Genomic DNA, 55,965 nt, shown 5'->3' with positions numbered 1-55,965 from the left:
GCGAGCAGCGCGTCTCCTCCGGCGACGATCCGCACCGCGTGGACGAGATCCTCGGGCAGCGCGTCCTTCAGAAGGAACCCGCTGGCGCCCGCCTCGAGTGCGTCGTACACATAGTCGTCGATGTCGAACGTGGTGAGCATCAGGATGCGGGGGACCTGGGCTGCGGGGAAATCCGGGCCGAGGATGCGGCGGGTCGCGGCGATCCCGTCGAGTTCGGGCATGCGCACATCCATCAGGACGACGTCCGGCGTGAGTCGCGCCGACAGCGTCACCGCCTCCGTTCCGTTCGCGGCCTGACCGACGACGCGCACATCGTCCTGTGCGTCGAGGAGCGCGGCGAAGCCGGCGCGCACCATCGCCTGGTCGTCGGCGATCAGGACGGTGATGGTCATACGTGCTCCTCCAAGGGCAGCTCGGCGCGGACGGTCCAGCCGCCGTCGGGGTCGGCTCCGGCGCGCAGGATGCCGCCGGCGAGCGCGGCGCGCTCGCGCATGCCGCGGATGCCGTGACCACCGCCCGGGGCGGCTGGAGGGGCGCCTCCCGCCGGCGCGGCGGAATGGACGCGGATCCGCACGGCGTCACCGTCGACGTCGACGGTGACGTCCACTCGTGCGCCGGCTGCGTGCCGGCGCGCGTTGCTCAGGGCCTCCTGCACGATGCGGTAGGCGGCGATGTCGACGGCGGGTGGCACGGACTCGGAGACGGCGGGGGGAGTGAAGTCGACGACCGCTCCGGTGCGGCGCGCGCTCTCCACGAGAGATGGGATGTCGCGCACGCCCTGCTGCGGCGCGAGATCAGCCTCCTGGCCCTCGGTGCGCAAGACGCCGAGGAGACGCCGCATCTCGGTCAGGGAGGCGCGCGCCGTGCGCGCGATCTCGTCGAACTCGCTGACAGCATCCGTGGGGAGCTCAGGGAGCCGATAGCGGGCCGTCGAGGCTTGGACCTGGATGAGGGACATCCCGTGTGCGACGACGTCGTGGAGCTCCCGCGCGATCCGTGCCCGCTCCTCGACCGCGACGCGCAGGTCGTGCTCCTGCGCACCGAGGGCGCGCTCGCGCGTCAGCTCCGCGCCCACTCGCATGCGGCTCGCGACGAGCACGGCGACCAGCAGTGCGGCGCCGGAGATCGATGTCACGATCACGAGATTGACGATCCCGGCCGCCACGGGCACCGCGCCCGACCCCGCGATCGCGACGACGAGGGTGCCGCCGATGCTGAGCAGCCACGCGAGCAGCGCCGAGCGCCAGCCGTGGACGACGGTGAGCGTGCCGACGAACAGCACGAGAGCGAGGAGCGCTGGGACCGACCACGGCCAGGGCCATGGCGTTCCCCCGTCCACGGCGACGGGTAGGGGGAGCACGACGGCAGCGATCGTGAAGAGCAGCACGGACCAGCGGGGAGAGCGGAGCGCCAGGAGAGGTGCGCCGCACAGGATGGCGCCGAACAGGAACGCGTAGGCCGGAGGCTCGCCGTAGAGCCCGATGGCGAGAGGCACGAGCACGGAGAACAGTGCCACCGAGACGAGCACGAGCGCCCCGAGCGCCACGGTGCGCGGATCGATGCGATCGCGCAGGCGCACGCGCTGCGGCGCGACATCCGCCGTCCCGTCTGCAGCGGTGCGGCGCCGTCTGCTCATGAAGCCCATCCTGTCAGGCCGCCGCCCTCGCACTCCGGCGCCGCACGGCGATGATCCGGTCGACGACGAAGCCGAGGCCGATCGCGAGGACGATGCCCACGATGGCGCTCAGCACGGGCTGATCGCGCAGCCACGCTCCCGCCAGGAGCCCGAGCGCGACGCTGTAGACGGTCCAGCACACGCCGGCCAGCACGCTCAGCACCGCGAACCGGCGCCACGGGTAGCCGAGCGCTCCCGCGGACACGTTCACGGCGACCCGGCCGACGGGGATGAACCGCGCCCCGAGGATGAGCCCGGCCCCGCGCGTGTCGAGGGCGGCGCCGGCACGGTCGAACGCCCGCACCGCGCGCGGGTGGCGCATCCATCGGAAGCGCGCCGTGCCGACCCTGCGCCCGATCGCGAATGCGATGTTGTCGCCGAGCGCGGCCCCCACGGCGGCGGAGGCCCCGAGCAGCAGAAGATCCGGCTTCCCGGTCGATGCCGCGACAGCCGCCGCCGCGACGAGCACCGTTTCGCTGGGGACGGGCGGGAAGAAGCCGTCCACGAGCGCGACGGTGAGCATCGCGACGTAGATCCAGGGACTCGTCACGAGGGCCAGGATGAGGTCGTTGATGACATGCACTCAGGCACGGTACGTCGCCGGCCGCGGGACGCACATCCCTCCCGAGTACCGTTCGCATCCCTCTGGAGAGGTATTCGCCGGACGGCTCGGTCCGCCCCTCCCCGTATAGTGGATGGCTGGCCAGTCGGCCACGTCCCCTTTTCGACAGATCGGACCTCCGCCGTGCTCGCCGTACATGACCTCGAGATCCGAGTGGGCGCTCGTGTGCTCATGTCGGGCGTGTCCTTCCGCGTGAACGCGGGCGACAAGGTCGGACTCGTGGGGCGCAACGGCGCTGGCAAGACGACTCTGACGAAGGTGCTCGCGGGCGACCTGCTTCCCTCCGAGGGCAAGGTCGAGACCTCCGGTGAGCTGGGGTACCTGCCGCAGGACCCGCGCTCGGGCGATCCCGAGATGCTGGCGCGCACGCGCATCCTCGACGCGCGCGGTCTCGGCACCCTCGCGATCGGGATGCACGAGGCGTCCCTCGCGATGGCCTCGGACGACAGCGCGGCCGCGGCCAAGGCGATGCGCAAGTACGCGAACCTCACGGAGCGCTTCGAGGCGCTCGGCGGCTACGCCGCCGAGGCCGAGGCGGCATCCATCGCGCACAACCTGTCGCTGCCGGACCGCATCCTCGACCAGCCGCTCAAGACGCTCTCCGGCGGTCAGCGCCGGCGCATCGAGCTCGCGCGCATCCTGTTCTCCGACGCGGACTCCATGATCCTCGACGAGCCGACCAACCACCTCGACGCCGACAGCGTCGTGTGGCTGCGCGAGTTCCTCAAGGGCTACAAGGGCGGCCTCATCGTCATCTCCCACGATGTGGAGCTCGTCGGGGAGACCGTCAACCGGGTCTTCTACCTCGACGCGAACCGCCAGGTCATCGACGTCTACAACATGAACTGGAAGAACTACCTGCGTCAGCGGGTGGCCGACGAGGAGCGCCGCAAGAAGGAGCGCGTCAACGTCGAGAAGAAGGCCACCCAGCTGCAGCTGCAGGCCGCACGCTTCGGCGCGAAGGCCTCGAAGGCCGCAGCCGCGCACCAGATGGTCGCGCGTGCCGAGAAGATGCTCTCCGGTCTCGACGACGTGCGTCAGGAGGAGCGCGTCGCGAAGCTCCGCTTCCCGAAGCCGGCGCCGTGCGGCAAGACCCCGCTCATGGCCTCCGGCCTGTCGAAGTCGTACGGGTCGCTCGAGATCTTCACCGACGTCGACCTCGCGATCGACCGTGGCTCGAAGGTCGTCGTGCTCGGCCTCAACGGCGCCGGGAAGACGACTCTCCTGCGGATCCTCGCCGGCGTCGACAAGCCCGACACGGGTCAGCTGGAACCGGGGCACGGCCTGAAGATCGGCTACTACGCGCAGGAGCACGAGAACCTGGATGTGAACCGGTCGGTGCTCGAGAACATGATGTCGGCGGCCCCGGACATCAACGCGACCGAGGCCCGCAAGGTGCTCGGGTCGTTCCTGTTCACCGGGGACGACGTCCTGAAGCCGGCGGGGGTGCTCTCAGGCGGTGAGAAGACCCGTCTGTCGCTCGCGACGCTCGTCGTCTCGAGCGCGAACATGCTGCTCCTCGATGAGCCGACGAACAACCTCGACCCGGCCTCCCGCGACGAGATCCTCGGAGCGCTCGCGCACTACGAGGGCGCCGTCGTGCTGGTCTCGCACGACGAGGGCGCCGTGCAGGCGCTCAACCCCGAGCGGGTCCTCATCCTGCCGGACGGCGTCGAGGACATCTGGGGTCGCGACTACATCGACCTCATCACCCTCGCCTGAGGCGCGCGTCTCCAGTGCGGCGTGGCCGCACCGGTCCCGTCCGTCAGGGGTCAGCGACCGGCTTTGTCGAGGAGGTCGTCCTCGTCGGCCATGTCACGGTCCGCCTTCTTCTTGGGGAAGAGGGCGCGCTGCGTGCGCCGGACGGACGACTGCGCCTCGAGCGCCGCAGCGGCCTCCGGGTCGGTGGCCGCCAGCGCGGCGACGGCTGCGGCATCCTCGGCGTCCTCGCGGCGCGCGCGGCGTTCGGATCGGATGACGTACCAGATGAACACGAAGCCCATGACGGCGAAGAGGATCCACTGCACGCCGTACGACAGATACGGGCCGGGGTCGTCGGACGGGGCCTCGAGCGCCTGCGGAACGGATGCCGGGGAGGGCGACTCCGAGATGAGCGTTCCGTACGCACCCTGCTCGAGGGATGACGCCCCGGACTCCTGGGCGACGAGCGGGAGGTTGATCGACGGGACCTGCCCCGGCGGGGCGCTCCGACCGGACGGGGGGAGCGGCTCACCGGGCTGGAGGCGCGCCACCAGGGTGACCGTGCCCCGCGGCGGAGCCGGAACGTGGTCGGGCAGCGACTGCGTGTTCCCGGGCGCGACCCAGCCGCGGTCGACGAGGAACACGCGTCCGTCGACCAGTCGGAAGGGGACGAGCACCTCGTAGGCGGCCGTGCCGCCGTGGACGCGGTTGCGCACGAGCAGCTGGGCGTCCGGCTCGTATTCGCCCGTCATCGTCACGGGGCGCCACTGGTCGGATGCGATGAGCGTGGCGCCTGTCGGAAGGAGCTCGCTGAGGGCTACGGGCTTCGCGTCATAGTTCTCCGAGATGAGGGAGAGCTGCCCCGACCGGGCGACGTTCTTCGACAGCTGCCAGTTGGACAGGAACGCGCATGCGATCGCGAAGACGATGGCGACGCCGACATAGGCCGTCCAGCGGACGGCCGCGGGAGCGCTGCGACGGCTCATCCGGCGGCTCGCGACCCGGATGCGGCGAAGGGGAGCACCTCGACGGGGAAGTCGCGCGCGCGGAGGAACTCCTTCAGGTAGTCGACGTGGTCATCGCAGGCGAGCCAGACCTTCACCCGGTCGGCCGTGTGGATGCGCGGATTCCGCCAGCGGACCTCCCACTGCGCATCCGCGGTGCAGCCCGCGCGCGAGCAGCGCGCGTCGGATGCCGCCGTCACCGCGCCGTCCCTCCGTCCGCGGAGGAGCCGGGCGCGCCGGAGTCGCCGCGCGGGGCGGATGCGTCGTCGGTCTTCGCCGGGGGAGCCGTGTCGACCTGCGGGGTCTCCGAGATCCGCAGAACCGGATGCTGGGCCGCCTCGGCATCTGTCTGGGTCGCATCGGGCGCCGCGGGAAGGGCGCGCTCGGGGTTCTCGGCGGGATTCGCCTTGCCCTCCTGGCCGACGTTCGCGAGGACCACCGCGATGTACGGCAGGAAGATCGCCGCAGCGCCGAAGATCCACGTGTACCACCCGTACGGCTGGACCACGACCATGAGGATGAAGCACGCCACGCGGACGCCCATCATCACGAGATACCGCACGGACCGCGCGCCGACCTCGTCGCGCGGTGCCCGGGGCAGGGACGTGGCGGAAGGAGTGGATGACGAGCGCTTCACGGTGCCTCCAGCCTACGCCGCCGCAGACACGTCGAGCGCCCGGCCGCAATGGCGACCGGGCGCTCGATGGGCGCGTTCCGGCTCAGTAGGTGCCGTAGCGCGCGCGGGCCGCGAACGCGGCGATGATCACCAGGATCACGATGATGCCCACGATGATGTACAGCCCGAGCCCGACCCATCCGATGATCGTGCCGGCGAGCCCCATGCCTCGACCGGCCTCGCCGGTGCGCTTGATCTGGGACAGCGACATGTGACCGGTGATCACGGCGACGAGGTTGCCGATGAACGGGACGATGAACAGGCCGACGAGTGCCGAGATGAGCGAGACGATCGCCAGCGTATTGGTCTTGGGACCCGTCGGAGCCCCGTAGGCCGGAGCGGCCGCGTACGCCGGGGCCGGGGGTGCCGCCTGGTAGGCGGGAGGTGCCGCATACGCAGGCGCGGCCTGCTCGGGCGCGGGAGCGTAGGCGGGGGCTGCAGGTGCCGCCTCGGGCGCGGGGGCGGCCTCCGGCGCAGGAGCGGCCTGCGGCGCGGGGGCGGCCTGCGGCGCGGGGGCGGCCTGCGGCGCGGGGGCGGCCTGCGGCTCCGGCGCGGCCGGTGCGGGCTCGGGGGCTGACGGAGCTGCGGCGTCGGCAGCCGGAGCCGGCTCGGAGGCGGGTGTGGCGTCGGCTGCGGCGGCTGCAGGTGCTGCGGTGTCTGCGGCCTGCTCCGCCGCGGACGAGACGGCCTCGGCGGCGCCATCGGCCGCGGGAGCCGCAGCGTCGGTGCCTTCGGGCGTCGGGTCGGGCGTGGTGTCGCTCACGGTGGTGCCTTTCTGGAAAGGGAGGCGGAGAATACCCGCCGAGCACAACATTCCCAGTGGTGGTGGGGCGTGTCAAACACCCCGCGATACGCTGGACCGGTTTGTACAGAACGACGGGAGCAGAAATGGCAGAGCGGGTCGTGCTCGTCACGGGCGGAAACCGCGGCATCGGCCGTGCCATCGCCGAGCGATTCGTCGCGGACGGGTTCAAGGTCGCGGTCACGGCGCGCAGCGGCGAGGGCCCTGCCGGCACGCTCACCGTCCGCGCGGACGTCACGGACTCCGCCCAGTTGGATGCGGCGTTCCTCGAGGTCGAGAACACGCTCGGACCCGTCGAGATCGTGGTCGCGAACGCCGGGATCACGAAGGACACCCTCCTGCTGCGCATGAGCGAGGACGACTTCGACTCCGTGGTCGCGACGAACCTCGGCGGCACCTTCCGCGTGGTCAAGCGCGCATCGAAGGGGATGCTCCGCGCCCGCTGGGGCCGCGTCATCCTCATCTCCTCCGTCGTGGGGCTCTACGGGTCTGCGGGGCAGATCAACTACTCGAGTTCGAAGGCGGCGCTCGTCGGCTTCGCCCGTTCGCTCACGCGCGAACTCGGCGCCCGCGGCATCACCGCCAACGTCGTGGCCCCCGGCTTCATCGAGACGGACATGACGGCGGAGCTTCCTGCGGAGACGCAGGCCGATTACAAGAAGAGCATCCCGGCCGGCCGTTTCGCGACGCCGGACGAGGTCGCGGGTGTCGTGACGTGGCTCGCCTCCGATGACGCCGCGTACATCTCGGGTGCCGTGATCCCGGTCGACGGCGGCCTCGGCATGGGGCACTGACCGCGCAGACGGGAGCGACCTCGTTCAGGGCAGGAGCGCGATGACCTGAGCGAGGTCGACAGGGCCGACCACCAGGTCCGCCTGGGCGCGCACCGCGGGCTTCGCGTTGAATGCGAGGCCGAGGCCCGCCGCGGCCATCATCTTCAGGTCGTTCGCGCCGTCGCCGATGGCGATCGTGCGGGACGCGGGCACGCCGAGTTCGTCGGCCCACGCGAGGAGTGAGGCGGCCTTGGCCGCCGCATCGACGATGTCGCCGTCCACGACGCCCGACAGACGGCCGTCCTCGACCCCGAGCCGGTTCGCGAGCCACACGTCGACGCCGAGCCCGGGTGCGATGTGGTCGAGGATCTCGTGGAAGCCGCCGGACACGACGCCCACCGCCCCGCCCCGTGCGTGCACGGCTGCGGTCAGATCGGTGACGCCGGGCGTCGGCTCGATGCGCGAGCGCACACGCGCGAACGATGCGACCGGGACGCCGCGGAGGGCCTCGACCCGAGAGCGGAGGCTCGTTGCGAAATCGACCTCTCCGCGCATGGCGGCCTCGGTCGCGGCCGCCACCTCTGCCTCGCGACCCGCCTCGGCCGCGATCAGCTCGATCACCTCATTGCGGATGAGGGTCGAGTCGGCGTCGAGCACCACGAGGAAGCGTGCGGCGGGGGGAAGCATCCCTCAACCGTATCGACCGGCACGCCGTGCCCAAGACCGATCAGGCCTCGACGCGCACACCCTTCCCGACGACGGTGATCCCCGAGTCGGTGACGGTGAAGCCGCGTGAGAGGTCGCGTTCGCGATCGACGCCGACGGTCGCGCCGGGCGCGAGCGTGACGTTCTTGTCGAGGATCGCGCGGTGGACCCGTGCGCCGGCTCCGACGTTCACCTGATCGAACAGCACGGAGTCGGTGATGGTCGATCCACCGCCGGCGAGCGTCCAGGGGCCCACGACGCTGCGTTCGAGGTGGGTGCCGGACAGCACCGAGCCGAGGGAGACGACCGAGTCGATCGCGTTCCCGATCCGGCCCACCGAGTCGCGGACGAACTTCGCCGGCGGCGAGTTCACCGATTGCGCGTGGATCGGCCACGACGTGTTGTACAGGTTGAACACGGGCAGCGTGGAGATGAGATCCATGTGCGCGTCGAAGAAGGAGTCGATCGTACCGACGTCCCGCCAGTACGCACGGTCGCGGTCCGTGGAGCCCGGCACGTCGTTGCGCTTGAAGTCGTAGACGCCGGCCTCGCCGCGGCCGACGAAGTACGGGACGATGTCGCCGCCCATATCGTGGTTCGACGTCGGGAGCTCGCCGTCCGACTGCACGGCCTCGATGAGCGCGTCCGCGTCGAAGATGTAGTTGCCCATCGATGCGAGGACTTCGTGGGGCGCGTCGGCGAGGCCGGTCGGGTTCTGCGGCTTCTCCAGGAACTCGCGGATGCGCACGGGGTCGTCCGCCTCGGTGTCGATCACGCCGAACTGATTGGCGAGGGAGATGGGCTGACGGATGCCGGCCACGGTGGCCCGTGCGCCGGATTCGATGTGCGCGTCCAGCATCTGCCGGAAGTCCATCCGGTAGACGTGGTCGGCGCCGATCACGACCACGATGTCAGGCTTCTCGTCGTTGATCAGGTTGAGGCTCTGCAGAATGGCGTCGGCCGATCCGGAGAACCAGCGCTTGCCGAGCCGCTGCTGGGCGGGCACGGATGCGACGTACGAGTCGAGCAGCGCCGACATCCTCCACGTCTGCGAGATGTGTCTGTCGAGGCTGTGTGATTTGTACTGCGTCAGCACCACGAGCTGTCGGAGCCCCGAGTTGATGAGGTTCGAGATCGCGAAGTCGATCAAGCGGTACTGTCCCCCGAACGGCACAGCGGGCTTGGCCCGATCAGCCGTCAGGGGCATGAGCCGCTTGCCCTCGCCGCCGGCGAGGATGATTCCGAAGACTTTCGGTGCTGCTGGCATGGCACCCACCATAGGTGCTCGCCTGTGCCTGTACTAGCGTTTCGTCATGCGCGTCGACATCGTCACCAAGGAGTACCCGCCGGAGATCTACGGAGGCGCCGGCGTCCATGCCGCCGAGCTCGTCAAGGCCCTGCGCGGGGGAGGCCTCGACGTGCGCGTGCGCGCCTTCGGCGCGGAACGTGATGAACCCGGGACCACCGCATATGGCGTGCCCGCCGAGCTCTCCGCCGCGAACGGCGCCATCCAGACACTCGGCACCGATCTCGAGATCGTGCCGGCCGTCGCCGGCGCCGACGTCGTGCACAGCCACACCTGGTACGCGAACTTCGCCGGCCACCTCGCATCGCTCCTGCACGGGATCCCGCACATAGTGACCGCGCACAGCCTCGAGCCGCTGCGCCCGTGGAAGGCGGAGCAGCTCGGCGGCGGATACGCCGTGTCGAGCTTCATCGAGAAGACCGCCTACGAGGGAGCCGCGGCGATCGTCGCGGTGAGCGAGGGGATGCGGCGGGACATCCTCCGCAGCTACCCGGCGCTCGACCCGGCGCGGGTGAAGGTCATCTACAACGGCATCGACGTCGAGTCGTGGCATCCCGTCGAGGATCCGGCGTACCTCGCCGAGCAGGGCATCGACCCGTCGCGGCCGTCCGTCGTGTTCGTCGGGCGCATCACGCGGCAGAAGGGGCTGCCGTACCTCCTGCGCGCCGCAGCGCTCCTTCCGCCGGACGTCCAGCTCGTGCTGTGCGCAGGCGCGCCCGACACGCCCGAGATCATGGCGGAGGTCGAGGGGCTCGTCCGAGGCCTGCAGGAGGCGCGCGACGGGGTCGTCTGGATCGACAGGATGCTGTCGCGCCACGAGCTGTGCACGATCCTCGCCGCGGCGACCACCTTCGTGTGCCCGTCCATCTACGAACCGCTCGGGATCGTGAACCTCGAAGCCATGGCCTGCGGCGCGGCCGTCGTCGGAACCGCGACGGGCGGCATCCCCGAGGTCGTCCTGGACGGGGTGACGGGCAGGCTCGTCCCGATCCACCAGCTGCAGGACGGCACCGGGACCCCGACCGACCCGGACGCGTTCGTCGCCGATCTCGCCCGTGTGCTCACCGAAGTGGTGTCAGATCCGGCTCGGGCGGCCGAGTACGGGGCCGCGGGACGCGCGCGCGCGATGGAGGACTTCAGCTGGGCCGCGATCGCCGACCAGACCGCGGCGCTGTACGCAGAGGTGGTCGCCGAGGCTCGATAGGCTGAACACCATGCCAGAGGTGCTCGAGTTCTCCGACGTCGTCGTCCGCCGCAGTTCCCGTGACATCGTCGACCACCTCTCGTGGACGGTGCGCGACGACGAGCGGTGGGTGATCCTCGGCCCGAACGGCGCGGGGAAGACCACCCTTCTGCAGCTGGCGGACACGCTGATGCACCCGACAGCGGGAGTCGTCCGCATCCTCGGCGAGCAGCTCGGCCGGACGGACGTGTTCGAGATCCGTCCGCGCATCGGATTCGCGTCGTCGGCGATGGCTCGCCGCGTGCCGCCTGAGGAGTCCGTGCTGAACGTCGTCATGACGGCCGCGTACTCGGTGCTCGGCCGGTGGCGCGAGGACTACGACGACATCGACGAGCGGCGCGCCCTCCGCGTCCTCGCCGAGTGGCGCCTGGACCATCTCGCCGACCGCACGTTCGGCACGCTCTCCGACGGCGAGCAGAAGCGCGTCCAGATCGCGCGCGCCGTCATGACCGACCCGGAGCTGCTGCTCCTGGACGAGCCGAGTGCGAGCCTCGACCTCGGCGCGCGCGAAGAGCTCCTCGCGCTCCTGAGCGGTTACGCCCAGGCCCCCACGACGCCGGCGATGATCATGGTCACGCACCACGTGGAGGAGATCCCGGTGGGCTTCACCCACGTGCTGCTCCTGCGCGACGGGAAGGCCGTCGCCGCCGGTCCCGTCGCGGAGACGCTCACCGCGGAGAACCTCACCGAGACGTTCGGGATGCCGATCGTTCTCACAGAAGGGGACGGCCGGTACGCGGCGCGCGCCGCAGCCTGACGCCGTGCATTCCGGGGTTTCGTCCGGATGCTGGTAGACTCGATCCTTGGTGCATCCGGCACCGCAGACTTTGACGCCCTGGCAAAATCCAGGGCACCACTTCTCAAAGGACTCCCATGAAGACTGACATCCACCCCGACTACCAGGCCGTCGTTTTCCGCGACCTCGGCTCGGGTGAGCTTTTCCTCACGCGGTCGACCGTCTCGAGCGACAAGACCATCGAGTTCGAGGGCGTCGAGTACCCCGTCATCGACGTCGAGATCTCGTCCGCTTCGCACCCGTTCTACACGGGCAAGCAGCGCATCATGGACTCGGCCGGCCGCGTCGAGAAGTTCAACCAGCGCTTCAAGGGTTTCGGCGGCGCCGCGAAGTAATCCGCGCGTCGACTTCGCGAAGGCCCCGCTGCGGCGGGGCCTTCGTCGTATCCGGGCGTCAGTCGCGGGCGTAGCGTGATGGCGTGAGCACCGTTGTCGTCGTCGAGGGGGAGAGCGACCGGATCGCCGTGGAGACGATCGCGGAGCGCTTCGGGCTCCGGGTGCCCGAGATCCATGTCGCGGGCGGCGCACAGGGCGCACGGATGGTGGCGCGGACGCTGGTCGGCCGGCGGCTGCTGGGGCTGGTCGACAACGCGGAGCGCCGGGCCCTCGAGCCGGTCGTGGATGAGGTCTTCGTGTGCGATCCCGATCTCGAGGGCGAACTGATCCGCGCCCTCGGCGCGCCGGCCGTCGAACGCGTGATCGCCGACCAGGGCGAGTTGGGGTCGTTCCGGCGGCTGCAGGCTCAGCCGGCGCAGCGCGGGCGCCCGACGGAGGCGCAGCTCGCCCGGTTCATCAGCGGACGAAGCGGCAACAAGGCGCGTTATGCGCGACTTCTCGCGGGAGCCGTGCCGCTCCCGGACGTGCCGGCTCCGCTGGCGGCGCTCGTCGCTCGGGCGCAGCGCTAGCGGATCGGCCAGCGTCCGTCGAGGCGGTCGTCGGGATCGATGCGCCCGATGCGCACGAAGTACTCGGTGAGGCTCTCGGCTTGTGCGCGCGCCCACGAGATCTGCCGCGTATGCAGTTCGCCTGCGGTGCGGGGGAGTGCCGGCGCGAATCGGGAGGCGAGCGCCAGAGCCACACGGCCCGCGGCGACGGCGTCGGCGGAGGCGTCGTGCGCGTCCTCCAAGGGCACGGCGTAGTGCTCCGCGACGATGGACAGGGTGCGCTTGCCCGGCCGATAGCGGTCGACGAACTTGTCGAGGACGAGCGGGTCGATCACGGGCGAAGGATCGGCGATCGGCGTGATGCCGTGCCGGATCGCCTCGTACCGCAGCATCGAGAAGTCGAACGGGGCGTTGTAGGCCACAACCGGGTACCCCGCGGCGAACACGGCGCGCAGAGTGTCGACCACCTCGGCGACGACGTCTCGCACGGGCCGGCCGTGCGCGCGTGCGAACTCGGTCGAGATCCCGTGCACGGCGCTCGCCTCGGCCGGAATCTCGATCCCCGGGTCGGCCAGCCACGCGCGCGATCGCCGGACGACTCCGTCGTGGCCGAGCACTCCGACGTGTGCGGACACGATGCGGTCCTCGGCGACATCAACCCCCGTCGTCTCGAGATCGAAGACGCCGACGCCGTAAGCCCATTCCGGCGCGTCCATCTCGAAGAGCGCAAGGGGCTGGTCCATGCCGACAACGGTATGCAGACCCTCGGACACCGCCCGTCCGGCACGCCGCCCGCGCTCAGGACCGGCTCGTACACTCGAGAGGTGACCGCCCTGAATCCATACGCCGCGCAGCTCGCCGACATCCCTGTCGAGCGGCGCGAGATCGCAGCGCTGGGCGGCACCACCGCGTACTGGGTGTACGGGCCTGCCGACGCCGAGACGACGGTTCTCGCCGTGCACGGCTTCCGCGGCGAGCACCACGGCCTCGAGCCCGTCGTCGCACAGCTTCCCGGCATCCGCATCGTCTCGCCCGATCTGCCGGGCTTCGGGGAGAGCGCACCGCTGCCGGGGCGGACGCACACGCTCGAGACCTATGCCGAGTGGCTCACGGCGTTCGCCGCGGCCGCCGCCCCGGGGTCGGTCGTCCTCGGGCACAGCTTCGGCTCCATCGTGGCTGCGGCCGCCGTGGCGGGCGGCCTCCCGACCGAGCGGCTGATCCTCGTCAACCCGATCGGCGCTCCCGCGCTCGAGGGTCCGCGCGGCGTGCTGACGCGTCTCGCCGTGTTCTACTACTGGGCCGGAGCCAGACTTCCGCGACGGGCGGGAGAGTCGCTCCTGCGCAGCCCCGCGATCGTACGCGCGATGAGCGTCTCGATGGCGAAGACGAAGGATCCGGAACTCCGCCGCTTCATCCACGACCAGCACGACACGTACTTCTCGCGATTCGCGGACCGCGATGTGCTGCGCGACGCGTTCGTCGCGTCGGTCTCGCACGACGTCCGGGAGTTCGCGCCGCGGATCGCACAGCCGACGCTCCTCATCGCCGCGCAGAAGGACGACATCACGCCCATCGAGGCCGAGCGGACGCTCGCGACGCTGTTCCCGCGGGCGGAACTCGTCGAGATCCCCGACGTCGGCCACCTGATCCACTACGAGACGCCGCGGCCGGCGGCATCCGCGATCACGCGGTTTCTTGCGCCTTCCGGAGCCGATAGGCGTTGACGTTCATGCGATTGCCGCAGTTGCCGATGTCGCAGTACCGCTTCGACCCGTTCTTCGAGTAGTCGACGTAGACGGCATCGCAGTCGTCGGCCGAGCACACGCGCACGCGACCGTACTCGTCCGCGCGGATGACGTCGACGAACGCCATCGCGACCTCGACGAGGATCCGGGTCTCCAGTGGTGAGTCGTCGTCGGTCGCGTGGATGTGCCAGTCGTATCCGTCGTGGATCGTGAGCTGAGGGAGGGCCTTGCCGTCCCGGAGCATCTCGTTGACGAGCGGGACCGCTCCCTCGCGATCGACGTCCCACAGGGCACGCAGCCGCGGACGGATGCGGCGCACGGCTGCGAGCTCCGCGTCGTCCCGCCGCAGCGTGCCGGTGAACGGGTTGACCTCGAGGTAGGCATCGAGGTCGTCGACGGTCTGCATCGTGTCGTCGCGATCGATTCCCGGCAGCGTGTTGACCAGGTGCACGGCGGCGATGAGCGATTGGCGCGTGTCATGGATGAATACCATGTTGACTCCTGACATCCCTTTCGATACTGTCACTAGTGTAAACAGTGTTCGCCCCTGACAGACGGAATCGCCCATGACCGCGTCGACCGCCTCCATCCCCGTCGTCGACATGCGTCCGGCCGCGCCGTCGAGTGCGCGCATGCGCACCACGGGCCTCCTCCTCGGGATCACCTCGGCGCTGGCGTTCTCGTCGAGCGGGCCACTGGTGAAGCCCCTGCTCGAAGCGGGGTGGTCGCTCGGAGCGGCGCTCTTCGTGCGCATGACGCTCGCCGGCGTGATCCTGTCGCCCGCGCTCGTGCGCGCGATGCGGCGGCGGCCTGGCTTCCTGCGGCGGCACTGGCGCATGATCGTCGCGTTCGGATTGCTGCCCGTGCTCGGATGTCAGCTCTTCTATTTCGCCGCGATGCAGCGGATGCCGGTGGCGGTGGCTCTCCTGATCCAGTACCTGGCCCCGGTCCTCCTCGTCGGATTCGTGTGGCTGCGCACACGACGCGCGCCCTCGCGCCTCGTGCTGTGGGGGTCGGTCACGGCGGTGGTCGGGCTCGTGCTCGTCGTGAACATCGCCGGTGCCGCGTTCGATCTGCTCGGCACGCTCTTCGCCCTCGCGGCCGCGGTGTGCGTGTGCTTCTACTTCGTGCTGTCCGAGCGCGCCGGAGACGACCTTCCGCCGCTCGCGCTGGCCGCCGGCGGCCTTCTCGTCGGGGCTGCGGCCATCGGGGCGCTCTGCGCGTTCCGCATCCTGCCGTTCCAGTCCCCGCTCGTCTCCGTGTCGCTCGACGGCGTCGTCGTGCCGTGGTACATCCCGATGCTGTGGGTCGGTGCCGTCGCCACGACGCTCGGGTACGCGTTCGGGGTCATGGCGGTGCCGCGCATCGGCTCGCGCGTCGCGTCCTTCGTGGGGCTGTCCGAGGTGCTCTTCGCCCTCGCGTTCGCGTGGCTCCTGCTCGGCGAGGTGCCGGCCCCGATCCAGTTCGTCGGGGGTGGGCTCATCCTCCTCGGCGTGGTGCTCGTGCGTGCGGACGCCTCTTCGGATCGCTCGTCGCGCGACGTCAGCCTTCCTGCTGCGCCAGCTCCATGAGCGGCGCCACGCGGTGCCGGATCACCTCGCCCATGACGAGCGAGGTCTCGGTGCGCTCCACGCCCTCGATGGCGAGGATGCGGGCATCCGTGTCGAAGAGATGCCGCGTGTCGCGGCAGGCGACTCGGACGAGAAGGTCGATCTGACCGCTCAGGCCGTGCGCTTGCACGACCTCCGGGATGCGGGCGAGTTCGGCCGTGATCTGCGGCAGGTCGGCCTGCCGCACGGTGACATGGATGAACGCCTCGATCGGGAAGCCGAGCGAGTGGGTCGACAGGGCCCGCTCGAACGACAGGAACGCGCCTTCGCGATCCAGTTTCGCCATGCGCGCCTGCACCGTGTTGCGTGACAGGCCCAACCGATCGGCGAGGGCCACGACGGTCGCGCGGTGGTCGACTGAGAGGGCCCTGAGAAGCTCCAGATCGACGCGGTCGAGGTTACTCATAATGCGCAAGATTAGCACGCCATGACCCCGTATTGATGCGCAACATGCTCAAGCGTGTCCCTAATGCTTGAGCGGGGTGCGTATCGGACGTACGCTCGCGGTATATCGGCGACGAGGCCGGTGGACGACCCGCGGAGGCTCATGAGGCCCGAGCGGATGGGAGGTCAGGACAATGGTGCACACCCTCACTCCGGCAGCCGACATCGGCGTCGACATCGACGACGTCGCACGGCTGCTCACTGCCGACGGAGAGCGTATCGCGGACTCCGTCCTCGACCCGTGGATCGCCGACGTGGATGCCGCGCAGCTGCGCGAGCTCCACCGCGAGATGGCGGTCCTGCGCCGCATCGACGCGGAGGGCGTCGCCCTGCAGCGTCAGGGTCAGCTGGGGCTGTGGGCCCCCTGCACAGGCCAGGAGGCCGTCCAGATCGGCACCACGCGGGGCCTGCGCAACGACGACTTCGTGTTCCCGAGCTACCGCGAGATCGGTGTCGTGTACGCGCGCGGCGGGCGGCCGTCGGACTTCGTGCTGTCGTGGCGAGGAGAGGCGCACTCGACGCTCGAGCCCGATACGCTGCACTCCGGCGTCCCGCAGATCATCATCGGCGCCCAGACGCTCCACGCGGTCGGCTATGCGATGGGCATCCAGCGCGACGGCACCGACCAGGTCTCGGCGACCTACTTCGGTGACGGTGCGTCGAGTCAGGGCGACGTCAATGAGGCGATGGTGTTCGCCGCATCCTTCGGCGCGCCGGTCGTGTTCGTCTGCTCGAACAACCAGTACGCGATCTCCGAGCCGGTCCGCGTCCAGGCGGCGGCTCCCATCGCCGGCCGTGCACCGGGATACGGCATCCCGAGCATGCGCGTCGACGGCAACGACATCCTCGCGTGCCTCGCGGCGATGCGCTGGGCCGCCGAACACGCCCGCACGGGCGCCGGCCCCGCCTTCATCGAGGCCGTCACCTACCGGATGGGTCCGCACACGACCTCCGACGATCCGACGCGTTACCGCGACCCGGCGGAGCTCGAGCGCTGGCGCGCACGTGACCCGCTCACCCGCGTCGAGGCCTACCTCCGCGCGCAGGGGGAGTTCGACGACGAGTTCGCGGCATCCGTCCAGCACTCCGCCGACGACATGGCCGCGCAGGTGCGCGCCGCCGCGCTGGGGGCTGTGACCAAGCCCCCGCTGAGCGTCTTCGACGACGTCTACGCGGAGCCGCACACTGGCATCGCCGAGGAGATCGTCGCGTTCGCCGCGTACCTCGACGGGTTCGCCGACGCAGAAGGCGAGGTCGCACGATGACCCAGATGACGATGGCGAAGGCTCTCAACGAGGGGCTCCGGCGCGCTCTCGCCGACGACGACCGCGTCCTCATCATGGGCGAGGACATCGGCAAGCTCGGCGGCGTCTTCCGCATCACCGACGGCCTCCAGGGCGAGTTCGGCGCGCAGCGCGTCGTCGACACGCCGCTGGCGGAGTCCGGAATCGTGGGGACCGCCGTCGGCCTCGCGTACCGCGGATTCCGTCCGGTGGTCGAGATCCAGTTCGACGGATTCGTGTACCCCGCGTTCGACCAGATCGTGAGCCAGGTCGCGAAGCTGCACTACCGCACCGGCGGCAAGGTGAAGATGCCGATCACGATCCGCATCCCGTGGGCCGGCGGCGTCGGCGCCGCGGAGCACCACTCCGAGTCGCCCGAGGCGTACTTCGTGCACACGTCGGGACTGCGCGTCGTCGCGGTCTCGAACCCGCAGGACGCGTACACGGTGCTGCGACAGGCGATCGCCAGCGACGACCCGGTCGTCTTCTTCGAGCCCAAGCGGCTCTACCACGCGAAGGGGGAGGTCGACCTCGACGCCCCGCTCGCGGATGCCGCACCGATGGGGCTCGCCCGCGTCGTGCGCGAGGGGTCGGATGTCACGATCCTGACCTACGGATCGCAGGTGCAGACAGCGCTGGATGCGGCGACCGCCGCCGAGGACGACGGGACGTCGATCGAGGTCATCGACCTCCGCTCGATCTCGCCGGTCGACTATCGCACGGTCACCGCGTCGGTGCGCAAGACCGGCCGCGTCGTCGTGACCCACGAGGCGGCCCGCGAGGCGGGCGTGGGCGCCGAGCTCGTCGCGAGCGTCACGGAGCGCTGCTTCAACTATCTCGAGGCGGCGCCGGTGCGCGTCACGGGGCACAACATCCCCTACCCGCCCGCGAAGCTCGAGAAGTTCCACCTCCCGGACCTCGATCGGATCCTCGACGCCGTGGACCGGGTGATGGACCGGCCGAACAGCCTGACCGGCATCGTCGCCGAGGGGGGAGTGCGATGAGCCAGGACTTCCGGCTTCCCGATCTCGGCGAGGGCCTTCCCGAGGCCGAGCTCGTGCAGTGGCTCGTCGCCCCCGGCGACACGGTCACGCTCAACCAGACGATCGCCGAGGTCGAGACGGCGAAGGCAGTCGTCGAACTGCCGTCCCCGTACGCGGGGACGGTCGGCGCGCTCCACGCTCAGCCGGGCGATGTCATCGCGGTCGGCGACGTCGTCATCACGATCGACACGGGCGAATCGGATGCGGCGGCTCCGGCAGCGGCGCCTGTCGAGGAGGCCGCGGCGGAGCCGGAGAAGGCGGTCCCGAACCTCGTCGGGTACGGCGCTGCGCCGCGCGCCGGCGGCCGTCCGCAGCGCCGCGCACGCTCGCATGGCGGCGTCGGTCAGACGGGCGCGGCGGACACGGCGGTTCTCGAAGCCGCCCCGCACGACGCTCTGCCGCGTCGAGAGGCCCCGGAACCGGTCTTGGAGCGCCCGCGGTCCACGCCTCCGGTGCGCAAGCTCGCCAAGGACCTCGGCGTGGACCTCGCGCTCGTCGAGGCCTCCGGTGTGACCGGCATCATCACCCGTGCCGATGTCGAGGAGTATGCGGCTCGCGTGGCCGCGCCGCAGGCGACCGCTGTCGAAGCGCCCGCGATCGCGCCGGCGTCGAGCCGCCCGCGGGAGACCCGCACGCCGATCCGCGGTGTGCGTCGCGCGACGGCCGACGCGATGGTGCGCAGCGCCTTCACGGCGCCGCAGGCCTCGACGTTCCTGACGATCGACGTGACGGCGACGACGGAGCTCGTCGCCTCCCTCGCCGCCGATCGTTCGCTCGAGGGGCATCGCATCGGGATCATGGCGGTCGCTGCGAAGGCCGTGTGCCTGGCCCTCGGCGCGACGCCGAGCGTCAATTCGCGCTGGGACGAGGCTGCGGGCGAGATCGTCGAGTTCGGTTACGTGAACCTCGGCATCGCAGCGGCGACGCAGCGCGGGCTCGTCGTGCCGAACGTCCGGGATGCCGACGCGATGACGCTCGTGGAGCTCGCCGACGCCATCCGGGAGCTCGCGGGAACTGCCCGTGCCGGCCGCACCGCACCGGCGGACATGCTGGGCGGGACGTTCACGATCACGAACGTCGGCGTCTTCGGCGTCGACGGCGGAACGCCGATCGTGAACCCCGGTGAGGCGGCCATCCTCGCACTCGGCGCCGTCCGGCGTCAGCCGTGGGAGTACAAGGGCGAGATCGCGCTGCGCGACGTCATGACGCTCAGCCTCTCGTTCGACCACCGGCTGGTGGACGGCGAGCAGGCGGCCCGCTTCCTGCGCGACGTCGCGGGAGTCTTGGGGGAGCCCGGGCGCGCGATGCTGCTGCGCTGAACCGCGTGGTGATCGCGGCGCTGTCAGGCCGTCAGCGCCGCGATCGCCATGTCGTGCAGCACATCGCGCACGACGGCGTCGTCGACGGATGCGGCGCGCGACGCGCGCAGACTGTACGGCGTCGAATTGATGAGCCCGAAGCACGCGTGCGCGCGCACCCGCAGGTCGCTGTCGGAGCGCTCGGGGTGGAGGGCGCGCAGAACGGCGATCCACGTGTCCACGTATTCGCGCTGCAGATGACGCACGCGCGAGCGGTCGTGGTCAGACAGGCTCGCGAGGTCGCGGTCCTGGACGCGGATGACATCCGATTCGTCGAGCGCGAAATCGACGTGGAAGTCCACCAGCGCATCGAGCTGGCGCAGCGAGCTGTCGTGCTGGGCGATGACGGCGCGGCCTCCGTCGCGCAGTCCTTCACTGACGCCGACGAGGATGGCGCCGAGCAGCGCCTGCTTGTTCGCGAAGTGGCGATAGACGGCCGGTCCGCTGACGCCGACCGCCGCCCCGAGGTCTTCGAGGCTGACCCCGCTGAAGCCGCGATCCGCGAAGAGCCGGGCGGCTTCACGGAGGAGCGCAGCCTGACGATCCGACTTTGCGCGCCGGCGCTCGGTGGAGCCGCTTGGCATTTCAGTTAATCCTCACTAACATAGCTGTTGGGTTAATGAACACTAACCGCGCATCCACGTGCTCTTCAACGGACGTGATGCGATCGTGACGTCGACGGAGATGGCATGACCGGAAACGGCCTTCCCACCGGGATGCGGATCGGCACGGCGCCCGCACACGGCCCGGGCTACGAGATCGCGTACGAGGCTCAGGCGCGCCTGGCCGAGGCGCTGCGCGAGCGCGTCGCCACGGCATCCCTCGGCGGTCCCGAGCGGGCGCGCGAGCGGCACGCGTCCCGCGGCAAGCTGCTCCCGCGCGATCGCGTCGATCGTCTCCTCGACGAGGGGAGCCCGTTCCTCGAGATCTCGCCGCTGGCCGCGGACGGCATGTACCACGGGGACGCCCCCGGTGCCGGGCTCATCGCCGGCATCGGACTCGTCCACGGACGGCAGGTCATGGTCGTCTGCAATGACGCCACCGTCAAGGGCGGCACCTACTACCCGCTCACGGTCAAGAAGCATCTGCGGGCGCAGGAGATCGCGCTGGAGAATCGGCTGCCCTGCGTCTACCTGGTCGACTCCGGCGGCGCGTTCCTGCCCAAGCAGGACGAAGTGTTCCCCGACCGCGACCACTTCGGACGCATCTTCTTCAACCAGGCCCGGCTTTCGGCAGCGGGCATCCCGCAGATCGCCGCCGTCCTCGGGTCGTGCACGGCCGGCGGCGCGTACGTGCCGGCGATGAGCGACGAAACGGTGATCGTCCGCAATCAGGGCACGATCTTCCTCGGCGGACCGCCCCTCGTGAAGGCCGCGATCGGCGAGATCGTCTCCGCGGAGGAACTCGGCGGGGGAGAGCTGCACGCGAAGCGCTCGGGTGTCGTCGACCACCTCGCAGAGGACGACGAGCACGCGCTCGAGATCGTCCGAGACATCGTCGCCACGCTGCCGGCGCCCGCGGAGCCCGCGTGGACGGTGCTGGAGAGCACGCCGCCCGCGGCCGACCCGGAGGAGCTCTACGGCATCGTGCCCGTGGATGTCACGCAGCCCTACGATGTCCGCGAGGTCATCGCGCGGCTCGTGGACGCGAGCGCGTTCCACGAGTTCAAGCGCGAGTACGGCACGACGCTCGTCACCGGTTTCGCCCGCATCCACGGTCATCCTGTCGGCATCGTCGCGAACAACGGCATCCTGTTCTCCGAGTCCGCGCTCAAGGGCGCGCACTTCATCGAGCTGTGCGATCAGCGCGGCGTTCCGCTCCTGTTCCTCCAGAACATCACCGGCTTCCTCGTCGGGCGGGATGCCGAGGCGGGCGGCATCGCGAAGGACGGCGCGAAGATGGTGACCGCCGTCGCGACGACGCGCGTGCCGAAGCTGACCGTCATCGTCGGCGGATCGTTCGGCGCCGGCAACTACTCGATGTGCGGGCGGGCGTACTCGCCGCGGTTCCTGTGGTCGTGGCCCGCGAGCCGCATCTCGGTGATGGGCGGACCTCAGGCCGCCTCGGTCCTCTCGACGGTGCGCGCCGACCAGCTCGCGGCGCGCGGCGAGGAGTGGCCTGCCGACGAACGCGCCGCGTTCGAAGCGCCGATCCGCGCGCAGTACGAGGAGCAGGGCGATCCCTACTACGCGACCGCGCGACTGTGGGACGACGGCATCCTCGACCCGCTCGACACGCGCGACGCGCTGGGGCTCGCCCTCGACGTCGTCTCCCGTACCCCGCTGCCCGAACCGCGCTTCGGCGTCTTCCGGATGTGACACCGCATGTTTGAAACAGTCCTGGTCGCGAACCGCGGCGAGATCGCCCGTCGCGTCATCCGCACGCTGCGCCGGCTCGGCATCCGCTCGGTCGCCGTCTACAGCGATGCGGATGCCGAAGCCCCGCACGTGCGCGAGGCGGACATCGCGGTGCGCATCGGCCCGGCGGCGGCGTCCGCGTCGTACCTGTCGATCGACGCGGTCATCGCCGCCGCCGTCGAGACCGGCGCGCAGGCGGTGCACCCCGGCTACGGGTTCCTGTCCGAGAACGCCGCCTTCGGCCGCGCGTGCGCGGACGCCGGAATCGTGTTCATCGGACCGGGGGAGCGCGCTCTCGAAGTCATGGGCGACAAGATCCGCGCGCGCGACCACGTCGGCGCCTACGGCGTGCCGATCGTCCCCGGCTTCAGCGCCGCCGGCCTCACCGACGGCGAGATCGCGGAGCAGGCGGAGGCAGCGGGCTACCCGCTGCTCGTGAAGCCGTCCGCCGGCGGTGGGGGGAAGGGGATGCAGGTCGTCCGCTCCGCAGCCGAGCTCCCCGAGGCGCTCGCCACGGCGCGACGCGTGTCGGCCGCCGCCTTCGGCGACGACACGCTGCTCCTCGAGCGGCTCATCGAGCGCCCGCGGCACATCGAGGTGCAGGTGATGGCGGACCGGCACGGCAACGTCATCCACCTCGGGGAGCGCGAGTGCACGCTCCAGCGTCGGCACCAGAAGGTCATCGAGGAGGCGCCCTCGCCCGTGGTCGACGAGGCGACGCGTGCCCGGCTCGGCGCGGCGGCCTGCGCCGCGGCCGCGAGTGTCGACTATGTCGGGGCGGGGACGGTCGAGTTCCTCGTCGCGGGCGACCGACCCGACGACTTCTTCTTCATCGAGATGAACACGCGCCTGCAGGTGGAGCATCCCGTGACCGAGATGGTCACCGGGCTCGACCTCGTGGAGCTGCAGCTGCTTGCGGCGGCGGGAGCGGAGCTGCCGCTGAGGCAGGACGACGTGGTGCTCGGGGGACATGCGATCGAGGCCCGTGTGTATGCGGAGAGCCCGGCGCGCGGATTCCTGCCCCAGACGGGCACGGTGCTCGACTGGCGGCCTGCGCTCACCCCGGTCGCCGAGCGCGCCGAGGTGCGAGCGGATGCGGCGATCGAGACCGGTTCCGTCGTCACCGCCGACTACGACCCCATGATCGCGAAGGTCATCGCGCACGCACCCGATCGGTCGGCCGCCGTCTCTGCGCTCGACGCCGCACTCGCCGACACGGTGCTCCTCGGCGTCGAGAGCAATATCGGGTTCCTCCGCGAGCTGCTGAACGAGCCCGCCGTGGCCGCGGGAGACCTCGACACGGGGCTCATCGACCGGCTGCCGCCCCACGTCGACCCGGAGCCGTCACTTCTCGCACTGACGGCCGCCGCGACGTTCGTCGCCGCCCGCGATGCCGCCATGCCCGAGCAAGACGCCGGACACGCCTCGCCGCTGTGGCTCTCGCGCTCCGGCCGCCGGCTGGACGCGCCCGACGTCCCCGTCGCACAGGCCTTCGAGTCCTCCGACGGTGCCATCCGGTCCGCCGTGGCGGCAGAACCCGGCCCCGAGGTCGCCATGGGCGGCCTGCGCAGCAGGCGCGCTCTCGGCCGCGCGCTGCCGCAGGGTGCGGCCCTCGCCGAGGACCCGGACGGTCTGCTCTGGGTGCACGCCGACGGCGTCACCACCGCCCTGCGTCCGCTGACCCGCCGCGAGGCCGCGGACCTGCGTCTCGCCCGCCGCGAGCGGGGGGACGCCGCATCCGATCCGGAGCTGCGCGCCCCCATGCCGGGCGCCGTTGTCGCGGTACACGTCGCCGACGGCGACGCCGTGACGACGGGAGACCGCATCGCGACCATCGAGGCCATGAAGATGGAGCACCCGGTCACCGCTCCGCACGACGGCGTCGTCATTCTGTCCGTCGCCCCTGGCGCCCAGGTGCGCCTCGGCGAACTGCTCGCGCGCGTCGACGCGCCGGCGCCCGTCACGCAAGACTGACATCCCCCGAGGAGGATCCATGATCGACAGCACGCTCACCGAGGACGAGGTCGAACTCGCGCGGCTCGTCCGCGAGTTCGCGGACGAGGTCGTCGCCCCGCGCTCGTACGAGGCCGACCGCGACCACGAGCTTCCGCTCGACGTCGTCGCACAGATGGGGGAGCTGGGCCTGTTCGGCCTGCCGTTCCCCGAAGAGGTCGGGGGCCAGGGTGGCGACTTCTTCGCGCTGTGCCTCGCAATCGAGGGCCTCGCCCGCGTCGACCAGTCGATCGCGATCACGCTCGAGGCCGCGACGTGCCTCGGGGCGATGCCCGTCTTCAACTTCGGCACCGACGCGCAGAAGGCCGAGTACCTGCCCGACCTCCTGTCCGCGAAGTCCCTCGCCGGATTCGGGCTCACCGAGCCGGAGGCGGGTTCCGATGCGGGGGCCACTCGGACCACCGCGCGGCTCGAGGCCGGCGAGTGGGTGATCAACGGGTCGAAGCAGTTCATCACGAACTCCGGCACCGCGATCACGCGCTTCGTCACGGTCACCGCGGTCACCGGTGAGGAGAACGGGCGCAAGAAGATCTCGACGATCATCGTGCCCAACGGCACGCCGGGCTTCACGGTCGAGCCCGCCTACGACAAGGTCGGGTGGCACTCGTCCGACACGCATCCGCTGACCTTCGCCGATGCGCGCGTGCCCGAGGAGAACCTCCTCGGCGAGCGCGGGCGCGGGTTCGCGAACTTCCTGCAGACGCTCGACGAGGGACGCATCGCGATCGCCGCCCTCTCGACGGGGGCGGCGGAGGGATGCCTCGAAGAGGCGTTGAAGTACTCCCGGAGCCGTACGGTGTTCGGCAGCTCGCTGTCGACGCGTCAGCACGTCCAGTTCCTCCTCGCGCGCATGCAGATGCGCGTCCACAACGCGCGTCTCGCGTGGCACCATGCGGCGCGCCTGCGCGACAACGGGCTCCCGTTCAAGACCGAGGCGGCGATCGCGAAGCTCACGGCGAGCGACGCGGCGATGGACAACGCGCGGGATGCCACGCAGCTGTTCGGCGGCAACGGGTTCATGAACGAGTTCCTCGTCGCGCGCCACTACCGCGACTCGAAGATCCTCGAGATCGGCGAGGGCACGAACGAGGTCCAGCTCCTCGTCATCGCCCGCGCGCTCGGAGTAGCGTGACGTCATGACCGTCACTCTGCAGCGCGGTCTCTGGTTCGAGGAGTTCGAGGTCGGCGCTCGGTACCTGCACCGTCCTGGACGCACCGCGACCGAGGCCGACAACGTCCTCTTCTCCTCTCTCACGATGAACACGCAGGCCTTGCATCTGGACGCCGCCTATTCGGCGACCCAGCCATTCGGGCAGCGTCTCATGAACTCCATGTGGACGCTCGCGACGATGGTGGGAGCCTCGGTCGCCCAGCTCACGCAGGGCACCCTTGTCGCCCAGCTCGGCCTCGGGGACATCTCGTTCCCGGCGCCCCTGTTCGCCGGCGACACGCTCTACACCGAGACCGAGATCACCGCGGTACGGCTCTCCGCGTCCCGGCCAGGTCAGGGCATCGTCACCATGACGCACACCGGACGCAACCAGGACGGCGTCGTCGTGGCAACGGCGTCCCGCGTCGCGCTCATGCTCTGCCGGCCTACGGAGCCCGAGACCGACCCGGAGGTCGCCATCCTGGACAGCCACGCATGAGCTTCGCGCTCGGTCCCGCGATCCTGTTCTGTCCGGCCGATCGCCCGGAGCGCTACGCGAAGGCGCTCGAGCGTGCCGACGCTGTCATCGTCGATCTCGAGGACGCCGTCGCCCCCGCGGACAAGCCGGGTGCACGCGGTGCGCTCATCGATGCGGAGCTCGATCCCGCGCGCGTCATCGTCCGGGTGAACCCGACGGGTACGGCGGACTTCGCGGACGACATGGCGACCCTCTCGCAGACGGACATCCGCACGATCATGGTCGCGAAGGCCGAGTCGCCCAAGCGCCTGGACCGCATCGACACCCGCTTCGAGGTCGTCGCCCTGTGCGAGAGCGCACGCGGTGTCGAGAACGCGGGGCGCATCGCGTCGCTCGAACGTGTCACGGCGCTCATGTGGGGCGCCGAGGATCTCGTGGCATCGCTCGGCGGCACGGCGAGCCGGAACGCGCGCGGCCGCTACCGGGACGTGGCCCGCTACGCCCGCTCGCGGGTGCTGGTCGCTGCCGGCGCGTACGGGAAGGCGGCGATCGACGCCGTGCATCTGGACATCGCCGACGTCAAGGGGCTCAAGCGCGAGGCGAAGGATGCGGCGGCCTCCGGGTTCGCCGCGACCGCCTGCATCCATCCGTCGCAGGTCGACGTCATCCGCGATGCGTACCGGCCGTCGCTCGACGAGGCCGAGTGGGCGCAGCGCGTGCTCACCGCGGCGGCGGGGGAGCGCGGCGTGTTCGCGTTCGAGGGCCGCATGGTCGACGAGCCCGTCCTCCGGCACGCGCGGCGGGTGCTCGACCGCCTCTGAACGCGTCGATGCCCTGACATCATTCCTCACGCGCAGTGCGAACAGCGACCGACGGCCGCTGCGGCCTGCGTGTCGCGTGAGATGTGAGGAGTTCCGGTCGCGTCAGTCGACGAGGGCGGTCTCGACGCTGCGCGAGTCGTCGACGATCCGGAGGCGCTCGCGCTCCCAGAGCATCGTGTAGCCTCCGCCGTTCGGCAGGCGCGTGCCGGGCTCTGGCAGGTCGCCGCGCGTGGCGTGCCGGGCGAGCTCGCGGATCAACGCCCCGTGCGACACGACGATGACGGTCGCCGGTGCGGGGGCGCTCGCCCGCCGCACGTCGCGCACCACTCTGCGGACACCGTGCAGCGCGCGGCGCCGCAACGCCGCCGCGGATTCGGCGCCCGGGACGTCGGCGGAGTGCATCGGTCCCCACCGCTGCGCGATCTCGTCGGAGGTGAGCCCCTCGGCCTCGCCGTACGCGCGCTCGCGCAGGTGCGGGTAGGCCTGCGGCGCCGGGAGGCCGAGCCGCTCGGCGATGATGTCGGCGGTCTCGCGGGCGCGAGACAGATCGCTCGTCACGATCGCGACGTGGCCGTCCAGCTCCCCGCGCAGCGCGTCCGCGGCATCCATCGCCTGCGTCCGGCCCGTGTCGTTCAGCGGGATGTCAGTCGTCCCCTGGATGCGTCCGCGGAGATTCCAGTCGGTCTCTCCGTGGCGGACGAACACGAGGGTGGTCATCCGTCGAGCCTAGCTTTCGCGGGTGAGGCGGCCTGCGAGGATGCTGAGCACCTCGGTCGTGCCCGCGTCGATCTTGACCGTCGCCCAGGGGTCCGCGCGCGTCTGCCCGCGGTTGACGATGACGATCGGCATGCGGCGGCGGCGTGCCCGCTCGACGAGCCGCACGCCCGAGTTCACCACGAGCGACGATCCGGCCACGAGGAGCGCGTCGCTCGCGTGCACCAGCTGCTCCGCCTCACGGAACTTGGCCGGCGGGATGAACTCGCCGAAGAACACGACGTCGGGTTTGAGGATGCCGCCGCACACCGTGCACTCGGGGAGCACGAATCCCTCGACGCTCTCGGGGGTGACATCGCCGTCGGGACCGAGGATGATGTCGGCGGGTCGAGAGAGCCACGGGTTGTCCGCCTCGATCCGCGCCGAGACGTCGCGACGATCGAAGACCTGCCCGCAGTGCAGGCAGACGATGCGGCGCATCGTGCCGTGCAGCTCGACGAGCCGCTGCGTGCCGGCACGCAGGTGCAGGCCGTCGACGTTCTGCGTGACGACGCCTGTCGCGACGCCGTCCAGCTCGAGCCGGGCGAGCGCGCGATGTCCGGCGTTGGGCTCCGTCCCGGAGAAGGAGCGCCATCCGAGCTGGCTGCCGACCCAGTAGCGGCGGCGGGCCGCATCGGATTCCAGGAACCGGTCGAATGTCATCGGCGTCCGCACGGGTGCGCCCTCGCCCCGGTAGTCCGGGATGCCGGAGTCCGTGGAGACACCCGCGCCCGTCAGCACCGCGATCTGGCGGCCGGCGAGCGCTTCGATGGCACGCTCGACCAGTGCCGCCGTCGGCGCGTCGAGTTCGAGAGTCGCGGTCATGGAGCACCTCCCTGCACGCCGAGTGTAGAGGGCGCGGTTTTCCGGGATGTTACGGCTGAGGCATGCTGGATGCATGCGCCTGGTCCCTGTCGACGATGCCGCCGATCCGAGACTGGCGGACTACCGCGACCTCACCGACGTCGCTCTGCGCCGCGTTCTGGAGCCGGAGGGCGGGCTGTACATCGCGGAATCGGCCAAGGTGATCGGCCGCGCGCTGCGCGCCGGACACCGCCCGCGGTCGATTCTGGTGCAGGAGAAGTGGGTCCCCGACGTCGAGGGGATGCTCGCGTCCGACGACGATGTCGAGGTGTTCGTCGTCTCCGCGGCGATCGCCGAGGCGGTCACCGGATACGCGGTGCACCGCGGCGCCCTCGCGGCGATGCACCGCCCGCCGCTGCCCGCCGTCGCGGAGGTCGTCGCCGGAGCGCGACTGGTGCTCGTCCTCGAGGACATCGTCGACCACACCAATGTCGGCGCGGCGTTCCGGGCCGCAGCCGGACTCGGCGCCGACGCCGTGCTCGTGAGCCCCCGGTGCGCAGACCCGCTCTATCGCCGGAGCGTCCGCGTCAGCATGGGCACCGTATTCCAGGTGCCGTGGACGCGCCTGGAGTCCTTCGATCAGCTCCACGACGCCGGCATGCACGTCGCAGCCCTGGCCCTTGCCGACGACGCCGTGGCTCTCGACGAGTTCTCCGCGCACCGCCCCGAGCGCGTCGCGCTGCTCCTCGGTGCGGAAGGCGACGGGCTCAGCCGTCGCGCACTCGCCGCGGCGGACACCGTCGTGACGATCCCGATGGCGGGCGGCGTCGATTCGCTCAACGTCGCAGCCGCGAGCGCCGTCGCCCTCTGGGAGCTGCGGAGCCGCTGACCTCCGGGCTTCCGCGGGCGCTCAGGCCCCCGGACGCACCATGAGCTCGGTGACCTCGGCGTCCCGCGGAAGGTCGAGCGCCATCAGGACCGTCGTGGCGACCGAGGACGGCTGCATCCACCGGGCCGCGTCGTACTCGGCGCCCTCCTGGCGGTGCACCTTCTCCTGCATGGGCGTCGCCGTGCGGCCCGGGTAGACCGTCGTCACGCGAACGCCGTGCGGGCGCTCCTCTTCGCGCAGGGCGTCGGCGATCGCCCGCACCGCGAACTTGCTCGCCGCATACGAGCCCCAGTCGGGATGCACACGGAGACCGGCGCCGGAGTTGACGAACACGATGTGTCCGCGGGCGGCGCGCAGGGCCGGCAGCAGGATGCGGGTCAGCTCCGCAGGAGCGACCGCGTTGACGTCGAGCTGCTGCTGCCACGCCTCGACGGGCGTCTCGGCGATCGGCCCGAGCTCCACGATGCCTGCCACGTGGAGCAGCGAGTCCACACGCGAAGGCCGACGTTGCGCATCCATCGCCGCCGCCAGGCTCCGCGGGTCGGAGAGATCCGCGATGAGCGTGTGCGAACCGGGGAACACGGAGCGGAAAGCGGCTGCACGCTCGTCGTCGCGGGCGACGAGCCACAGGTCGTCGCCGCGCTCGTGGAGGCGCTGGGTCAGAACCCGGCCGATACCGGAACCCGCACCCGTGATCACATGCACGGCCACGTCAGACCTGCTCTCCGCGGTGGGCCGCCTCGTCCTTGCCCGGGGCGAGGATCGTCACGGGCATCGGCTCGGGCCGTTTCGCCGTCACGTTGTCGCCCGAGGACTGGTGGCGCAGGCGCCGCAGCACCCACGGGACGAAGTGCTCGCGCGCCCACACGAGGTCGTTGCCGCGCGCTTCGCGCCACGTGCGGTACGGCAGCGCATCCGGCTGCATCGGCTGCAGATCGTTGGGCACATTGAGTGCGCGCAGCACCATGCGGGCGACCTCATGGTGGCCGAGCGGGTTGTAGTGCAGGCGGTCGTCGTCGAAGAAGCGCATGTCCTGCACCTCCTTGAGCGCCCACTGGTCGGCGACGATGCAGTCGTACTTGTCGGCGATCGCGCGGATGTTCTCGTTGTAGATCGCGACCTTGCCGCGGATGCCGCGGAACACCGGCGTGAAGTTCGTGTCGATGCCCGTGAACACGACGACCGTCGCACCATCGCTCGAGAGGCGCACGACGGCGTCCTCGAACTGCTGGGCGACCGCGTCGGGATCGCTTCCCGGACGGATGACGTCGTTGCCGCCGGCGGAGAACGTCACCAGATCGGGCTTGAGGGCGAGTGCGGGCTCGACCTGCTCGTCGACGATCTGCTGGATGAGGCGCCCGCGGATCGCGAGGTTCGCATACGCGAAATCGTCGACCTGCTCGGCGAGGACCTCCGCGACACGGTCGGCCCAGCCGCGCAGGCCGTTCTCGGCCTGCGGCTCGGGGTCTCCGACGCCTTCCGTGAAGGAGTCGCCGATCGCGACGTACCGACGCCAGGGGTGGGGGCCGTCGTTGGGGATGTAGGGGGTGCGGTGCGCGTCTGTCGTGCTCAAGAAACCACCTCGATAGGGATGCTTCGAGCCTATCCCCGGCCGCGGGAGCCGGCCTTTTCGTTCCTGTCGGAGGCGTGATCTATCGTTGTCATCCGTGCCTCTCCGTCCTGCGGAGGGGCACGTCACGGTACGAGACGAGTCGAGCGGCGGGGGTGCGCATGGACGAATTCGCCACCGCCTCGGGCGAGTCGGCGACGGATGCGTCGCACGACGATGCCGCCCGCATCGGCAGCTTCGCCGCCGAGCACCTGTCTCCGTCGTTCCCGCAGCGCGCGCCGTGGGGAGCCGCACAGCGTCTGCGTGCATGGCAGGCGGAGGCGCTCGACCTCTACTTCGGTCTCGACGGGCCCGACGGCGTGGGCAAGGGACCGCGCGACTTCCTCGCCGCGGCGACCCCGGGCGCCGGCAAGACCACATTCGCGCTGAGGCTCGCGAGCGAGCTCCTGCGGCGCGGAGTCGTCGATCGCATCGTCGTCGTCGCCCCCACGGAGCACCTCAAGACCCAGTGGGCGGATGCGGCGGCCCGCGTCGGCATCCGGCTCGATCCCGCGTTCAGTAACCGCCACACGACGCCCGCACGCCAGTACCACGGCGTCGCCGTGACGTACGCCCAGGTCGCGGTGAAATCCTCGGTGCACCAGCGACTGGTCATGGACCGCCGCACGCTCGTGATCCTCGACGAGGTGCACCACGGCGGCGACGCCCTGAGCTGGGGCGACGCCCTGCGCGACGCCTATCACCGCGCGACGCGTCGGCTGCTCCTGTCGGGCACGCCGTTCCGCTCCGACACGGCCCCCATCCCGTTCGTCGAGTACCACCCGGATTCCAAGGGCATCCGCATCTCGCGGACCGACTACGCCTACGGCTACCGCCGCGCGCTGGAGGACGGCGTCGTCCGCCCGGTCATCTTCCTCGTCTACGCGGGCAAGATGCGCTGGCGGACGAAGACCGGCGACGAGATGGAGGCGCATCTCGGCCAGGACAACACGAAGGATGTGACGTCCCAGGCGTGGCGCACGGCGCTCGACCCCGAGGGCGACTGGATCCCCGCCGTGCTGCGGTCGGCGGACCGGCGGCTCAGCGAGGTGCGCGAGCAGGTCCCGGATGCCGGCGGCCTCATCATCGCGACCGACCAGACGGCGGCGCGCGCATACGCGCAACTCCTGTTCGAGATCTCCGGCGAGCAGCCCACCGTCGTGCTTTCGGACGAGGCCGAGGCGTCGAGCCGCATCGAGGCGTTCTCGAAGGACACGAGCCGCTGGATGGTCGCGGTGCGGATGGTGTCGGAGGGCGTCGACGTGCCTCGCCTGGCCGTCGGCGTCTACGCGACGAGCGCGTCCACTCCGCTGTTCTTCGCGCAGGCCATCGGGCGCTTCGTGCGCGCCCGCCGCCGCGGCGAGACCGCGAGTGTCTTCCTCCCGAACGTGCCGCAGCTGCTCGAACTCGCGAACGAACTCGAGCGCCAGCGCGATCACGCCCTCGACCGCGAGAGCGACGGCGACGAGTGGGACGCGGAAGAAGACCTCATGGACGCGGCCGAGCGCGAGGACAAGGCGTCCGACGCGCTCACCGAGGAGTTCACGTATCAGGCCCTCGGCTCGCTCGCCCACTTCGATCGCGTGCTGTTCGACGGCAAGGAGTTCGGGCAGCTCGCGGTGCCCGGCACTCCCGAGGAGGAGGAGTTCCTGGGCCTTCCCGGTCTCCTCGAGCCCGAGCACGTGCACGAACTCCTCATGCAGCGCCAGGCCAGGCAGACGCGCCATCGGCACGTCCGCGAGGCGTATGAGGCGACGTCCCCCGCCGAGGAGGAGCCCGCGCTGCCCCAGGCGCTGCACCGCACGCTGAAGGAGCAGCGGCAGCTCCTGAACAGCCTCGTCGGGCTGTACGCCCGGCAGAGCGGCGAGGCGCACGGACTCGTGCACGCCGAGCTCCGGCGCATCTGCGGCGGGCCGGCCGTGTCGCACGCCACCGTCGCCCAGCTGCAGGCGCGGATCGACGTGCTGCGCAAACGCGTCCACTCCTGAGCCGACGCACCCGCGCCGCCACGATGCAGGACATACGGCTGTCGGCGGCCCCTATGCGGTCGGCCGGGCACATGTCCTGATCCGTGGCGGAGGAGCCGACGCGCCCGGTCCTGTTCGGAGCCCCGAAATGCTGGCAATCGCGGGATTCCGCGGGTTTCGGCTGCGCGCGGCGATTAGCCTCGAACGGTTCCCCCACCCACTGCAGCCGAGGAGGCTCTCTTGAGCGTGCCCGCCCCAGCACCCGCCCAGCCCAGCCCGCGCGAACGACGACGCTGGACGCGATACCTCGTGAACGAGCGCGCGGAGGCCCGCGTCTATCGCGAGCTGGCGCAGCGCCGCCAGGGCGAAGAGCGCGCGATCCTCCTCGCGCTGGCCGACGCAGAGGGCCGGCACGAGCAGCATTGGCTGACGCTCCTCGGCGGGGAGCCCAGATCACTCCCGCGGGCGTCGATCGGCACGCGCACCCTCGGCTGGATGGCGAGCCGGTTCGGCTCGATCTTCGTCCTCGCCCTCGCGCAGAACGCGGAGGACCGCTCGCCTTACGACGACGATCCGCACGCGACGCCCGCGATGCGCGCCGACGAGAAGGTGCACCGCGAGGTCGTCCGGGGTCTCGCGGCGCGGGGCCGCCGTCAGCTGTCCGGCACGTTCCGTGCCGCGGTGTTCGGGGCGAACGACGGACTCGTCTCCAACCTCGCCCTCGTGATGGGCATCGGCGCGACGGGCGCGCCGCCGCAGCTGGTTCTCTTCAGCGGCATCGCGGGGCTGCTTGCGGGCGCGCTGTCGATGGGCGCGGGAGAGTACGTATCCGTGCGTTCGCAGCGCGAGCTGCTCGCCGCGACGGAACCGGGACTGGATGCTGCGGAGGTCCTCCCGGACCTCGATCTCGATGCCAACGAACTCGCCCTCGTCTACCGTTCGCGCGGGCTCAGCGAGATCGAGGCGCAGGAGCGGGCGCAGCGCACCATCGCGCAGGCGAAGGCGCCGGCGTCCGATCGCCCCCTGTCGTACCGGCACCGCAGCGACGCGACCGAGTCGCACGAGATCGTCGGCGACGCGTGGCGGGCGGCGCTCTCGAGCTTCCTCTTCTTCGCGTCCGGAGCGATCATCCCCGTGCTGCCCTGGATCTTCGGGCTCGCCGGGCTTCCCGCCGTCCTCCTCGCGCTCCTGCTCGTCGGCATCGCCCTGATGCTCACGGGCGCCGGCGTGGGCCTTCTCTCCGGAACGGCACCACTCCAGCGCGGGCTGCGACAGCTCCTCATCGGCTACGGCGCGGCCGCCGTCACCTACATGCTCGGTCTGCTGTTCGACGTCACGCTCGGGGGATGACGACCTTCTTTGCTTCAGTTATACTGAAAGTACTTTCAGAAACACTGAAGGTGAGAGGATCGTCATGACCACGTTCTCGCAGCGCGCGAGCGTCATCGCCGCGAGCGTCTATCTGGTGCTCGGGCTCGCCGGCGGGCTGATGTACCGCGAGCTCACGAAGTCGACCGGTTTTCCGGAGAGCAGCGTCTCGCAGCTGGGCGTGCTGCACACGCATCTCCTGGCGCTCGGATTCCTGTTCTTCCTCATCGTGCTGGTGGTCGATCGCGTGTTCGGCCTCGGCAGCGACAAGCTCTTCCAGCCGTTCTTCTGGATCTACAACGCCGGCCTGCTGCTGACCGCGGGAACGATGGCCGTGCACGGGACGCTCACCGTCCTCGGCAAGGAGAGCAGCGCGGCGGTCTCGGGCATCGCCGGTATGGGGCACATCGTCGTGACGGTGGCGCTGCTGATCCTGATGGTCTCGCTGATCCGCATCGTCTGGAAGACCGGCCGCCCCGCGAAGGACGCCGCTCCCGCGCTCGAGCGCGCAGAATGACCGTCGCAGCCCCCGTCAGCGCCCCGACGCGCCGCGACTGGCTGGGTCTTGCCACCCTCGCCACGGGGCTCGGGATGATCGTCCTGGACGGCACGATCGTGGGCGTCGCGATGCCGACGATGATCCAGGACCTGCACCTGAACATCACCGAGGCGCAGTGGGTCTCGAGCCTCTACGCCATCGTGCTCGCAGCGCTCCTGCTGATCGCGGGTCGGGCCGCCGACCGGTGGGGTCGGCGCCGGCTGTTCCTCGCCGGAGTCGTGGTGTTCATCGCGGGCAGCATCGTCGCGGGGGCGTCGGGGGATGCGGCGGCCCTCATCGGCGCGCGTGTGATCCAGGCTGCGGGGGCGGCCCTCATCCTCCCGACCACGCTGTCGATCGTGAACGCGACCTTCCGGGGGAAGGAGCGCGCCGCGGCCTTCGGCGTGTGGGGCGCCGTGATCTCCGGAGCCGCGGCACTCGGCCCCCTCGCCGGAGGAGCGCTGACGGAGTACGCGTCGTGGCCGTGGATCTTCTACGTCAACGTGCCCATCGGCATCCTCGTCATCGTGGCGGCGCTGCTGACGGTGCGGGAGTCGCGCGGGGAGGCCGTCGGACGCACGGACATCCTCGGCGCCGTCCTCAGCGCCGTCGGATTCGGAGCGCTCGTCGGCGCGGTCATCGAGGGGCCGGATCTCGGATGGTGGGCGCCGAAGCGCGAGCTCGACCTCTTCGGCGTCGCCTGGCCGACGACCTCGCCCGTCTCGCTCGTGCCGATCCTGTTCGCGGTCGCGGTGGTCGCTCTCGTGGCGTTCGTCTGGTGGGAGCTGCGGCGCCGGCGCCTCGGTCGGACCGTGCTCCTCGATCTCGGCCTGTTCCGGCTCCGCACGTTCTCCTGGGGCAACGTCGCGGCGGGCACCATCGCCGTGGGGGAGTTCGCGATCGTGTTCGTCCTGCCGCTCTACCTCGTGGACGCCCTCGGCCTGGACGTCATGGAGTCCGGACTGGTGCTGGCTGCGATGGCGCTCGGCGCATTCCTCTCCGGTGCCTCAGCACGGCACCTGTCGGCGCGGATCGGGGCGCCGAACGTCGTCCTGCTGGGGCTCGGGCTCGAAGTGCTCGGCATCCTCGTCCTCGCGCTCATCCTCGGGCCGTCGACGGGCGCCTGGATCGCGGCGGCTCCGCTCGTCCTCTACGGCCTCGGTCTCGGCCTCGCATCGGCACAGTTGACCGGGACGGTGCTGCGCGACGTGCCGCCGGAGGCCTCGGGACAGGGGAGCGCCACGCAGAGCACGGTGCGTCAGGTGGGATCCGCCCTCGGGACGGCGATCTCAGGAGCCGCGCTGTCGGCCGCTCTCGCGTTCACCCTGCCGAGCGCGCTCGACGGTGTGCCGGGCGCGGCGGGGCTCGCCGACAGCGTGCGCTCGAGCGCGGGCTCGGCGATCTCGGCGCTGCGGGCGCAGGGCGGCCACGACGCCGTCGTGAATGCGCTCGCGGGCGGATTCGCGGATGCCACCCGGATCTCGCTGCTGTTCGCCGCCGCGTTCCTCGTCCTGGGCTTCGTGGCGGCCCTGCGGGTGCGCAAGGCGGCGCAGGCAGCCGGACACTGAGAGCCCGCCCGCAGCCTGGCGGCAACAGAAAGGCCCCGGGGTTGAACCCGGGGCCATTTCGTGCGCGAGGGGGGACTTGAACCCCCACGCCCTATACGGGCACTAGCACCTCAAGCTAGCGCGTCTACCTATTCCGCCACCCGCGCAGGTGGTTTCGGCTGCTTTCGCGGCCGAGAAATGACACTATCACGTCCAGCGCCGCACACGGAATCGACGGGAGCCCGGGCGCGCCGCCGGTAGCCTGGTCACCATGCCCGACACCCCGGTCTCTCCGCCTGCCCACGAAGAGCCGATGGAGGAGGTCGTCCGCATCGCGCGGGATCTCATCCGGTTCGATACGACGAACTGGGGCGGCGGGCGCTCGCGCGGTGAGCGTGAGGCCGCGGAATACGTCGGTGCGTACCTCGAGGGACTGGGCGTCGAGCCCGAGTACTACGAGCCGATCGAGCGCCGCACGAACGTGACGGCCCGCATCCCGGGCCGGAACCCCGACAAGCCCGCGCTCGTCGTCCACGGTCACCTCGACGTGGTCCCGGCGGTCGCCGAGGACTGGACGGTCGATCCGTTCGCCGGGGAGATCCGTGACGGGATGCTGTGGGGTCGCGGCGCCGTCGACATGAAGAACATGGATGCCATGGTCCTCACGTCGGTGGCGGACATCCTCCGCTCCGGGGATCAGCCCGAACGCGACCTCGTCCTGACGTTCTTCGCCGACGAGGAGAACGGCGGCGTCGAGGGGTCGGCGCTCGTGGTCGAGAACCACCCGGAGTGGTTCGCGGGCGCCACGGAGGCCATCAGCGAGGTCGGCGGGTACTCGATCGCCCTTGGCGACCGACGCGCCTATCTGCTTCAGGTGGGGGAGAAGGCCCTCATCTGGATCCGCCTGCGCGCTCGCGCGCGTGGCGGCCACGGCAGCCGCTTCCACCCCGCGAACGCCGTCACGCGCCTCGCGGAGGCTGTCGCACGCCTCGGAACGACCGCGTGGCCCGTCGAGCTCACGACGACCACGCGCGCGCTCCTGGACGGCATCACGGCGCTCGACGGCGCGGCCGGCGACCCCGACACCGTCGCCGACCGCACCGGACCCGCGGCCGGCTTCCTGAAGTCCTCGTGGCGGACGACGACGAACCCCACCGGGCTCACCGCGGGTTACAAGCACAACGTCATCCCCGACGAGGCGGAGGCGCTCATCGACGTGCGCGTGCTGCCGGGCACCGAGGACGCCGCTCTCGAAGAGATCAAGGCGATCGTCGGCCCCGACGTCGCCGTCGAGGTGGTCGTGCGCGACGTCGGGCTGGAGACGCCGTTCCGGGGTCCCCTCGTGGAGGCGATGGTGGGTGCGCTCGGCGCACACGATCCGGGCGTCCCGGTGCTGCCGTACCTCCTGTCCGGCGGCACGGACAACAAGGCGCTCTCCCGGCTCGGCATCACCGGGTACGGCTTCGCGCCGCTGCGTCTGCCGGCGGACTTCGACTTCACCGGCATGTTCCACGGCGCCGACGAGCGCGTTCCACTCGATGCGCTCGTGTTCGGCCGGCGTGTGCTCACCGACCTGCTTCGGACCTACTGAAAGGCCCCCATGCACTTCCTCGAGGCGATCTTCCTCGGATTCATCCAGGGGCTCACCGAGTTCCTCCCTGTCTCATCCAGCGCTCATCTGCGCATCGTGGGCGCGTTCCTGCCCGATGCGCAGGACCCGGGCGCGGCGTTCACCGCGATCACCCAGATCGGCACGGAGGCGGCCGTGGCGCTGTTCTTCTGGCGCGACATCGTGCGGATCGTCTCCCGGTGGTTCAACTCGCTGTTCGGCAAGGTCCCACGCAACGACCCCGACGCGCGGATGGGGTGGCTCATCATCGTGGGCACCATCCCGATCGTCGTGCTCGGACTCCTCTTCCAGAAGCAGATCGAGACCGTCTTCCGCTCCCTCTGGCTGATCGCGGGGACCCTGATCTTCTTCGGCGTGCTGCTCGGCATCGCCGACATGGTCGGGGCGAAGCGCCGCAAGCTGGAGGACCTGACCTTCTCGCACGGCATCATCTACGGGCTGGCGCAGTCCCTCGCCCTGATCCCCGGCGTATCGCGGTCGGGAGGCACCGTCACCGCGGGTCTGTTCATGGGCTACGAGCGGGCAGCCGCCGCCCGGTACGCGTTCCTCCTCGCCATCCCGGCCGTCTTCGGCAGCGGGTTCTACGAGCTCTTCAAGAGCATCAAGGAGCCGGGAGCGGCCGTCTACAGCCTCGGCGAGACCGCCGTGGCGACGGCCGTGGCCTTCGGTGTCGGATACGCGGTCATCGCGCTGTTCATGAAGTGGATCTCGAACCACAGCTTCCTGCCGTTCGTCGTCTACCGCGTGGCGGTCGGCTCCCTGCTGCTCGTGCTGCTGTCGATGGGCGTCATCAAGCCGTACTGACGGTTGAGGCGATGACGTATGCCGCGACCATCAGGTCGCGGCATACGTCCCTTCCGCGCGTGCGCTCAGCGGCGCGGAGGCTCGTCTCGTCCGGGCTTGCCGGGCGGGTCGCCGGGGCCATCGGATCGCCGCAGGTAGCGCTCGAACTCGCGCGCGATCGCATCGCCCGATGCATCGGGGGAGTCCCACGTGTCGCGCGTGGCCTCGAGCTGGCGGATGTACTCCCGCATGTCCTCGTCGTCGGCGGCGGCCGCGTCGATCGTCGCCTCCCACGTCGCGGCCTCCGAGGCCAGCTCCCCGCGGGGGACCTGGGCGCCGGTGACGTCTTCCAGCCGGTCGAGGAGGGCGAGGCTCGCCTTGGGGGACGGCGTGTGTCCCGCGACGTAGTGCGGCACGCTCGCCCACAGCATGGCGGACGGGATGCCGGCGTTCTCGGCCGCCGTGGCGATGACGCTCAGGATGCCGGTCGGGCCCTCGTAGGTGCTGCGTTCGAGGTCGAGAGACGTGCGCAGGCCCTCGTTGTCGCTCGAGGCGAAGACGGAGATGGGGCGGGTGTGCGGGACGTCGGACATCATCGAGCCGAGACCGACGAAGCCGCTGATGTCCTCGCGCAGCGCGACGTCGACGATCTCCGCCGCGAACCCCTGCCATGCCCGCGCGGGCTCAGCGCCCGTCAGGAGCCACAGCTGCGTGCCGCGACGCGAGCGCTTCGGCCGAAGGATCGTGGCCGACGGCCACTTCAACGTCCGGCCCCCGTCGGCATCGAGCGCGATCACGGGTCGCGTGTACTGGTAGTCGAAGTACAGCTCGGGGTCGATGTCGAAGACCGTCTCGAAGTCGCCTTCGTCGCGCATCAGCTCGACGGCCGACGACGCGGCCTCTCCCGCATCGTTCCAGCCGTCGAAGGCCGCGACGAGGATTCGCCGGCCGAGTCCATCCACACGAGCTCCTTACGTCTCTTACAGAATAGGCCCGCCTTCCCGCGCGGGTGCGGGCCTCCAGGATAGGCCCGCCCCTTCCGCCCGGGACGGGGCTCGCGGAGTGCTCGGTAGAGTCATACGGTGACATCGCCTGCGCTGCCCGGTCTCGCCGCCGTCCTGTGGGACATGGACGGCACCCTCGTCGACACCGAGCCGTACTGGATGGCGGCGGAGGGCGAGCTCGTCGAGAGCTTCGGCGGCATGTGGACGCACGAGATGGCGCTCGGCCTCGTCGGCAGCGGTCTCGAGGACGGCGCCCGCGTGCTGCAGTCCGCGGGTGTGCGCATGGCCGAGGAGCAGATCGTCCAGTGGCTGACGGATCGCGTGATGGAGGGCATCGTCGACGGTCCTGATCCGTTCCGGCCGGGGGCGCGCGGGCTGCTCCGAAGCCTCAAGGATGCCGGCATCCCCACCGCTCTCGTCACGATGTCGCGCCGCCGCATGGCGGAGGTCATCGTCGACCGCATCGGCTTCGACGCCTTCGACATCGTGCTGGGCGGGGACGATGTCACGCGTCCCAAGCCGTTCCCAGACCCGTACCTTCAGGCCTGCGAGGCGCTCGGCGTCGAGCCCGCACAGGCCGTCGCCATCGAAGATTCGGTCAACGGGCTGCGCTCGGCCGTGGCCTCGGGCGCAGTCAGCCTCGGCGTGCCGCTCGCGCTCTCGCTCGAAGGCGTGGGCGCGCACGAGCTGTGGCCCACCCTGGACGGGCGTGACGCCGACGATCTGCGGGCGCTGCACGCCCGCCACGCCGCCCGAGAGGAGCGCACCCGCGCATGACTGAGACCGACCTGCGCCCGCGAGGGCCCTTCCGCTTCGGCGACCGTGTGCAGCTGACCGGGCCGAAGGGGCGCCTGCACACGATCACCCTGCGCGAGGGCGGCGAACTGCACACGCATCACGGCGTCCTGCGGCACGAGAAGCTCGTCGGCCTTCCTGACGGCTCGGTCGTCGAGAACAGCTCGGGCTCCGAATACCTGGCGCTGCGGCCGCTGCTGCGCGACTTCGTCATGTCGATGCCGCGGGGCGCCGCCATCGTCTACCCGAAGGATGCCGGCCAGATCGTCGTGCAGGCCGACATCTTCCCGGGCGCGACCGTCGTCGAGGCGGGCGTCGGATCCGGCGCGCTGTCGCTCTCGCTGCTGCGCGCCGTCGGCGCCGAGGGGCGGCTCGTTTCGTTCGAGCGTCGAGACGAGTTCGCGGAGGTCGCGCAGGCGAACGTCGAGACGTTCATGGGCGGGATGCCGTCGAATTGGGACGTCGTCGTCGGCGACCTCGTCGAGGCGCTTCCCGGAGCGGTGGAGCCCGCATCCGTCGACCGCGTCGTCCTCGACATGCTCGCCCCGTGGGAGTGCATCGACGTCGTCGCGGACGCGCTCACCCCCGGTGGTGTGGTCATCTGCTACGTCGCGACCGCGACCCAGCTGAGCCGCGTCGCCGAGTACATCCGGGGGACCGAGCTGTTCACCGAGCCGGACGCGAGCGAGACCATAGTCCGGGGGTGGCACGTCGAAGGCCTCGCCGTCCGCCCGGACCACCGCATGGTCGCCCACACGGGCTTCCTCATCACGGCGCGCCGCCTGGCGCCGGGCGCTGTTCCGCCCGATGTGCGCAAGCGCACGGTCAAGAAGGCGTCGTACGGCGACGAGGACGTCGAGGCGTGGACGCCGGGCGCTGTCGGAGACCGGCAGATCACGGACAAGAACCTGCGAAAGCGCGTCCGCGAGGCTCAGCGCGCCGCAGACGGCGCGCGTCTGGCCGCCGGCGGCGACACCCCCGAGTGACCCTCGCGTCGGATTCACAGGCCCGCGCCGCCTAGACTTCTGCGGTGCGCACTCTGTCTGCTCTCCTCGCCGTCGTCGGCCTGTCCGCCCTCGCCCTGACCGGCTGTTCGTCCGGCACCGCCGCGTCGTCGTGCCCGTCGCCGACGTCGAGCGGGTCCGCCGCGAGCCTCATCCAGGTGAGCGGGGACGTGGGCTCGGCGCCGACCGTGACGATCGCCACGCCGTTCCACACGTCCGAGAACTCGTGGACGACTCTCGTGCAGGGCTCCGGGACGCCGATCACGGCCGATGACCAGCTCGTCGTCCTCGGCGTGACCTTCGCGCGCGGCAACGACGGAAAGACCGTGAACTCGGCGTATGGCGCCCAGGCGCCGGTGCAGCCCGTGTCCTACTGGACGCAGCTCTTCCCCGGTCTCCGCAAGGCGCTGCAGTGCGCCACGCCCGGCAGCCGCGTCGCCGTCGCCCTCCCGCCGTCCGGATATGCGCCCGGGGTCGTGAGCGGCCTCGGCCCGAAGGACTCCGGCGCGCTCGTGGTCGACGTGCAGAAGGTCTACCTCACGAAGGCCGATGGTGCCGACCAGTACAACGCGGGCTTCGGCCTGCCGACAGTCGTGCGCACCGACACAGGTCGCCCGGGCGTCATCGTCCCCGACGGATCCGCCCCGACCGATGTCGTCGTCCAGACCCTGAAGAAGGGCGACGGCGAGAAGGTGACCGGCACCGACCCGGTGCGCATCCACGCCCTCGAAGTCACGTGGGACGACAAGAAGGTCGTCAACACGACGTGGGACGGCGAGCCGCAGTCCGTCGATCTCTCGACCCTGTCTCCGGACCTGGGCGACGCGCTGAAGGACAAGACCGTTGGTTCGCAGCTGATGATCGTGGTCCCCGCGGGCCAGGACACGGACAACACCGGCGACACCAAGCAGGCGCACGTGTACGTCATCGACATCCTCGGGATCGACCCCGCGTCGTCGACGAACGGCTGAACGCACCACCCGGCGGCCGACCTGCGCGCCGCCGGGCCCGGCGGCTCAGGGCCCCCATAGGATTGCTTCCGTGGCGACGAACACGGCTCCTGAGGAGCGCCTGCTGAACCTCGTGGTGGCCCTCATGGCCACCGAGCAGGGGCTGACGAAGGACACCATCCTCGAGTCCGTCGCGGGGTACCGCGAGCAGGTCGAAGGCGGTGCGGGTCGCGACGCGCTCGAGAAGATGTTCGAGCGCGACAAGGAGAGCCTGCGGCGCCTCGGCGTGCCGATCGAGACCATCGGGGATGCCGCCGACCCCGACGACCTCCGCGAAGCCCGCTATCGCGTCCCGTCGGGGGAGTACGAGCTGCCCGTCGACATCGTGTTCACCCCCGCGGAGATCGCGCTGCTGAACCTCGCGGGGAGCGTGTGGGGGGAAGGGTCGATGTCGGAGGATGCGCGCAGCGGCCTGCGCAAGATCCGCGGGCTCGGCATCAGCGTCGACGAGCCGATCATCGGCTACGCGCCGCGCATCAATCTGCGCGACCACGCGTTCGCCCCGCTGCAGCAGGCGATCGAGCAGTCGCGCATCGTCACCTTCTCCTACCTCAAGCCGGGCGAGCCGTCGCCGCGGGTGCGCCGCATCCGCCCGCTCGCGCTCGTCGACTACGAGGCGCGCTGGCATGTGTACGGCTTCGACGTGACCGCCGACGGAGACCGGACGTTCCTCCTCTCCCGCATCGTCGGCGACGTCGTCGTGACCCGCGAGGAGTTCGATCCCGCGGAGAAGGATGGTGCGGGGGAGCGCGCGCAGCGCGGACTCGAGGAGGTCGCCCGCCGCAACTCCGCCCTTCTCGAGGTCAATCCCGGCACGGAGGCGTCGCTCCGCCTCGGCCGCCGAGCACAGCCCGCCGAGCAGGGCATCCGCGTGCCGTACGTGGACGTGCACATCCTCGCCGACGAGCTCGCCTCGTACGGCCCCGAAGTGCGCGTCGTCGCTCCTCCGCTGCTGCGCGACGAGGTCATCCGGCGCCTGCAGGCGACCCTTGCGGTCCATGCGCCCGCCGAAGGGAGCGCCGCGTGAGCCCCCGTCCCGCCCAGGCGTCCGCCCGTGCCGCACTGATGCTCCAGCTCGTGCCGTACCTCGTCGCGAAGGAGGAGGTTTCGCTCGCCGAAGCGGCCGCCGACTTCGACGTCTCCCCGGAGCAGATGCGCCGCATGGTGCAGCAGCTGACGATGATCGGCCGCCCGGGCGATGCCGGGTACTGGCAGATGCCGAACGACCTGTTCGACATCGACTGGGAGCTGCTCGAGGAGCAGGACACCATCGTCATCACCAACACCGTGGCCCTCGAGCGCGCGCCGAAGCTCACCGCGCGCGAGGCGGCGGCCCTTCTCGCGGGACTCCAGCTCGCCAGGTCGCTGCCCGGCGTCGCGAGCAGCGAGGTCGCGAACGGACTGCTCGCCAAGCTCGAGAAGGGGGCGGCATCCGCCCCTGCCGACGTCATCGTCGTGCCGCCGCCCGTGGACGCCGTCCGGGTGGCGGTCGACGACGCGCTGCAGTCGGGCGTCGCCCTCTCGTTCACCTACAAGGCCCCGGATGCGGCGCCCACGACCCGCACGGTCGACCCCGTGAAGGTCCACATCGCCAACGGCGAGTGGTATCTGCAGGGTTGGTGCCACCTGCGTCAGGCGATGCGCACGTTCCACCTCGACCGGGTCAGCGACGTGGTGCTCACCGACATCGCGATCACCCACGGCGATGAGCGGGTGCCGGCGCTGTTCGCCCCCGGCGAGAACGACATCGAGGTGCGCGTGCGGTTCGCCGACGAGGTGGCCGCACTCCTCGGCGGGTACTTCGATCGTGCCGTCCTCGAGTCGGAAGGCGGCATCACGACCGCGACGCTCGAAGTCGCCGATGAGCACAGCCTGAAGCGCCTCGCCGCCCGCCGCGGCGGTGACATCGAGATCCTGTCGCCTCCTGCTGCGCGATGCGCGGCGGCCGCGTGGGCCGAGGCGGGCCTCGCGCAGTACGTCTGAGGATTAGCGGCGAACGCGCGGACATCCGTCTTCCTCGGTATTAGACTGACACCAAACGACTTGGAGGAATCCTCATGGGCGCACTCGGATGGCCGCACCTGCTGATCATCCTCGCCGTCATCATCCTGATCTTCGGCGCGGCCAAGCTGCCCGCGCTCGCCAAGAGCCTTGGGCAGTCGGCGCGAGTGTTCAAGGGCGAGATGAAGGCCATGAAGGACGAGGACAAGACCACCGACGGCAAGGCGGAGCAGTCTTCCGCCGATGACGCTGCGAACGCGCCGGTCGAGTCGGGCAAGCCCGCAGAACCGCGCCCCTGACGGCTGTGGCCACGGCCGAATCCCCCCGGCTCAGCGATCCGGGGGTACCCCGCAACGACAAGCGGATGCCGCTGATGAAGCATCTGCTGGAGTTGCGGCGGCGCCTGTTCATCTCGGCCGCCGCGTTGATCGTCTGCATGATCGTCGCGTTCATCTTCTCTGAGCCGATCATCAATCTGATGTCGGAGCCGATCGTCAAGATCGCCGCCGAACACGGTCACAGGATGACGGCGCTGAACTTCAACACGGTCTCGAGCGGCTTCGATCTGCACATGCGGATCGCGTTCGCAATCGGGCTGCTGGTCTCTGCGCCGATCTGGCTGTGGCAGATCTGGGCGTTCATCATGCCCGGGCTCACCCGCAAGGAGATCCGCTACACGGTCGGGTTCATGGCGGCCGCGATCCCGCTCTTCGCCGCCGGCCTGTACGTCGGGTGGATCATCATGCCCCACATGGTGCAGATCATGGCGACCTTCGTCCCCGGCGGTCCCGGCTTCTCGCAGTTCTTCAGCTACGACACGTACTACGACTTCGTCTTCAAACTGCTGCTCGTGATCGGCGTCTCCTTCGTGACCCCGGTGTTCCTCGTCGCGTTGAACCTCGCGGGCATCGTCTCCGGACGCGGCATCCTCAAGGGCTGGCGCATCGCGATCATCATCATCGCGATCTTCGCCGCGGCCGCGACCCCGGCTGCCGATGTGACGTCGATGCTGCTCCTCGGCGGGATCCTCGCCGTCCTCTACTTCGCCGCGGTTGGCATTTCGATGCTCTTCGACAGGCGCAGGCGCAAGCGCGACAAGGACCTCCTCCCGCCGGAGATCGCGGGTTGAGTTCGCCCTCCGAGAGGTACGCGGAAGCCCGCGAAGCCGGATCGCATCCGGTCACCGCATCCTTCGCCGCTTCGCAGCGGTTCTCGCTCGATCCCTTCCAGGTAGCCGCATGCCGCGCCCTCGAGGAGGACCGCAGTGTGCTCGTGGCGGCCCCGACCGGGGCGGGGAAGACCATCGTCGGCGAGTTCGCGATCCACCTCGCGATGCGGGAACCCGACGAGAAGGCCTTCTACACGACGCCGATGAAGGCGCTGTCGAACCAGAAGTTCCGCGAGCTCGTCGAGGTCTACGGCGAGAGCGAGGTCGGGCTTCTCACAGGCGACACCAACATCAACGGCAGCGCGCGCATCGTCGTGATGACGACCGAGGTGCTGCGCAACATGCTCTACGCCGACTCTCCGGCGCTGCGCGGGCTCCGCTATGTCGTGATGGACGAGGTGCACTACCTCGCCGACCGCTTCCGCGGCGCGGTGTGGGAGGAGGTCATCATCCACCTCCCTCAGGCCGTGCGCCTCGTCTCGTTGTCGGCGACCGTGTCCAACGCCGAGGAGTTCGGCGACTGGCTCGACACCGTGCGCGGCGACACCGAGGTCATCGTGTCGGAGACGCGGCCCGTGCCGCTCGAGCAGCACGTCCTCGTGCGCGCCGACCTCCTGCCGCTGTTCGACGACCGCGCCGGCGTCGCGACTGCCCGCGTCAACCAGGAGCTCATGCGCATCCGCTCGTTCAAGGGCATGAACTACGAGCGAAACCACGCGGTCTCGAGCTATCGCAGCTCGGAACACGCCGGGTACGCCACAAGGCGGCCGAACCGCGGCGGCAAGCGCCCCGTGCGGTCCGCCAACGTGCGACGCATCGAGCGGCTCGACCGCCCCGACGTCGTCCAGCTGCTGGAACGCGCGAATCTCCTGCCGGCGATCTTCTTCATCTTCAGTCGCGTCGGATGCGATGCCGCGGTGCAGCAGGTCCGTCGGGCGGGACTGCGCCTCACGACCACTGAGGAGCGCGCAGAGATCCGCGCCATCGCCGACGAGCGGACGCGGCTGCTGCGGGACGAGGACCTCGCCGTCCTCGGCTACTGGGAGTGGCGCGACAACCTCGAACGCGGCATCGCCGCCCACCACGCGGGACTGCTCCCCGCCTTCAAAGAGGTGGTCGAGGAGCTCTTCCGGCTGAAGCTCCTGAAGGCGGTCTTCGCAACCGAGACCCTCGCCCTCGGCATCAACATGCCCGCCCGCACCGTCGTCCTCGAGAAGCTCGAGAAGTTCAACGGCGAAGCGCGCGTCGCGATCACACCGGGGGAGTACACGCAGCTCACCGGGCGCGCCGGGCGCCGGGGCATCGACGTGGAGGGCCACGCGGTCATCCAGTGGAGCGAGGGCCTGGATCCCCAAGCAGTTGCGAACCTCGCCTCGCGCCGCACGTATCCGCTGAACTCCAGCTTCCGGCCGACATACAACATGGCCGTGAACCTCATCGAGCAGTTCGGACGGCCGAGGGCGCGCGAGATCCTCGAATCGTCCTTCGCGCAGTTCCAGGCGGACCGCGCCGTCGTCGGGCTCGCGCGACAGGTTCGTGAGCAGGAGGAGTCGCTCGCCGGCTACGGCGAGGCCATGACGTGCGACCGCGGCGACTTCCGCGAGTACGCGGGGATCCGGCGCGAGCTCAGCGACCTCGAGAAGCTCAACCGCAAGGACGCGAACGCCTCGCGATCGACGCGCGACGCCCGGCAGAAGCAGATCGCGACGCTCCGGCGACGGATGCAGCGACACCCCTGTCACTCGTGCCCGGACCGTGAGCATCACGCGCGCTGGGCTGAGCGCTATTTCAAGCTGAAGCGGAGCACCGACGCGCTGCGCCGCCAGATCGAGACGCGCACCGGGACCGTGGCACGGGTCTTCGACCGCGTGGTCGAGGTACTCGCGGAACTCGGCTACGTCGAGGGCTCCGGCGCGCAGACGCGCGTGACGGATGCGGGTGCCACCATGCGCCGCATCTACGGCGAGCGCGACCTCCTCGTTGCCGAATCCCTGCGGCGCGGCCTGTGGGAGAGTCTGGATGCGGCATCCCTCGCGGCGCTCGCCTGCTGCCTCGTCTACGAGCCCCGTCGCGACTCCGAGAGTCCGGAGGCGGGTGCTCTGCCCCGTGGACCGTTCCGCGCGGCGCTGGCCGCCACTCAGGAGCTGTGGCAGGCCCTCGACGACCTGGAGCAGGACCACCGGCTCCCTGGATCCGCGCCGGTCGCGGCCGGGCTCGCCACGGCCATGCATTCGTGGGCTCGCGGCGTCCCGCTCGACCGCGTGCTGATCGAGGCGGACATGGCCGCCGGCGACTTCGTGCGCTGGGCGAAGCAGACGATCGACCTCCTCGATCAGCTGTCGCTCGTGGCGGAGACCGGGCTCGCGAGCGTCGCTCGGAAGGCGCTGGATGCCGTGCGCCACGGAATCGTCGCCTACTCGTCCCTGTAGGTCGCTGCGTTTCGGCCGGATTCCGGTCGCCGAGCTTGTCGAGGCGTCGTGGCCTGGCGGGTGCGACCCCTCGACAAGCTCGGGGACCGGTGGTGCGCTGAGGCGAGCCCTGAACGTTTAGGCTCGAATCCGTGCCGCCGCTCCGCCCCGTCCTGCCGCTGTCGGTGGCGGCGTTCGCAGCCGCGGTCGGCGGGCTCGTCCTGACGACGGCCTTCCCGGCGCTCGCCTGGTGGCCGATGGCCTTCGTGGGGGTCGGCCTGGCGCTCGTGAGCCTCATCGGCCGGTCGGTCTGGGGGTCGGTGCTCGTCGGGCTCCTCTTCGGCCTCGGCTTCTTCCTGGTGAACGTCGGGTTCACAGCGCGCTATCTCGGCCCCGTGCCCTGGCTCGCCCTGTCGGTACTCGAGGCGCTGCTCACCGCGGTCGGCGCCATCCCGATCGCGCTTGCCTATCGCTGGCTTCCACGGATCGGCGGGCTGTGGACGCGCCTCGTCGCGCTCCCGGCGCTCGTGGCCGGGCTCTGGACCTCCCGCGAGCTGTTGGTCGGCTCCTGGCCCTACGGGGGCTTCCCCTGGGGTCGCATCGGCCTCACACAGTCCAACAGTCCGCTCGCCGACCTCGCGTCGTGGGTCGGCGTCTCCGGCCTCACGTTCCTCATCGTCGCGCTGTGCGCGGCACTCATCGAGTATGTGCGACTGCGCCGCTTCCGGGATGCCCGGGCGGCGGTCCCGGCGGCCGTGCTCGTCGTCCTGCTCATCGCCGTTCCGCAGTTCCCGACGACACCGGCCGGCAGCATGCGCGTCGGCGCCGCACAGGGCAACGGACCATCCGGCTACTTCGACAAGCGCGAGGACTACGCGGTCATCGACGCGCAGGTCGCCGCGTCCGAGCCGCTCTTCGGCAAGAAGATGGATCTTCTGGTCTGGCCCGAGGGCGGCGTCGACTACGACCCGACTCAGGACCGGCCCACGGCAGCGCTCCTCGATGCGGTGCAGCGTCGATCAGGCGCACCGCTGCTGGCGAACGCGGTGGTCCAGAAGGGCGAGCAGTACTTCAACACCTCGTTCGTCTGGCGGGCGCCCGCGGGGATCACGCAGTCGTATGCGAAGCGCCATCCCGTCCCCTTCGGGGAGTACGTCCCGGACCGCTGGCTGTACGGCGCCCTCGCCCCTGATCTCATCGGACTCATCCAACGCGAGTACACGCCGGGGGAGGACCCGCCCTACGTCACCGTGAAGGGCGTCGGCATCGGGCTCGCCATCTGCTTCGACGTCATCTACGACGACGTGATCCGTGACGGTGCACGCGCGGGCGCGGAGTTCTACGCGTTCCAGACGAACAACGCCGACTTCCGCGGGACGGACGAGAACCTGCAGCAGCTCGCCGTCGCGCGGATGCGCGCGATCGAGACGGGGCGGTCGGTCGTGAACATCTCGACCGTAGGCACGAGCCAGATCATCGCCCCCGACGGTTCGACGATCCAGAGCCTTCCGGCAGACACGGCGGGGCATCTGCTGGCGGACGTGCCCCTGCGCACGGGGCTCACCCCCGCGATCGTCATCGGCGACTGGCTGGAGGCCGCGCTCGGGTGGGGGAGCCTCGCCGCCCTCGTGGTCGTGGGGCTCCTCGTCCGGCGACGGAACGCGAAAACGCCGGCTCCCGAGGGAACCGGCGCTGCGCAGCAGCCCTGAGGATCAGGCGCTGATCTTCTCCTTGGTGACGTCCTCACCAGCGCCGCGGCGCGCACGGATGTACGCCAGACGCTCCTCCAGCAGCTCCTCGAGCTCCGGGATGGTGCGACGCTCCAGCAGCATGTCCCAGTGGGTCCGGGGTGCCTTGTCGTCGCTGTGATCGACCTCGACGGTCTTGTCTCCGACACGCAGTACGGCCTCGGCACCGCACGTGCGGCACTCCCAGGTCTGCGGCACCTCGGCGTCGGCGGCGAACGTCAGGGTGGTGTCGCGCCCGCACGCGGTGCAGGTGTAGGTGAACTGCGCGCGATCGTGGAACACGACGCCGTCCTCACTCTGAAGGCTCTGGGCGCCGAGTCGGATGCCGCGCAAGCTGCGGTCTGCCATTTTGTGGTCCTCTCCTCGCACACAGGTATAACGATGAGACCTGGGCGGATCATCCGAACGGGCCCCTCACCGGGAGGTTTCCCAGCCGATGCTCAGCAGGTTGAACGGCCGCTCGCGGACTCGCGCCGGTGCGGTCGCGCGCGGCGATCAGCGACGTTCGGCGGCGACCCGCAGCCCGACGTCCGCGCGGTCGGTCACGATGCCGTCGACACCGAGGTCGAGAAGTCGTCGCATGTCGTCGGCTTCGTCGACCGTCCACACGTGGACTTCGACATCGTGACGGTGTGCCGCGTCGATGAGACGACGGCTGAGGACCGGCAGCCGGCCCTGCCGTTCGGGGATCTGGAGAGCGTCGATGCCTGCCAGTGCGCGCCGCACCATGCGGTTCGATCGCAGGGCGGCGGCAGCGACGACCCGGGCGATGGTCCCGGTCCCGGCCGATGTGGCCGGACGGATGCCGCGCCCCGCGGCGGCCACGGCATCCAGCACGCGGCGACGCCGATCGTCCGAGAAGCTCGCGACGAGGACCCTCTCGGCGAACGGGGCGATCTCACGGCCCATCGGGACCTCGACGCCGTCCGCCTTCGCGTCCAGGTTGAAGCGGATCGTCGGGAAGGCGTCCAGCGCCTGCGCCAGCGTGATGAGTCCACCGCGCTCCGCCATCAGCTCTTCGAGCTCGGCGAGCCCCACCTCCGCGATGCGGCGCGGGTCGCCCGTGACGCGTTCGAGGGTGTCGTCGTGGAAGAGGACGACAGTGCCGTCAGCGGTCAGATGGCAGTCGGACTCGACGTACGCGACACCTGCCGCGTGCGCGGCAGCCACCGCCGCAAAGGAGTTCTCGGCCATGCCGGAGGCGGCGCCCTCCGGCGTCACGAGTCCGCGGTGCGCCAGGATCCGCGGGCGTGAGGCGCCCGCGAACCACGGATGCGTCACGACTCGGGCAGAGCCGGAGGCGTCGGCGGAACCGGGGGAGCAGGAGGTGTCGGAGCGGCCGGCGCGGTCACCGCGGGCACCGCCGGTGCCGAGGTTGCCGCGCCCTGCGCCGCATCCGCTCCCTTCCCGACGAAACCTGCGGTCAGACCCTTGAGCGCCTCGGTGAATTCGCTCGGGATGATCCACAGCTTGCTCGATGCAGAGTCCGCGATCTTCGGCAGCGTCTGGAGGTACTGGTACGCGAGCAGTTTGTCATCCGGGTTGCCGACGTGGATCGCGTTGAAGACCGTCTGGATGGCCTGGGCTTCGCCCTCGGCGCGCAGCACCGCCGCCTGCTTGTCACCCTCGGCGTTAAGGATCAGCGCCTGCCGGTTTCCCTCGGCGCTCAGGATCGCGGACTGCTTGGTGCCCTCGGCGGTGAGGATCGCCGCACGACGGTCGCGCTCGGCGCGCATCTGCTTCTCCATGGAGTCCTGGATGCTGGCGGGCGGATCGATCGACTTCAGCTCGACGCGGGACACACGGATGCCCCACTTGCCGGTCGCCTCGTCCAGGACGATGCGCAGCTGGCCGTTGATGTTGTCGCGGCTCGTCAGCGCCTCTTCGAGGTTCAGGCCGCCGACGACGTTGCGGAGGGTCGTGATCGTGAGCTGCTCGACGGCGCCGAGGTAGTTGGCGATCTCGTAGGTCGCGGCACGCGCGTCGGTCACCTGGAAATAGACGACCGTGTCGATCGAGACGACGAGGTTGTCCTCCGTGATGACGGGCTGCGGTGCGAACGTCACGACCTGCTCGCGCATGTCGATGAGCGGCCGGAGGCGGTCGACGAACGGCACCAGCAGGTTCAGGCCGGGAGAGAGGGTCTTGTGGTACCGCCCCAGTCGCTCGACGATTCCTGCCGTCGCCTGCGGAACGATGCGGATCGAGCGGAAGATGACGACGAAGACGAAGATGAGGATCGCGAGCGCGAGCACCCACCCGATCGCGGTGGGGATGACGGCGTCGGGATTCATGCAGTGACCTCCGGGGTCGTGGGGGTTGCGGGCGCGGTGGAGACGAAGGCGATGGCACCGTCGATGCGGTCTACGCGCACGGGGGATCCGACCTGGATCTCGGAGTCGGATGCCGTCGCGCGTGCGGTCCACGTCTCGCCGTTGGCGAGCTTGACCAGTCCGCCGAGCCCCGTGACGGGGGCGGCCACCTGGCCGGACATGCCGATGAGGGCTGCGACGTTCGAGGGCGTCGGGTCTTCGCCGCGGCGCAGCCGCCGCAAGAGCGGTGGCCGAAGCCCGAAGATGAGGAGCGCGGCGACAACGGCGGCGATGAGCACCTGCAGCCAGATCGGGGCGCCGAAGAGATCGGATGCGAGCCCCGCGACGCTGCCGACGGCGAGCATGAGGAACGTGAAGTCGAGCGTCAGCATCTCGATCACGAGGAACACCGCGATGAGCACGATCCACCCGATCCAGGCGAACTGCGTGATGGTGGTGATGAAATCCACGTCGACCCTCCCGTTGCTCTGAACACTACACGCGCGCAACGACGCCGCGGCCATCTTCAGGGACCTGTGGAGAACCTCGCTGCCGGGGCCCGGATTGGTAGGGTCGATCCGTGTGCTCGCGCGCTTTCGCGGGCCCTCCCTTCCGCCCGTTCGGGCAGGATCAGCACGACAGGAGAACTCGCGTGACCGAGACCACGACCATCCTCGAACCTCATTCGCTCGACGGGAAGGTCGCGCTCGTCACCGGCTCCTCCCGCGGCATCGGTGCCGACACCATCCGCTACTTCGCGGCAGCGGGCGCGAGTGTCGTCATCAACTATCGCAACAAGGCCCCCCGCGCGGAGAAGCTGGCGGCGGAGCTGCGCGAGGACGGCGCGCAGGCGCTCGTCGTCGGCGCCGATCTCACCGATCCGCTCGAGGTCGGCGGCATGTTCGGCCAGGTCGAGCAGCTCTATCGCAAGCTCGACATCCTCGTCCTGAACGCGTCCGGCGGCATGGAGGGCGGCATGGCGGAGGACTACGCGCTGCAGTTGAACCGCGACGCGCAGGTCCGCGTGCTGGGAGCTGCGCTGCCGCTCATGGCTCCCGGATCGCGTGTCGTCTTCGTCACGAGCCACCAGGCGCACTTCATCCGCACGACGCCGACGATGCCGGAGTACGAGGCCGTCGCCCTGTCGAAGCGCGCAGGCGAGGACGCCCTCCGCAAGCTCATCCCGGGGCTGACCGAGCGCGGCATCGAGTTCGTCGTCGTGTCGGGCGACATGATCGAAGGCACCATCACGGCGACACTCCTCGAACGCGCCAATCCGGGAGCGATCTCGCAGCGTCGCGAGGATGCGGGACGCCTCTACAACGTCTCCGAGTTCGCCGCCGAGGTGGCCCGCGCCGCCGTCGAGCCGGTGCCCGCCGACCACACGCGACTCGTGGGCGACACGAGCTCCTTCGGCGAGGAGTGAGCAGTGCGCGCCGACGACATCGAAACCCTCATCTCGGTCGGCCGCCCGCAGGTCGCGCCGGACGGCTCGTTCGCCGTCTTCGCGTCCTCGCGCCCTGACATCGCCGCCAACCGCGCCGTCGGCCAGCTGTGGCGCGTCGATCTCCCGGACGGCGCCCCGTGGCGGCTGACGCGGGGAACGAGCGACAGTTCGCCGCGCCTGTCCCCGGACGGCACGCGGATCGCGTTCCTCCGAGGCGATGCCAAGGGGAGGCCGCAGGTCTTCGTCGTCGCGGCGTCGGGCGGGGAGCCTGTGCAGGCGACAGATGCCCCCGCCGGCGTGTCGCAGGTGGAATGGTCGCCCGACGCAGCGGTACTCGCGTTCGTCGCACGAGTGCCGGAGGTCGGCCGCTACGGCACCGTGGAGGGGCTGGATGCCTCGTCCGAGGCGCCGCGCCGGATCACCGGCATCCGCTGGCACTCGAACGGCCTCGGCTACATCGGCGACCGTCCGTCGCACGTCTTCGTGGTTGCGGCGCCCGATCCCGCGAGCGAGCCGTTCTATGAGCCGGCTCCCGCCGTCCGCCCGGAAGGCGAGACCGCACCGAAGCGGCGACTCGTCGCCGCGGAGGCCCGCCAGCTCACGAGCGGGGAGACGTCGTATTCAGGCATCGCATTCACCGCTGACGGCTCCGAGATCCTGGCGATCGCGGACGACATCGAGCACCGCGCGCCCGACCTGCGCAACCGCCTCGTCGCCGTGAGCGTGGGCGACGCGGGCGAACGCGTCGTCGTGGACCGCGACTCGGACCTCGGCATCGATGCGGTCGCCGTCGCGCCCGATGGACTGGTGGCACTCATCGCCCAGGACCTCGGTCCCGACGGGGTGGACTTCGTCGCGCCGGCGACGGCGCTCTGGACGGTGGGGGAGTCGGGGCTCCGCCGCATCACCGATCCGGACGCGTTCGACCTCGACGGGATGAGCGGTCAGATCGGCTTCGCAGGCGGCGATTTCCTCCTGCAGCACGCCGCGCGCGGCCGTGTCCACCTCGTGCGGGTGACTCGCGACGGCGAGATCTCGACCGTCCTCGACGGAGACGTCGAGGTGACCGGCCACGGCAGCGGCGGAGACCGCATCCTCGCCGCCGTCGCGCAGCCCGATTCATTCGGAGAGCTGGTGCTCGACGGACACGGCGCGGTGACCTCCTTCGGCACAGCCGCGCAGGCGGCGGGTATCGCCGAGCCGCGCGAGCTTGTCGTGACAGGCCGTGACGGCTACCCGGTGCACGGCTGGGTGGCGACGCCCGACGGCGACGGGCCGTTCCCCGTGATCCTCCAGATCCACGGCGGTCCGTACGCCTCGTACGGCGTGCACCTCTTCGACGAGACGCAGGTGCTGGTGGATGCCGGCTACGCAGTCGTGTACTGCAATCCGCGCGGGTCGGCGGGCTACGGTCGTGCACACGGCCGCGCCATCCGTCAGTCGATGGGCACCGTCGACTTCGCCGACGTCATCGACTTCTTCGAGGGTGCGGTCGCATCCGATCCGCGCATCGACGGATCACGCGCGGGAGTCATGGGCGGATCGTACGGCGGGTATCTGACGGCGTGGGTCATCGGGCACGACTACCGCTTCGCCGGGGCGATCGTCGAACGCGGCTTCCTGGACCCGGCGACCTTCCAGGGCACGAGCGACATCGGCACGTTCTTCGGTGACGAGTACGTCGGCGTGTCCATGGCGGACATCTCCCGGCAGAGCCCGATGGCGGTCGCCGACCAAGTGCGGACGCCGACCCTCGTCCTGCACTCGGAGCTCGACTTCCGTTGCCCGCTCGAGCAGGCGACGCGCTACTACTCGGCGCTCAAGCGCGCGGGCGTCGACACGGAGATGCTCATCTTCCCAGGGGAGAACCACGAGCTGACCCGGGGCGGACAGCCGCGGCACCGTATGGAGCGCTTCGCCGCCGTCCTCGACTGGTGGAGTCGCCACCTCCCGATCGACGGGGGAGCGGAGTGAGCGCGCCCGCCGGATGGTACCCGGACGCGAACGGCCACCCGCGCTGGTGGGACGGATACCGCTGGGTCGATGCCGCACCCGCGACCGCAACGGCGCCTGCGGGCGTGCCGCCGCGTGTCGCTCCGGGGACGAGCGCGAACACCGTGTGGATCTGGCTGATCGTGCTTCTTCCGCTCGTCAGCGCGATCCTCGCGAGCGGGTACCTCCTGCAGCTGCAGAGCGGCATGCTCGACTTCGCGCGCATCGTGCCGAGCGACGGGTCCTCGCCGGATCCGCAGGCGTTCATCCGATGGGAGATGTCCACGGTCTTCAACGGGTGGTATTTCGCGCTGCTCGGCATCGGATGGGTGATCTACGGGATCAGTGCCTGGTTCGCCTATCTCGACTTCCGCGACCTGTCGCGACGCGGATTCGTGCGCCCGTTCCACTGGGCCTGGATCTTCCTGTCGTCCTGGGTGTACGTGATCGGACGCACCGTGGTCGTCGGACGGCGAGGAGGCCGCGGCGCCGCCCCTCTGTGGGTCTTCATCGCCCTGCAAGCCGTGGGCTTCGTCGCCGCGATGATCTGGATGTCCATGTTCATGCAGCAGTTCATGCACGCGATCATGGCCACCCTGCAGACGTCCTGATCGAGCGAAACGAGAAGGGCGCCCGGGGAGCGATCCCCCGGCCCCCCTCTGCGGGGTGTGGGCGCAGGGGGCCGAGAAACTGAACGCGC

The 55,965-nt window shown here is 70.4% G+C and carries 57 protein-coding genes and 1 tRNA gene (1 of these 58 cut by a window edge); 35 read left to right on the top strand and 23 right to left on the bottom strand.

Annotated features, from left to right (window positions below):
• The 3 genes in view from QSV35_RS11155 to QSV35_RS11145 are tightly spaced (at most 13 nt apart) and all read right to left on the bottom strand, a layout consistent with a single transcriptional unit that may run on beyond the window.
• Positions 1-392, bottom strand: partial view of a response regulator gene (locus tag QSV35_RS11155; RefSeq protein WP_286288822.1) — the 5' portion only. It extends 280 nt beyond the left edge of the window; only the first 392 of its 672 coding nucleotides appear in the window; it begins with the start codon at positions 390-392; its stop codon lies beyond the left edge, outside the window.
• Positions 389-1,636 (bottom strand): sensor histidine kinase, encoded by a 1,248-nt coding sequence (locus tag QSV35_RS11150; protein WP_286288821.1) that lies wholly within the window; start codon positions 1,634-1,636, stop codon positions 389-391. The genes QSV35_RS11155 and QSV35_RS11150 overlap by 4 nt, the downstream gene beginning before the upstream one ends.
• A 13-nt stretch (positions 1,637-1,649) precedes the next feature.
• Positions 1,650-2,258: a DedA family protein gene (locus QSV35_RS11145; RefSeq protein ID WP_286288820.1), complete on the bottom strand. Its 609-nt coding sequence runs from the start codon at positions 2,256-2,258 to the stop codon at positions 1,650-1,652.
• A gap of 162 nt (positions 2,259-2,420) precedes the next feature.
• Here QSV35_RS11145 and QSV35_RS11140 point away from each other — a divergent pair, with 162 nt between their 5' ends.
• Complete coding sequence (locus tag QSV35_RS11140; protein WP_286288819.1) at positions 2,421-4,019, top strand: ABC-F family ATP-binding cassette domain-containing protein; 1,599 nt, start codon at positions 2,421-2,423, stop codon at positions 4,017-4,019.
• Positions 4,020-4,069: 50 nt separating this feature from the next.
• Here QSV35_RS11140 and QSV35_RS11135 read toward each other — a convergent pair whose 3' ends face one another.
• The 4 genes from QSV35_RS11135 to QSV35_RS11120 form a co-directional block, all read right to left on the bottom strand.
• A complete protein-coding gene (locus QSV35_RS11135; RefSeq protein WP_286288818.1) occupies positions 4,070-4,984 on the bottom strand; it encodes an SURF1 family cytochrome oxidase biogenesis protein in 915 nt (304 codons plus the stop codon).
• Positions 4,981-5,202, bottom strand: coding sequence for a hypothetical protein (locus QSV35_RS11130; protein WP_286288817.1), 222 nt, complete (start codon positions 5,200-5,202; stop codon positions 4,981-4,983). Before QSV35_RS11130 ends, QSV35_RS11135 begins: the two co-directional genes overlap by 4 nt.
• Entirely contained in the window at positions 5,199-5,639 is a 441-nt protein-coding gene (locus tag QSV35_RS11125; RefSeq protein ID WP_286288816.1) for a DUF3099 domain-containing protein, read from the bottom strand. The genes QSV35_RS11130 and QSV35_RS11125 overlap by 4 nt, the downstream gene beginning before the upstream one ends.
• Before the next feature lie 82 nt (positions 5,640-5,721).
• On the bottom strand, positions 5,722-6,441 hold the full coding sequence (locus tag QSV35_RS11120; RefSeq protein WP_286288815.1) for a DUF4190 domain-containing protein: 720 nt from the start codon (positions 6,439-6,441) through the stop codon (positions 5,722-5,724).
• 125 nt (positions 6,442-6,566) lie between these two features.
• Here QSV35_RS11120 and QSV35_RS11115 point away from each other — a divergent pair, with 125 nt between their 5' ends.
• On the top strand, positions 6,567-7,274 hold the full coding sequence (locus QSV35_RS11115) for a beta-ketoacyl-ACP reductase (RefSeq protein ID WP_286288814.1): 708 nt from the start codon (positions 6,567-6,569) through the stop codon (positions 7,272-7,274).
• 24 nt (positions 7,275-7,298) lie between these two features.
• Here QSV35_RS11115 and serB read toward each other — a convergent pair whose 3' ends face one another.
• Positions 7,299-7,940: a phosphoserine phosphatase SerB gene (serB, locus tag QSV35_RS11110; protein ID WP_286288813.1), complete on the bottom strand. Its 642-nt coding sequence runs from the start codon at positions 7,938-7,940 to the stop codon at positions 7,299-7,301.
• A 40-nt stretch (positions 7,941-7,980) separates the two neighbouring features.
• Positions 7,981-9,225: a glucose-1-phosphate adenylyltransferase gene (glgC, locus tag QSV35_RS11105; RefSeq protein WP_286288812.1), complete on the bottom strand. Its 1,245-nt coding sequence runs from the start codon at positions 9,223-9,225 to the stop codon at positions 7,981-7,983.
• 46 nt (positions 9,226-9,271) lie between these two features.
• Here glgC and glgA point away from each other — a divergent pair, with 46 nt between their 5' ends.
• The 4 genes from glgA (at position 9,272) to QSV35_RS11085 (ending at position 12,207) form a co-directional block, all read left to right on the top strand.
• Positions 9,272-10,468: a glycogen synthase gene (glgA, locus tag QSV35_RS11100; protein ID WP_286288810.1), complete on the top strand. Its 1,197-nt coding sequence runs from the start codon at positions 9,272-9,274 to the stop codon at positions 10,466-10,468.
• Between the two features lie 10 nt (positions 10,469-10,478).
• A complete protein-coding gene (locus tag QSV35_RS11095) occupies positions 10,479-11,264 on the top strand; it encodes an ABC transporter ATP-binding protein (RefSeq protein WP_286288808.1) in 786 nt (261 codons plus the stop codon).
• A 116-nt stretch (positions 11,265-11,380) separates the two neighbouring features.
• Positions 11,381-11,638 carry a type B 50S ribosomal protein L31 gene (locus tag QSV35_RS11090; protein ID WP_286288807.1) on the top strand — a complete coding sequence of 86 codons (258 nt, stop codon included), beginning with the start codon at positions 11,381-11,383 and terminating at the stop codon, positions 11,636-11,638.
• A gap of 83 nt (positions 11,639-11,721) precedes the next feature.
• Entirely contained in the window at positions 11,722-12,207 is a 486-nt protein-coding gene (locus tag QSV35_RS11085) for a toprim domain-containing protein (protein ID WP_286288806.1), read from the top strand.
• Here the strand turns inward: QSV35_RS11085 and QSV35_RS11080 are convergent.
• Positions 12,204-12,929 (bottom strand): exonuclease domain-containing protein, encoded by a 726-nt coding sequence (locus tag QSV35_RS11080; protein WP_286288805.1) that lies wholly within the window; start codon positions 12,927-12,929, stop codon positions 12,204-12,206. The two genes, QSV35_RS11085 and QSV35_RS11080, sit on opposite strands and share 4 nt — an antisense overlap.
• An 81-nt stretch (positions 12,930-13,010) precedes the next feature.
• On the opposite strand from QSV35_RS11080, the gene QSV35_RS11075 reads away from it, so the two are divergent.
• Positions 13,011-13,910, top strand: a complete 900-nt coding sequence (locus QSV35_RS11075) for an alpha/beta fold hydrolase (RefSeq protein WP_286288802.1) — start codon at positions 13,011-13,013, stop codon at positions 13,908-13,910.
• Here QSV35_RS11075 and QSV35_RS11070 read toward each other — a convergent pair.
• Positions 13,870-14,424, bottom strand: coding sequence for a CGNR zinc finger domain-containing protein (locus QSV35_RS11070; RefSeq protein WP_286288800.1), 555 nt, complete (start codon positions 14,422-14,424; stop codon positions 13,870-13,872). The two genes, QSV35_RS11075 and QSV35_RS11070, sit on opposite strands and share 41 nt — an antisense overlap.
• Positions 14,425-14,497: 73 nt before the next feature.
• On the opposite strand from QSV35_RS11070, the gene QSV35_RS11065 reads away from it, so the two are divergent.
• A complete protein-coding gene (locus QSV35_RS11065; protein WP_286288799.1) occupies positions 14,498-15,502 on the top strand; it encodes a DMT family transporter in 1,005 nt (334 codons plus the stop codon).
• Here the strand turns inward: QSV35_RS11065 and QSV35_RS11060 are convergent.
• Positions 15,474-15,947 (bottom strand): Lrp/AsnC family transcriptional regulator, encoded by a 474-nt coding sequence (locus QSV35_RS11060; protein ID WP_286288798.1) that lies wholly within the window; start codon positions 15,945-15,947, stop codon positions 15,474-15,476. The two genes, QSV35_RS11065 and QSV35_RS11060, sit on opposite strands and share 29 nt — an antisense overlap.
• A gap of 172 nt (positions 15,948-16,119) precedes the next feature.
• On the opposite strand from QSV35_RS11060, the gene QSV35_RS11055 reads away from it, so the two are divergent.
• Genes QSV35_RS11055 through QSV35_RS11045 form a run of 3 tightly spaced genes read left to right on the top strand, consistent with a single transcriptional unit; the run spans position 16,120 to position 19,630 of the window.
• Positions 16,120-17,250: a thiamine pyrophosphate-dependent enzyme gene (locus QSV35_RS11055; RefSeq protein ID WP_286288797.1), complete on the top strand. Its 1,131-nt coding sequence runs from the start codon at positions 16,120-16,122 to the stop codon at positions 17,248-17,250.
• Entirely contained in the window at positions 17,247-18,272 is a 1,026-nt protein-coding gene (locus tag QSV35_RS11050) for an alpha-ketoacid dehydrogenase subunit beta (RefSeq protein WP_286288796.1), read from the top strand. The genes QSV35_RS11055 and QSV35_RS11050 overlap by 4 nt, the downstream gene beginning before the upstream one ends.
• Complete coding sequence (locus QSV35_RS11045) at positions 18,269-19,630, top strand: dihydrolipoamide acetyltransferase family protein (protein ID WP_286288795.1); 1,362 nt, start codon at positions 18,269-18,271, stop codon at positions 19,628-19,630. The genes QSV35_RS11050 and QSV35_RS11045 overlap by 4 nt, the downstream gene beginning before the upstream one ends.
• 23 nt (positions 19,631-19,653) lie before the next feature.
• On the opposite strand, the gene QSV35_RS11040 is transcribed toward QSV35_RS11045, so the two are convergent.
• Entirely contained in the window at positions 19,654-20,253 is a 600-nt protein-coding gene (locus QSV35_RS11040) for an SACE_7040 family transcriptional regulator (protein ID WP_286288794.1), read from the bottom strand.
• A 132-nt stretch (positions 20,254-20,385) separates the two neighbouring features.
• On the opposite strand from QSV35_RS11040, the gene QSV35_RS11035 reads away from it, so the two are divergent.
• Genes QSV35_RS11035 through QSV35_RS11015 form a run of 5 tightly spaced genes read left to right on the top strand, consistent with a single transcriptional unit; the run spans position 20,386 to position 26,488 of the window.
• Complete coding sequence (locus QSV35_RS11035) at positions 20,386-21,987, top strand: carboxyl transferase domain-containing protein (RefSeq protein ID WP_286289102.1); 1,602 nt, start codon at positions 20,386-20,388, stop codon at positions 21,985-21,987.
• A 6-nt stretch (positions 21,988-21,993) separates the two neighbouring features.
• Positions 21,994-24,000 (top strand): acetyl/propionyl/methylcrotonyl-CoA carboxylase subunit alpha, encoded by a 2,007-nt coding sequence (locus QSV35_RS11030; protein WP_286288793.1) that lies wholly within the window; start codon positions 21,994-21,996, stop codon positions 23,998-24,000.
• A gap of 19 nt (positions 24,001-24,019) precedes the next feature.
• A complete protein-coding gene (locus QSV35_RS11025; RefSeq protein ID WP_286288792.1) occupies positions 24,020-25,171 on the top strand; it encodes an acyl-CoA dehydrogenase family protein in 1,152 nt (383 codons plus the stop codon).
• A 4-nt stretch (positions 25,172-25,175) separates the two neighbouring features.
• Positions 25,176-25,688 (top strand): MaoC family dehydratase, encoded by a 513-nt coding sequence (locus tag QSV35_RS11020; protein ID WP_286288791.1) that lies wholly within the window; start codon positions 25,176-25,178, stop codon positions 25,686-25,688.
• Entirely contained in the window at positions 25,685-26,488 is an 804-nt protein-coding gene (locus QSV35_RS11015) for an HpcH/HpaI aldolase/citrate lyase family protein (protein ID WP_286288790.1), read from the top strand. The genes QSV35_RS11020 and QSV35_RS11015 overlap by 4 nt, the downstream gene beginning before the upstream one ends.
• Before the next feature lie 102 nt (positions 26,489-26,590).
• Here the strand turns inward: QSV35_RS11015 and QSV35_RS11010 are convergent, their stop codons facing one another.
• Together QSV35_RS11010 and QSV35_RS11005 are read right to left on the bottom strand one after the other, a co-directional pair.
• A complete protein-coding gene (locus QSV35_RS11010) occupies positions 26,591-27,205 on the bottom strand; it encodes a histidine phosphatase family protein (RefSeq protein WP_286288789.1) in 615 nt (204 codons plus the stop codon).
• Between the two features lie 9 nt (positions 27,206-27,214).
• Entirely contained in the window at positions 27,215-28,066 is an 852-nt protein-coding gene (locus QSV35_RS11005) for a Sir2 family NAD-dependent protein deacetylase (RefSeq protein ID WP_286288788.1), read from the bottom strand.
• Between the two features lie 73 nt (positions 28,067-28,139).
• On the opposite strand from QSV35_RS11005, the gene QSV35_RS11000 reads away from it, so the two are divergent.
• Positions 28,140-28,934: a TrmH family RNA methyltransferase gene (locus QSV35_RS11000; RefSeq protein ID WP_286288787.1), complete on the top strand. Its 795-nt coding sequence runs from the start codon at positions 28,140-28,142 to the stop codon at positions 28,932-28,934.
• A gap of 21 nt (positions 28,935-28,955) precedes the next feature.
• Here QSV35_RS11000 and QSV35_RS10995 read toward each other — a convergent pair whose 3' ends face one another.
• A complete protein-coding gene (locus QSV35_RS10995) occupies positions 28,956-29,645 on the bottom strand; it encodes an SDR family oxidoreductase (protein WP_286288786.1) in 690 nt (229 codons plus the stop codon).
• 1 nt (position 29,646) lies between these two features.
• Complete coding sequence (locus QSV35_RS10990) at positions 29,647-30,507, bottom strand: SGNH/GDSL hydrolase family protein (protein WP_286288785.1); 861 nt, start codon at positions 30,505-30,507, stop codon at positions 29,647-29,649.
• A 158-nt stretch (positions 30,508-30,665) separates the two neighbouring features.
• On the opposite strand from QSV35_RS10990, the gene QSV35_RS10985 reads away from it, so the two are divergent.
• The 4 genes from QSV35_RS10985 (at position 30,666) to QSV35_RS10970 (ending at position 35,984) form a co-directional block, all read left to right on the top strand.
• Entirely contained in the window at positions 30,666-32,531 is a 1,866-nt protein-coding gene (locus QSV35_RS10985; protein ID WP_286288784.1) for a DEAD/DEAH box helicase, read from the top strand.
• Between the two features lie 225 nt (positions 32,532-32,756).
• Positions 32,757-33,860, top strand: coding sequence for a VIT1/CCC1 transporter family protein (locus tag QSV35_RS10980; RefSeq protein WP_286289101.1), 1,104 nt, complete (start codon positions 32,757-32,759; stop codon positions 33,858-33,860).
• 64 nt (positions 33,861-33,924) lie between these two features.
• On the top strand, positions 33,925-34,395 hold the full coding sequence (locus QSV35_RS10975) for a DUF2871 domain-containing protein (RefSeq protein ID WP_286288783.1): 471 nt from the start codon (positions 33,925-33,927) through the stop codon (positions 34,393-34,395).
• The gene (locus QSV35_RS10970; protein ID WP_286288782.1) at positions 34,392-35,984 is read left to right on the top strand and encodes a DHA2 family efflux MFS transporter permease subunit; all 1,593 of its coding nucleotides are present in this window, start codon (positions 34,392-34,394) and stop codon (positions 35,982-35,984) included. The genes QSV35_RS10975 and QSV35_RS10970 overlap by 4 nt, the downstream gene beginning before the upstream one ends.
• 61 nt (positions 35,985-36,045) lie before the next feature.
• On the opposite strand, the gene QSV35_RS10965 is transcribed toward QSV35_RS10970, so the two are convergent.
• Positions 36,046-36,130 (bottom strand) — tRNA-Leu (locus QSV35_RS10965).
• A gap of 104 nt (positions 36,131-36,234) precedes the next feature.
• On the opposite strand from QSV35_RS10965, the gene QSV35_RS10960 reads away from it, so the two are divergent.
• A complete protein-coding gene (locus tag QSV35_RS10960) occupies positions 36,235-37,554 on the top strand; it encodes a M20/M25/M40 family metallo-hydrolase (protein ID WP_286288781.1) in 1,320 nt (439 codons plus the stop codon).
• A gap of 9 nt (positions 37,555-37,563) precedes the next feature.
• Positions 37,564-38,397, top strand: a complete 834-nt coding sequence (locus QSV35_RS10955; RefSeq protein WP_286288780.1) for an undecaprenyl-diphosphate phosphatase — start codon at positions 37,564-37,566, stop codon at positions 38,395-38,397.
• Positions 38,398-38,462: 65 nt separating this feature from the next.
• On the opposite strand, the gene QSV35_RS10950 is transcribed toward QSV35_RS10955, so the two are convergent.
• Positions 38,463-39,338 (bottom strand): PAC2 family protein, encoded by an 876-nt coding sequence (locus QSV35_RS10950; protein ID WP_286288779.1) that lies wholly within the window; start codon positions 39,336-39,338, stop codon positions 38,463-38,465.
• A 120-nt stretch (positions 39,339-39,458) separates the two neighbouring features.
• Between QSV35_RS10950 and QSV35_RS10945 the strand changes: the two genes are divergently transcribed.
• From QSV35_RS10945 to lnt, 9 genes are all read left to right on the top strand, one after another.
• Positions 39,459-40,157 (top strand): HAD family hydrolase, encoded by a 699-nt coding sequence (locus QSV35_RS10945; RefSeq protein WP_286288778.1) that lies wholly within the window; start codon positions 39,459-39,461, stop codon positions 40,155-40,157.
• Complete coding sequence (locus QSV35_RS10940; RefSeq protein WP_286288777.1) at positions 40,154-41,161, top strand: tRNA (adenine-N1)-methyltransferase; 1,008 nt, start codon at positions 40,154-40,156, stop codon at positions 41,159-41,161. The genes QSV35_RS10945 and QSV35_RS10940 overlap by 4 nt, the downstream gene beginning before the upstream one ends.
• 44 nt (positions 41,162-41,205) lie before the next feature.
• Entirely contained in the window at positions 41,206-42,150 is a 945-nt protein-coding gene (locus QSV35_RS10935) for an FKBP-type peptidyl-prolyl cis-trans isomerase (RefSeq protein ID WP_286288776.1), read from the top strand.
• Between the two features lie 61 nt (positions 42,151-42,211).
• Complete coding sequence (locus QSV35_RS10930; RefSeq protein WP_286289100.1) at positions 42,212-43,216, top strand: helix-turn-helix transcriptional regulator; 1,005 nt, start codon at positions 42,212-42,214, stop codon at positions 43,214-43,216.
• Positions 43,213-44,172, top strand: a complete 960-nt coding sequence (locus tag QSV35_RS10925) for a helix-turn-helix transcriptional regulator (RefSeq protein ID WP_286288775.1) — start codon at positions 43,213-43,215, stop codon at positions 44,170-44,172. Before QSV35_RS10930 ends, QSV35_RS10925 begins: the two co-directional genes overlap by 4 nt.
• Before the next feature lie 74 nt (positions 44,173-44,246).
• Positions 44,247-44,489, top strand: a complete 243-nt coding sequence (tatA, locus tag QSV35_RS10920) for a Sec-independent protein translocase subunit TatA (protein WP_286288774.1) — start codon at positions 44,247-44,249, stop codon at positions 44,487-44,489.
• A 65-nt stretch (positions 44,490-44,554) separates the two neighbouring features.
• Positions 44,555-45,319, top strand: coding sequence for a twin-arginine translocase subunit TatC (tatC, locus tag QSV35_RS10915; RefSeq protein ID WP_286288773.1), 765 nt, complete (start codon positions 44,555-44,557; stop codon positions 45,317-45,319).
• On the top strand, positions 45,316-47,787 hold the full coding sequence (locus tag QSV35_RS10910) for a DEAD/DEAH box helicase (RefSeq protein WP_286288772.1): 2,472 nt from the start codon (positions 45,316-45,318) through the stop codon (positions 47,785-47,787). The genes tatC and QSV35_RS10910 overlap by 4 nt, the downstream gene beginning before the upstream one ends.
• Before the next feature lie 131 nt (positions 47,788-47,918).
• On the top strand, positions 47,919-49,475 hold the full coding sequence (gene lnt, locus QSV35_RS10905; RefSeq protein WP_286288770.1) for an apolipoprotein N-acyltransferase: 1,557 nt from the start codon (positions 47,919-47,921) through the stop codon (positions 49,473-49,475).
• A gap of 3 nt (positions 49,476-49,478) precedes the next feature.
• Here lnt and QSV35_RS10900 read toward each other — a convergent pair whose 3' ends face one another.
• From QSV35_RS10900 to QSV35_RS10885, 4 genes are all read right to left on the bottom strand, one after another.
• The gene (locus QSV35_RS10900; protein WP_286288769.1) at positions 49,479-49,862 is read right to left on the bottom strand and encodes an RNA polymerase-binding protein RbpA; all 384 of its coding nucleotides are present in this window, start codon (positions 49,860-49,862) and stop codon (positions 49,479-49,481) included.
• A gap of 147 nt (positions 49,863-50,009) precedes the next feature.
• Positions 50,010-50,795 carry a glycerophosphodiester phosphodiesterase family protein gene (locus tag QSV35_RS10895; protein WP_286288768.1) on the bottom strand — a complete coding sequence of 262 codons (786 nt, stop codon included), beginning with the start codon at positions 50,793-50,795 and terminating at the stop codon, positions 50,010-50,012.
• On the bottom strand, positions 50,792-51,808 hold the full coding sequence (locus tag QSV35_RS10890) for an SPFH domain-containing protein (protein WP_286288767.1): 1,017 nt from the start codon (positions 51,806-51,808) through the stop codon (positions 50,792-50,794). The genes QSV35_RS10895 and QSV35_RS10890 overlap by 4 nt, the downstream gene beginning before the upstream one ends.
• The gene (locus tag QSV35_RS10885) at positions 51,805-52,296 is read right to left on the bottom strand and encodes an NfeD family protein (RefSeq protein ID WP_286288766.1); all 492 of its coding nucleotides are present in this window, start codon (positions 52,294-52,296) and stop codon (positions 51,805-51,807) included. Before QSV35_RS10885 ends, QSV35_RS10890 begins: the two co-directional genes overlap by 4 nt.
• A 182-nt stretch (positions 52,297-52,478) precedes the next feature.
• Here QSV35_RS10885 and QSV35_RS10880 point away from each other — a divergent pair, with 182 nt between their 5' ends.
• Genes QSV35_RS10880 through QSV35_RS10870 form a run of 3 tightly spaced genes read left to right on the top strand, consistent with a single transcriptional unit; the run spans position 52,479 to position 55,876 of the window.
• Entirely contained in the window at positions 52,479-53,252 is a 774-nt protein-coding gene (locus QSV35_RS10880; protein WP_286288765.1) for an SDR family oxidoreductase, read from the top strand.
• A 3-nt stretch (positions 53,253-53,255) separates the two neighbouring features.
• Entirely contained in the window at positions 53,256-55,247 is a 1,992-nt protein-coding gene (locus QSV35_RS10875) for a S9 family peptidase (protein WP_286288764.1), read from the top strand.
• Positions 55,244-55,876, top strand: a complete 633-nt coding sequence (locus QSV35_RS10870) for a hypothetical protein (RefSeq protein WP_286288762.1) — start codon at positions 55,244-55,246, stop codon at positions 55,874-55,876. Before QSV35_RS10875 ends, QSV35_RS10870 begins: the two co-directional genes overlap by 4 nt.
• Positions 55,877-55,965: the final 89 nt, after the last annotated feature.

This window comes from Microbacterium candidum (genome assembly GCF_030315975.1).
GTDB lineage: Bacteria > Actinomycetota > Actinomycetes > Actinomycetales > Microbacteriaceae > Microbacterium > Microbacterium candidum.
Note: the sequence above shows the minus strand (reverse complement) of the source record. Positions and strands in the feature narration are given on the sequence as shown.

Coding starts and splice junctions, on each gene's coding strand:
- QSV35_RS11150 (WP_286288821.1), bottom strand. CDS start 1,636: ATGAGCAGACGGCGCCGCACCGCTGCAGACGGGACGGCGGATGTCGCG.
- QSV35_RS11025 (WP_286288792.1), top strand. CDS start 24,020: ATGATCGACAGCACGCTCACCGAGGACGAGGTCGAACTCGCGCGGCTC.
- QSV35_RS11050 (WP_286288796.1), top strand. CDS start 17,247: ATGACCCAGATGACGATGGCGAAGGCTCTCAACGAGGGGCTCCGGCGC.
- QSV35_RS11000 (WP_286288787.1), top strand. CDS start 28,140: ATGCGCCTGGTCCCTGTCGACGATGCCGCCGATCCGAGACTGGCGGAC.
- QSV35_RS10900 (WP_286288769.1), bottom strand. CDS start 49,862: ATGGCAGACCGCAGCTTGCGCGGCATCCGACTCGGCGCCCAGAGCCTT.
- QSV35_RS11060 (WP_286288798.1), bottom strand. CDS start 15,947: ATGAGTAACCTCGACCGCGTCGATCTGGAGCTTCTCAGGGCCCTCTCA.
- QSV35_RS11040 (WP_286288794.1), bottom strand. CDS start 20,253: ATGCCAAGCGGCTCCACCGAGCGCCGGCGCGCAAAGTCGGATCGTCAG.
- QSV35_RS10890 (WP_286288767.1), bottom strand. CDS start 51,808: ATGAATCCCGACGCCGTCATCCCCACCGCGATCGGGTGGGTGCTCGCG.
- tatA (WP_286288774.1), top strand. CDS start 44,247: ATGGGCGCACTCGGATGGCCGCACCTGCTGATCATCCTCGCCGTCATC.
- QSV35_RS11010 (WP_286288789.1), bottom strand. CDS start 27,205: ATGACCACCCTCGTGTTCGTCCGCCACGGAGAGACCGACTGGAATCTC.
- QSV35_RS11005 (WP_286288788.1), bottom strand. CDS start 28,066: ATGACCGCGACTCTCGAACTCGACGCGCCGACGGCGGCACTGGTCGAG.
- QSV35_RS10970 (WP_286288782.1), top strand. CDS start 34,392: ATGACCGTCGCAGCCCCCGTCAGCGCCCCGACGCGCCGCGACTGGCTG.
- glgA (WP_286288810.1), top strand. CDS start 9,272: ATGCGCGTCGACATCGTCACCAAGGAGTACCCGCCGGAGATCTACGGA.
- QSV35_RS11095 (WP_286288808.1), top strand. CDS start 10,479: ATGCCAGAGGTGCTCGAGTTCTCCGACGTCGTCGTCCGCCGCAGTTCC.
- QSV35_RS11015 (WP_286288790.1), top strand. CDS start 25,685: ATGAGCTTCGCGCTCGGTCCCGCGATCCTGTTCTGTCCGGCCGATCGC.
- tatC (WP_286288773.1), top strand. CDS start 44,555: ATGCCGCTGATGAAGCATCTGCTGGAGTTGCGGCGGCGCCTGTTCATC.
- QSV35_RS10985 (WP_286288784.1), top strand. CDS start 30,666: ATGGACGAATTCGCCACCGCCTCGGGCGAGTCGGCGACGGATGCGTCG.
- QSV35_RS11055 (WP_286288797.1), top strand. CDS start 16,120: ATGGTGCACACCCTCACTCCGGCAGCCGACATCGGCGTCGACATCGAC.
- QSV35_RS11020 (WP_286288791.1), top strand. CDS start 25,176: ATGACCGTCACTCTGCAGCGCGGTCTCTGGTTCGAGGAGTTCGAGGTC.
- QSV35_RS11135 (WP_286288818.1), bottom strand. CDS start 4,984: ATGAGCCGTCGCAGCGCTCCCGCGGCCGTCCGCTGGACGGCCTATGTC.
- QSV35_RS11030 (WP_286288793.1), top strand. CDS start 21,994: ATGTTTGAAACAGTCCTGGTCGCGAACCGCGGCGAGATCGCCCGTCGC.
- QSV35_RS10940 (WP_286288777.1), top strand. CDS start 40,154: ATGACTGAGACCGACCTGCGCCCGCGAGGGCCCTTCCGCTTCGGCGAC.
- QSV35_RS10975 (WP_286288783.1), top strand. CDS start 33,925: ATGACCACGTTCTCGCAGCGCGCGAGCGTCATCGCCGCGAGCGTCTAT.
- QSV35_RS10960 (WP_286288781.1), top strand. CDS start 36,235: ATGCCCGACACCCCGGTCTCTCCGCCTGCCCACGAAGAGCCGATGGAG.
- glgC (WP_286288812.1), bottom strand. CDS start 9,225: ATGCCAGCAGCACCGAAAGTCTTCGGAATCATCCTCGCCGGCGGCGAG.
- QSV35_RS11090 (WP_286288807.1), top strand. CDS start 11,381: ATGAAGACTGACATCCACCCCGACTACCAGGCCGTCGTTTTCCGCGAC.
- QSV35_RS11035 (WP_286289102.1), top strand. CDS start 20,386: ATGCGGATCGGCACGGCGCCCGCACACGGCCCGGGCTACGAGATCGCG.
- serB (WP_286288813.1), bottom strand. CDS start 7,940: ATGCTTCCCCCCGCCGCACGCTTCCTCGTGGTGCTCGACGCCGACTCG.
- QSV35_RS11080 (WP_286288805.1), bottom strand. CDS start 12,929: ATGGACCAGCCCCTTGCGCTCTTCGAGATGGACGCGCCGGAATGGGCT.
- QSV35_RS11065 (WP_286288799.1), top strand. CDS start 14,498: ATGACCGCGTCGACCGCCTCCATCCCCGTCGTCGACATGCGTCCGGCC.
- QSV35_RS11115 (WP_286288814.1), top strand. CDS start 6,567: ATGGCAGAGCGGGTCGTGCTCGTCACGGGCGGAAACCGCGGCATCGGC.
- QSV35_RS10955 (WP_286288780.1), top strand. CDS start 37,564: ATGCACTTCCTCGAGGCGATCTTCCTCGGATTCATCCAGGGGCTCACC.
- QSV35_RS11045 (WP_286288795.1), top strand. CDS start 18,269: ATGAGCCAGGACTTCCGGCTTCCCGATCTCGGCGAGGGCCTTCCCGAG.
- QSV35_RS11070 (WP_286288800.1), bottom strand. CDS start 14,424: ATGGTATTCATCCATGACACGCGCCAATCGCTCATCGCCGCCGTGCAC.